We start from the raw sequence: 57671 nt of genomic DNA, 5'->3' as shown, positions 1-57671 counted from the left end.
CTTAAAGTTGCCCCACAACGTACTTATGCGGTACCCGGGTGTATGTTTCATCACCTTAAGCTGTCTGAGTACCTGGTTTGGGTACTGATCGCTGCAGGGTTCTCCCTGCTGATCAAACAGCCGGTGGTTCAACAACTCGCCCTGAATTGTTTGACGGTGATATTACCCCTGTATTTCCTGCAGGGCATCGCCATTATCACTTTTTTCTTCAGGAAAAAAGCGTTTTCGACCTTGTCACGAGTTTTCGGCTATCTGCTGATTCTTGTGGTGAATCCTTTGCCTCTTTTGGTGACAGCCATAGGGGTGTTTGATATGTGGTTCGACTTTCGAAAGCCACGCGTAAAGACAACGTAGATCCTTTGTGGAGGAGAACGATGGAAATCATTTTGACTGAAAGTATCGATGGGCTGGGTGAAATCGGCGAAATCGTAAATGTAAAGCCGGGCTATGCCCGTAATTATCTGTTGCCTAAAGGTTTCGCTGTTGTTGCGGATCAGGGCAATGTTAAGGAAGTTGAGCATCAGAAGCGTCAGCTCGAGCGTAAGGCTCTGAAAATTGCTAAGACATCTGAAGCGCTCAAGGCTAAAATTGAGGCAGCTGCCTGCGAATTTGAACTGCGTGCCAGTGAAGAGGGTAAGCTGTTCGGTTCAGTGACCAGCGCCGATATCGCTGCGAAGCTGGCTGAAGCCGATGTTGAAATTGATCGTAAAAAAATCCAACTGGATGAAGCGATTAAAGCACTGGGTGAGCAGACGGTTAATGTCAAGCTGCCCGGCAATGTCGTTGCAGAAATTAAAGTTACTGTTGTTGCTGCGGCTGAGTAATTTTCACGTGTCGGCAGCAGTCATTTATGGCTGCTGCCGACGGTGATGCCTTTTATGACTGAGATACCAGCTCACCGCTTACCGCCGCAGAATCTCGAAGCTGAGATGTCTGTGCTCGGCGGAATCCTACTTGAGAACGATGCGCTGAATAAGGCGCTGGAGTTGCTCATCCCTGATGATTTTTATCGCGAAAGTCATCGCCAGATTTTTCTTGCCCTGATTGCTCTTTCCGAACGCAACGAGCCCGCCGACTTGGTTACTTTGACGGCTGAACTCAAACAAAACGATCAATTGAATGCTGTTGGTGGCAGCAGTTATCTGGCATCGTTGGTCGATTATGTGCCGACAGCTGCCAATATCACCTATTACGCCAAGTTGATGAAGGAAAAGGCGGTTGCGCGCCACATGATCAATGTCGCGACTGAAATTGCATCGCGTGGTTACGAGGGGCAGGAGATGGATAAAACCCTCGACTGGGCTGAAAAGTCGATTTTTGAAATCTCCAGTATGAAAACACGTCCTTCCTATTTCTCGACCAAAGAGATTATGAAGGATACGTTCAAAGCGATCGAAAAGCTCTATGAGCGTAAAGAGCTAGTGACCGGGGTGCCGACGGGCTACACTGATTTGGATACCATGACGGCTGGTTTGCAGCCGGGTGACCTGGTGATTGTAGCGGGTCGTCCCTCCATGGGTAAAACCGCTTTTTGTCTCAACGTTGTCGAATATGCCGCCATGCATTCGAATAATCCGAGTGCTGCCCTGGTTTTTTCGCTGGAGATGGGCAAGGAGCAGTTGGTGCAACGGATGTTGTGCTCGGTGGCCCGTGTCGATGCCAGTCGTCTGCGTACCGGCCATCTTGGTGAGACGGATTGGCCCAAGTTGACCAATGGTGCCGGGCTGCTTTCCGAAGCGAAAATCTTCATTGACGATACCCCGGCAATTTCGGTTCTTGAGTTACGTTCCAAGGCGCGGCGACTTAAGGCGGAACATGATCTGGGAATCATTGTGATTGACTACCTGCAGTTGATGCAGGGGAGTAATCCGGAGAGCCGTCAGCAGGAGATTTCAGAGATCTCCCGCTCCCTTAAAGCGCTGGCCAAAGAACTCAATGTGCCGGTGATTGCGTTGTCTCAGCTGAATCGATCTCTGGAAAATCGTACGGACAAACGGCCGATCATGGCTGACCTGCGGGAATCCGGAGCGATTGAGCAGGATGCCGACGTTATTATGTTTGTCTATCGTGAATCGGTGTATTGCGAAGCGTGCCGACGACGCGATGGCAGTTGCGATAAGGGGCATGAACAGGATGCCGAAATTATTATTGGTAAGCAGCGTAATGGTCCGATCGGTACCGTCCATCTGACGTTCCGAGGTCAGTTTACCCGGTTTGAAAACCAAGCTAAGCGCGAAGAATTTTAACGCCCTGTCCTGAGGACAGGGCGTTTTTGTTTTTGGGTGGTATCGTGTTGATGGTTTGGGCGTGAGAGCGTTTGCTGTCTTCCCTTTTCGCTCTTCGTGCCCTGATCGGATAGCTTATTCGCCGCCTTTTTCCGGAATAATCCCCAATGTTTGGATTTTCTTACGCAGCGTGTTGCGATTGATACCGAGGATCTCGGCAGCGCGGACTTGATTTCCGCGTGTTTTGTCGAGAATAATGCGGATCAGAGGGCGCTCCATCTGGTGGAGAACCATCTCATACAGGTCGTTGATTTCGACGATGTCTTTCTTGGCCAGCGAGGTGCGCAGCTTGGTCTCAATTAATGACTCAAGGGAGTCGTTCTCTTCCTGGGCCGGAATATCTGTAGATTGTTGAGGAAAATCGCTGGCACGCAAAACCTGACCTTGGCTCAGCAGGCAGGCGCGTTGGATGGTGTTTTCCAGTTCGCGAATGTTGCCCGGCCACGGGTAACGAACCAGTTGTTCCATAGCTTTTTCGCTGCAGCTGCTGACCACAGAACCAAATTCATCGTTGGATTTGCGGATGAAGAAATCGACCAGTAGCGGGATGTCTTCCGCACGTTCGCGCAGAGGCGGCAGGCTGATCGGCAGAACATTGAGACGGTAGTAGAGATCTTCACGGAAGATTTTTTTCTCAACGCACTTTTCCAGATCTTGATTAGTTGCGGCAACGATCCGCACATCAATGTCAATAGCCTGATTGCCGCCGGTTCGGGTGATCTCTTTTTCCTGAATCACTCGCAACAGCTTGGCTTGAAGCTCCAGAGGCATGTCGCCGATTTCATCAAGGAAGATTGTGCCGCCGTTCGCCTGTTCAAACTTGCCGATTTTGCGTTCCGTTGCTCCGGTGAAGGCGCCTTTTTCAAAGCCGAATAATTCACTTTCGAGCAGTTCGTGAGGGATTGCGGCGCAGTTCAGGGCGACAAAGGGTTGGCCAACCCGTTTGCTGTTAAAGTGAACAGCCCGGGCAATGAGTTCCTTTCCGGTTCCGGACTCACCGGTGATCAAAACGGTGATGTCGGATGCGGATACTTTGCCGAGAAGCTTGTAGACCTCCTGCATCGGCTTACTGTTGCCTATAATGCTGCGTTCGGACTGATTCTGGTTTTTGATGGCGCTTTTCAGGCGCAGAACTTCAGCCTGGGTATTGGCGATCTTTTGTGCCTTGAGAATGATGCCGTCCAGTGCATCAAGGTCAAACGGCTTGGTGATGTAGTCGTAAGCGCCGCGCTTCATGGCTTCTACGGCATTTTTCATCGACGATTCAGCCGTCATCATAATCACGGAGAGACGCGGGAAGTTTTCATGCAGTTCGTCCAGCAGGTCCAGGCCCGAGACATCCGGCATTTTAATGTCGATAAGGGCCAGGTCGTAGTCATTTTCCTCCAGCAGTTTGCGGGCATTGGCTCCGCAATCGGCCAGGTCAACTTTGAGCCCCTGGCGGGTAAGAGCTTTGGAAAGGACCCAGCGGATGCTTTCTTCGTCGTCGACGACAAGAACACGTTCTAGTGCCATGGTTTTACTCCGTAAAGATCAACTCAATGAGGTGTTGTAGTCTCGTTTGAAGGGGAGGTAGATCCTGCAGCAGGTTCCTTCTCCCTCAATGCTGTCAAAATGAAGCAAGCCGTCATGGTCTGAGACGATCTTCTGGCTGATTGCCAGGCCGAGGCCGCTTCCGGTACTTTTTGTGGTGTAAAATGGGGTAAAGATCTTTTTCAGTAGCTCTTTACTGATGCCGCACCCGTTATCCGTCACTTTGACCACCACAAACGGCACCGGCGGTTGGCCTGGCCTAGTCAGGTGGTGTTGAGTATCGATGCGGGTGGAAATGGTAATGGTACCGCCGGGAACCGTTGCTTCAACAGCGTTTTTAATGATGTTTAGAAGCAAGCGCGTCAGCAGGGTCTGATCACCGGTAATTGGCGGAATCGTCGGATCGAGTTGCAAGTCAAACGTTTTGTCTTCCGCAGCTTCTGATTGCTGTTGTAAAAGAACGATCTCGCGGATGATCTTGGCCAGATTGACTTCACTGAGCACCTGAGAGCGCGGGGTGGTCAGATTCATCAGCTCTTCAATGATCTCGTTGATCCGGTCGGTTTCCTTGATCATCACCTGCATGTATTCGAGCAAATCGTCGCGCTTCGCCAGTTCCATCGTTAATAATTGCGCAGCGCCTTTGATGCCGCCCAGCGGATTTTTGATTTCATGGGCCAGGCCCGCTGCCAGTGTGCCGAGCATCACCAGGCGATCGGCACGTTGAACGTCTTGTTCCAGTTGGCGGACGTGGGATGCATCATGAAGTGACAGGATAACGCCTTCCTGCTTTCCGCTCTCGGTGAACAGAGGGCAAACCGTGGCACTGACCGGCAAGTCGGGTGCTGTCGGTCGACTGAGTTGAATGGTTTCCCGGTCGGAAATTGAGCGGCCTTCCTGCATGGAGGTGTTGACCAGATAGAGCAAACCCTCCTGGTCCTTGAACAGCGCTTCAATGTGTTGCCCTGTGGCTTGTCGGGCGGACATGCCGGTGAGGTTTTGAGCCGCCGGGTTGAGCAGGACGATCTTGTAATCAATGTCGATGACAATGATCGCTTCGGTCGTGCTGGCCAGAACGTTTTGCGCCAGTTGGTCTGGTGATGTGGTTAATGACACGCTCAGTTACTTTCTTGGTTGAAAAAAGAGATGCTTTGTTCTTTAACCTCGGTCAGTGTGGTACAGCGGTTGATTGCGGCCCTGAATTCTGAGGCCCCGTTAAGTCCGCGTGAGTACCAGCATAGATGTTTGCGCATATCAAGCAGGGTTTTTCTCTCGCCGTAGTAGCCCGCATACAAATTGAGATGACGCAGGGCTGTTTCAAGGCGTTGTTGCCGACTGGGTGGCGTAACCTCTTCGCCTGCCGCCCGTTGTACGATCGCGTTGAACAGCCAGGGGTTACCATAGCTGCCGCGACCGATCATGATCCCATCACAACCGGTTTGCTCCAGCATGGCAAAAGCGTCGTCGGCTGTTATGATATCGCCACTGCCGATAACCGGGATGGTCAGATGCTGTTTCAGTTGCCGAATGTGCTGCCAGTTCGAGTGGCCACCGAACCCCTGACAGCGGGTACGCGGATGGAGGATCACCGCATCGGCACCTTCGTCTTGGCAGATCTGACCGATGAGTTGAAAGTTGATGTCAGCAACAGTCCAGCCGGAGCGGATTTTAACCGTCAGCGGCAAGCTCGTGGCCTGACGCATGGCACATATGATTTTAGCCACTTTCTGCGGCTCTTGCATCAGGGCGCTGCCCGCCCCGGAACGGACCACTTTTTTAACCGGGCACCCCATATTAAGATCAATAAGTTCCCCATAACGGCTGGCAATGTGAGCTGCTTCAGCCAGTACCTCAGGATCGTCGCCGAATAATTGTACGGCAAAAGGGGTTTCAACCAGAGTCCGTTTCAGCAGTTCGAGGGTTCGCAAGCCGTCGCGGATCAGTCCATTGCCGCTGATCATTTCTGAATAGGTTAACGCAGCTCCTGATTCCATGACGATTTGGCGGTAAGGGGAGTTAGTGATCCCTGCCATCGGGGCAAGAATCAAATTGTTTTTCAGGGTTACCGCGCCGATTTTAAGTGTCGTAATGCTCATTATTTAGGCATTGTATCATGTGCTAAAATCGGAAGGGAACAAAAATGTCACCGCTCTCAGTAGAATACTGTATACAAAAACTCCTTGACGCTATATATTGAGTTTGCTAAAACTTCTAGACGAAATTGACGCAGATCAAGCTGTGCCTTTTTCATTGAGTTTTACTCCTCAAGCGGGTTGTCGGGGGACTCCTTCTTGAGGTTATGTAGTCGGTTGGTGGTAGAAATATCACCCTGTTTTCTATTCATTTTATAAGGAGAGAAACATGTCAACACTGAAGGAAGTATTGAAGCAAAAGATCGATGCTCACCGTCCTCGTACCACCCGTCTGGTCAAAGAGTGTGGTGATACGACTCTGGGCGAAGTAACTATCGCTCAAGCTATTGGCGGTGCCCGTGGCATTAAGTGCCTGGTTACCGATATCTCTTACCTCGACCCGATGGAAGGTATCCGCTTCCGTGGTATGACAATTCCTGAGACTTTCGCGGCTCTGCCCAAAGTTCCGGGTAGTGACTATCCTTATGTTGAGGGTTTCTGGTACCTGCTGCTGACCGGCGATGTTCCGACCATGGAGCAAACTCTGGAAGTTGTAGAAGACTGGAAGCAACGTTCCCAAGTTCCCGAATACGTCATCGACGTTCTGCGCGCTATGCCTCGCGATTCTCACCCGATGGCTATGTTCTCCGCAGCGATCGTTGCTATGCAACGTGATTCCGTATTCGCATCTAACTATGCTGCCGGTAAGTTCAACAAAATGACTTGCTGGGAAGATATGCTGGAAGACTCCAACGACCTGATGGCTAAACTGGGTCCCATCGCAGCATACATCTACCGCATGAAGTACAAAGGCGACACTCATATCGCTCCTGATCCTGAGCTGGATATGGGCGGTCAGTTCGCTCACCTGATCGGTCAGTGCGACGAGTACAAAGACGTTGCTCGTATGTACTTCATCCTGCACTCTGACCATGAGTCTGGTAACGTTTCCGCTCATACCACTCACTTGGTTGCTTCGGCTCTGTCTGACGCTTACTACTCCTATGCTGCTGGTATCAACGGTCTGGCTGGTCCTCTGCATGGTCTGGCTAACCAGGAAGTTCTCGCATGGACTCAAAACTTCATGGAGAAACTGGGCGGCAAGGTTCCGACCAAAGACGAGCTCAAAGCTGCTCTGTGGGATACGCTCAACAGCGGTCAAGTTATCCCGGGTTACGGTCACGCTGTTCTGCGTAAGACTGACCCCCGTTACACTTCTCAGCGCGAGTTCTGCTTGAACACTCCGGGTCTGAAGGAAGATCCTCTGTTCCAGCTGGTTGCTATGATCTACGAAGTAGCTCCGGACGTACTGCTCGAGCATGGTAAAGCGAAGAACCCCTGGCCTAACGTTGACGCTCAGTCTGGTGTTATCCAGTGGTACTACGGCCTTACTGAGTACGACTTCTACACTGTTCTGTTCGGTGTGGGTCGTGCACTGGGCTGCTTGGCCAACATCACTTGGGACCGTGCTCTGGGTTACGCTATCGAGCGTCCCAAGTCCGTTACCACTGCAATGCTCGAAGATGCCGCTGGCATCAAGTAATTGCGCTAAAAAAATTAATCCATTTATTGATTATGATTATGGGGTGCCCAACTGGGCACCCCTTTTTTATGCGTTGATTTTGTCCGCTCCACTAGGCTATGTTGTTACCAAATGGGAACATTGCAGGAGGGCGTATGGCTAAAGAAGTGACGTCGATCTATCAATCGATTGTTGAAGAGATGACAGAGGGTGTTGTTTTCCTCGATGCAGACGATGTCATCTGTATTTGCAATCCCGCAGCCGAAAGGATACGGCGGGTTAAGGCGGAGCGGATTATCGGACGTAGCATTTATTCACTGCATCCTGGACGGATGCACGACCGTATCCGCCAGTTGATCGAAAGCCTTAAGTCAGGCCGTATCTCCTCTGGTAGCCGCATTATTCACGCACAAAAGCGCTTTTTCTCCAATTCTTATACCGCGATCAAAGCCCCGGACGGCACTTATCTTGGGACGCTGTTGATTAGCCGTGATGTTACCGAAGAGAAACGTTTGCGTGAAGAAAACGAATCTCTCAGATCCCGCCAGTCTGATGAAAAAATGAAATGCCTGGTGGTTCACAGCGATGCTGCTCTGCGCGTCATGGATATGGCGGTTTCCCTTGGGCAAATCGATTCTACGGTTCTTGTGACCGGCGAGAACGGCACCGGCAAAGAATGCGTGGTGGAATTGCTCCATCAGAACAGTCCGCGACGCAACGGTCCACTGGTGAAAGTGAACTGTGCCGCTTTGCCTGACAACCTGATTGAGTCAGAACTGTTCGGTTTTGTTAAAGGAGCGTTCACTGGCGCGACGGAAAACCGTAAAGGGAAGTTTGAGCTGGCCAATGGCGGTACGTTGTTCCTTGATGAGGTCGGAGATCTTCCGCTGGCATCTCAAGCGAAGTTGTTACGGGTGTTGCAAGAGCGCAAGGTGCAACCCCTTGGTGGAAAATCAGAAGTTCTGATTGATGTGCGTATTGTCGCCGCAACCAATCATATTCTCAGTGACGATGTTGCCGGTGGCAAGTTTCGCGAAGACCTGTTTTATCGTCTCAACGTGATCCATATTGACGTACCACCGTTACGTGAGCGCCGCGAAGACATTGAGCCTCTGGCTGAAATGTTTCTCGACAAGTTTTCCACGCAGATGAATAAACCGGTCCGCCATCTGTCTACAGAGGCGTTGAATATTCTGCTTCATCATCACTTCCCAGGGAATATCCGTCAACTGGAACATGCCATGGAACGTGCTGTGGCCCTGAGTAGTGGTGAACTGATTCTTCCCGATGATCTGCCGCAGGACCTGCTGAGCGCTTCGGTGGTGACCACTGCGCAGCACACTATTCAAGGGGGATTGGCGCTTAAAGAGGCCGTTGATTTTTTTGAACGGGACTATATCGCAGCCGCCTTGAAACAATGTGACTATAAGAAATCGAAAACCGCAGAGCATTTAGGCATCTCCCGTAAAAGTTTATGGGAAAAGATTCAGCGCTACAATTTGACGGATGCCAGCGTTACTTAACGGTAACGCTGGCATCGCTATATCGTTACTTGCGGGTAACGCTTCCTCACTGAACCCCTTCGTTTGTCCCCCCTTCTATAAGACCGTGCATTGAAAACTCCTTTGTAAACAGATAGATACGCCCTTTTTCGTGCCTTGGCATAGTCGTTGTACTACACCAACACGAGGCCAGCGTCATGTGCGTTACGCGACGCTGATAACAAGAGCAACATGTTTGTGTGAAAAGGAGAAACTATGAAGAGGATGTTGATTCAAGGCGTTGTCGGCGCGATGCTGCTGTGTTTCATGACAGCAGGCTGGTCTGCCGCCGCCGTGCTCGACGATTTAACGGCTGCACTGAAAGCGGGCAAAGCCGATGTCGGTGTACTGACCAGCTTCGAGTACAAAAATCGCGATGATGCCACCAGCCCTGCCAAACAACTCAGTATTCGCACGCGGATCGGTTATCAGACCGGAGAGTTTCATCACGTCAGACTTTATGCACAATTTCATAACCTGACCAATGCCTGGGAAGAATTTCGCCATGCGGATGGGGGTGACTCTGACCGCGATTTGATTGCCGATCCCGATGGCAACCGTCTTTATAAAGCCTACTTTGATTATAGCGCACTGCCACAGACGACTGTCCGCCTGGGCCGTCAGGAGATCATCCTTGATGATGCCCGGTTACTGGGGAATATCGGCTGGCGTCTCAACGGTCAGTCGTTTGATGCCGTGACTGTAACCAATAAAAGTATCACTGATCTGACCTTGTTTGCCGGTTATGTCAATCAGGTCAATACCATTGCATTGACGCATGTCGATCTGGATCATTTCTATCTGATCAATGCCAACTATGCCGGTATCAAGAACCATCACGTTTCTGTGTATGGCTATCTGCTGGATACGGAAAGCAAGGCTGATTCCGCGCGGGACAGTGCCACCTATGGTGTACGCATTGTCGGGAAACCGTGCATTGTGAACTATGCGGTCGATTATACGCTGCAGACAGACTTTGCCGATGGTGAGGATCACGATGCCGACATGCTGAATCTGTATGTCGGTGCCACTGTCGCACCCGTCGATTTCGGCGTTGGTTACTCCTACATCTCCGGGCAGGATGGCGATGACCGTCCTTTCGATACCCTCTATAGCACCGCCCATAAATTCAACGGTTTTGCCGATCTGTTTCTGTCCACCAACGGTGGCGGTTTGACGCCAGGTCTGCAGGATTACTACGCCAGAATTGGCACATCATTTTTCGGCGTAAAGCTTAGTGTTATCTATCATTACTTCGATAGCTATGAAGACGATCACTTTGACGGCACCTACGGCGATGAAGTAGATGTCGTCGTAGTCAAGTCGATCAGCGACAACCTGAAATTACTGGTGAAATACGCTAACTTCATGCAGGACGAAGACGAAGGTAACGGCTTTGCCAATCCGGCCGTGGATACGGAAATCTTGACTGCTCGCCTGGAATATTCTTTCTAGCTGATCTGGCCACTGCGCCACTTCAGTGACGTAGTGGTCCTGCTCGGATAGGAGCCGATGGCGTAATGATCGATTCGGGAACTGTGGATAACGCTGCCGCCACAGCAGAAAGGATGAGACGGATGAAGCATTGGCCACCTGTTGAACCGAATCACGATTTTAAGCTTGGGAAACAGAAACGTCCCACGACCAAAAAGGCTGCTTATGAAAAATAGTAACGTTATGAGATATGTAGCAACCTGTTGTGTTGTGGCAGTGATCGGACTGTTTTTGTATATCGTCTTTGAATCCAAGATGCTGTCCTACCTTTCGGGAGATCCAAAGGTCTGCATCAACTGCCACACTATGAACACCCATTATGCGACTTGGCAGCACAGCTCTCATCGTGAGCAGGCCAGTTGCATCGACTGCCACCTGCCGCGTGATTCCTTTGCCAACAAGATGCTGGCAAAAGCTAAAGATGGTTTCAATCATTCTATGGCGATGACTTTGCGCACTTATGGCTACAACTTGCGGATCACGGATGATGCCGCCGAGAGGATACAGAACAACTGTATATCGTGCCACAGTGAAGCTGTATCACAGATGATGGAAAACAGTCAGTTGTACAGTCAGTTTGAAGAAGGTGTCCCCATGGGCCGGCGCTGTTGGGACTGCCATCGTATGGTCCCCCATGGACGTACTCGAAACCTGACAACAACCCAGCACAATTTAGGTGTGAAAGAACTTTAGAAAACTCAACTAGGAGATGAACTTATGAAGAGATCAACATTCGTGACAATTGCTTCTGTGGTGATCATGGTCCCGATGCTGTTGCTTGTGATCTCCATCAAGGAGAATAAAGCTGAGCAGCAAGCGATCAATGCTGTGCCTGAAATCAAGAAATTGGAACCAAAAAGTGCCGAGTGGGGCAAGTATTACCCACGCCAGTATGACTCCTATCTGGAGACGCGCAAGAGCGATGAAATCAAGGATGTGTTGAAGCAGGACCCCAATCTGGTCGTGCTGTGGGCCGGTTACGGCTTTTCGAAGGACTATAATGCGCCGCGTGGTCATTACTACATTTTGGAAGACAATATCAACACCTTGCGTACGGGTGCCCCCATCGATCAAAAGAGTGGGCCAATGCCAACAGCCTGTTGGACCTGTAAGTCACCGGATGTTCCGCGTCTGATCGAAGAGAAGGGTGAGCTTGACTTCTTTACGGGCAAGTGGGCTCGTTGGGGTAGTGAGATCGTAAACCCGATTGGCTGCGCAGACTGCCATGACAATGAAACTATGAAACTCACCGTGACGCGTGACTTTCTCAAGCGTGCGCTTGATGCTGAAGGGAGTGAGCCGTTTGCTGAGGCTAAGCATCAGGATATGCGTACCCTGGTGTGTGTGCAGTGCCATTCCGAGTATTACTTCAAGAAGACTCCGTGGACAGACCCGGCAGGTGAAGAACATACTGCTGGTGTTGTCACCTTCCCGTGGGATAACGGTCTTTCCGCCGAGGACATTGAGCAGTATTACGATGAGCGTGAGTTCGTCGACTGGACCCATAAACTGAGTAAGACGCCGATGCTCAAAGCACAGCACCCTGGATACGAAACCTTTAAAACCGGGATTCATGGCAAGAACAATCTGGCCTGTGCGGATTGCCATATGCCGTATGTTCGTGAGGGTGGCGTGAAGTACTCCAGTCATAAGATTGGTAGTCCCCTGGATGATATGCAGAACACCTGCCTCAATTGTCATGGTGAAAGTGAGCAGGAACTCAAGGACATTATTGCTCGTAAGCTGGAGCGCAAAAACGAGTTGGCCCATACCGCGACGGATATTTTGGCCAAGGCCCATCTTGAGGCAGCCAAGGCATGGGAGCTGGGTGCTACTGAAGCTGAGATGAAACCAGCTTTGACCGATATTCGTCATGGTCAATGGCGGTGGGATTTTGCAGTCGCTGCTCATGGTGGCTTCTTCCACGCACCGGAGGAAACTCTGCGTATTCTTGGTAGTGCCATCAATAAAGCACATGATGCACGTTTGAAGCTGCGGATCATTTTGGCGAAATATAGTGCTGCAGATTATCAGGCACCCGCCATTACCAGCAAGGAACAGGCCCAGGAGTTGATCGGCCTGCCAATGGAAAAACTGGTAAGTGATAAGAAGAAGTTCCTTGGCACTCTGCGTGAAGAGTGGAACAAGGAGGCGGCGACTAAGGGGATTTTTGACCCGAAAACTCGCGATATGGAATTCAAAACATCCTACAGTAAGTAAAGAACGCCGGAAGAACAGCGCCGCCCTGTTTGCCTCGTGCAGGCAGGGCGGTTGTCTCTGCCTGATCTGTTTATTCAGCCCTCGTTTTCCTGTTGTAATGCTGGATTACCTCCCTTTTTGACGCCGCAATAAAAAACCGTTAAAGTCATCTATAATTGATTTCTATCAATTCCCACTGCAGCAAGTTAAGGCATTATTGCTGAAACAACAGGAGGGAACAATGTTGATTCAACCACAGATGACCATCAAACAGATTATTGACACTTGGCCGCAGACACTGGATGTGTTTACCGCCAACGGCTTTGAGCAATTTGCTCAACCAGAGATGATCGATCGTGTCGGTCGCTTTCTCAAGCTGGAGTCGGCCCTGAGCCAAAAAGGCTACGATTGTGCGGCGTTTATCGCACTGTTGCAGGAACGTATTGACGCAGCCGACCAGCAGGCGGATATCACCCTGGTGGAGCGCCAACGCGACCACTACGATATTGATCTGGCCGGTCTGTTGCCGTGCCCGGTCCGTATGCCGTTACTCGAACTGGTGACCCGCGAGGTCGAGGCCTTTGAAGCGCAAACCGGCCTGCGGGTGCGCAGCCGCCTTGAGGCGGCGTCCGTTGGCGCCGACTGGATGGAAGAGCATATCCTTCAGGCTAAAAGCGTTGCCGAATTGCCTGACCTGTTTGTTTCCGCCGGTTTTGATGTGTTCTTCGACCCGCAGGGAATTGGCGGCTATTGCCGTGATGGGCTGTTCACCGCGCTGGAGTATCCAGCGGTCAATGCGGACTTTGACGGCTTGACCCTGGCCGATCCTCGGCACGCCTATTCAATGATTTCGGTGGTTCCGGCCGTCTTCATGGTCGATAAACAACAGTTGGGCGATCTGCCGGTGCCACGCACCTGGGCGGATATTCTTGACCCGATCTATGCCGGGAAGATCTCTTTGCCGGTGGGTGATTTTGATCTGTTCAATGCCATCCTGCTGACCCTTCACAAGGAGTTTGGCGACGAAGGTATTGAGCGGCTGGGTCGTTCCATGCTCAGCTCCCTGCATCCGGCGCAGATGGTCAAAACGGCATCGCGCCAGCAGGACGACAAGCCGCTGGTGACGATTTTGCCCTACTTCTTTACCCGCATGGCCACGCACGTGCCATCGGTCGAGATTGTTTGGCCCGAGGATGGTGCGATTATCAGCCCGATCTTCATGCTGGCTAAAAGTGAGCGCCTTGATGAACTTCGCCCCTTGGCTGATCTGCTCGCTGGCGAAGAAGTGGGGACGATTCTTGCGCAGAAAGGATTGTTCCCATCGCTGCACCCGCACGTCAAAAACAGCCTGCCCGAGGTTGTGCCATGGAAATGGCTGGGCTGGGATTATATCTATGAACAGGATATCGCCGGGCTGATCCGCCATGCTGAGGCGGTATTCAATCGGGCGGTGGGCGGAGGTGACGCATGAAATTTCTCACGGTTTCCGGACCGCCCTCATCGGGCAAAACAGCGGTGATCCTCCAGGCCATCGATGCGTTGAAACAGCGCGGTCACACCATCGGTGTGGTCAAGTTCGATTGCCTGGTCACCGAGGATGATCAGCTCTATGCGCGACGCGGTATTGCCGTGCGCAAAGGGATTTCCGGCGCGTTATGCCCGGATCATTATTTTGTCAGTAATGTCGAAGCCTGCATGAGCTGGGGCCAGGAGCAGGGGCTCGATCTGCTGATCAGTGAAAGCGCTGGTTTGTGCAACCGCTGCGCCCCGCATATTCAGGGGGTGACGGCCGTGTGTGTCATTGACAATCTCAGTGGTATCGGCACGCCGAAAAAAATCGGCCCCATGCTCAAAGCCGCGGATATCGTGGTGATCACCAAGGGCGATATTGTTTCTCAGGCCGAACGCGAAGTGTTTGCCTCGCGGGTGCGTCAGGTGAACCCCAAGGCGACCATCCTGCATGTCAATGGCATCACCGGCCAGGGCGCATTTGAGCTGTCGACTCTGCTGGTCAATGGCGAAGACCATGCCACGTTGACCGGTAAGAAGCTGCGCTTTTCCATGCCGTCGGCCCTGTGCTCCTATTGTCTGGGCGAGACACGCATCGGTGAACAACACCAGATGGGCAATGTGCGCAAAATGGATCTGGGAGGTGACGCATGACCCGCGATCAACTGCTTCATCGCCCCTTTGCCGAAGTGCTGGCACAGGCCGCGTACCTCCGTGACTTTTTTGATTCTTTTGCCCTGACTCTGCCCGCAACGGAGCAGAGCCTTGCCGACTATATTGCGGCATTGGCCAGCGAACAGCTCGAAGATCTCGGCCTGGATCGCGAGGCTTTTTGCCAGGCGCTGGTCAGCTACGTTGAAGGGATGGAAGGTTTGTCCTCGACTCAGGAGCAGGTGCAGTCGCTGACCATCAAAGGGGGCTTCAACAAACAGGGTGACGCGGAAAACTTTGAACTGGAGTTGAAACCCGGCCAAGTGGTGTGCATTGTCGGTCCGACCGGTTCTGGTAAAAGTCGTCTGCTGGCTGATATTGAATGGGTGGCGCAGGGCGACACACCGACCGGGCGCCAGATCTTGATCAATGGAGCCGTTCCTGATCCCACGTGGCGCTTTTCCACCGAGCATAAACTGGTTGCCCAGTTGTCGCAGAACATGAACTTTGTCATGGACCTGAGCGTTGAAGAGTTTATCCGCATCCATGCTGAGAGCCGCTTTGTTCCGGACAGCGCGACCAAGGTGAAGAAGATTATTGCCCAGGCCAATGAACTGGCCGGGGAACCTTTTGACGGCGACACGCCGATCACCTCGCTCAGCGGCGGACAGTCGCGGGCACTGATGATCGCCGACACGGCGATTCTCAGCCAGTCTCCCATTGTGCTGATCGACGAGATCGAAAATGCCGGGATTGATCGTAAAAAAGCCCTGGCGTTGCTGGTGCGTGAGGAGAAGATTGTCCTGATGGCAACCCATGACCCGATCCTGGCCCTGATGGGGCAGCGGCGGCTGGTGATCCGTCATGGCGGCGTGGCGCGGATCATTGACACCAGCGATGCCGAACGGGCCAATCTCAAGCAACTCGAACAACTGGATCAACAACTGATGGCGTTACGTCATCGGATTCGCCAGGGGGATACCCTGGACGTTCTTTAAAAAATTAACCAAGGAGATAACATCATGCATGATGGATGTAGTGCACATTTTAACAGCGGAATGGATGTCTTGAACAAAGTGCGCGCCATGGGCTTCAGCCCTCAGGCCATGCCCACAGCCGTGACGCTGACCTGTCAGGAGTGTCAGACGCCTTTTGAGATGACCACCTTTGAAGGCAAGTGCTCGCAGTGCGGGATGGTTTATGCGGTCACTCCCTGTCATGCCCATGATCCCAGCGCTATTCAGGCGGCGGGAATCGAGGTGTAATGCGGAGATGACTTCTGCGAAGCGGCTTGCCAAAGATGAAAAAGTGCTGCGTGTCTTCATTGCCACGTTTTGCCGACAGAATCATCTCAACGCAGGTGTCTCTGTTGCACGCGAAGATCAGGGCCGGCACTATTGCACTGAATGTGCTGAGTTGCTGGATTATGCGTTGCAACGCTTGCAGCGGTGTCCGCTCAATCCGAAACCGGCCTGCAAGGACTGCCCGGTCCATTGCTATCGTCCGCAAATGCGAGAGCGCATCCGCCAGGTGATGAAATTCAGTGGCATCCACTTTGTCAAACGGGGACGGCTGGATTGGTTGTGGCACGACTTCTTCTGATCAATGAAAAAGGGAAAACCGTGGCGGTTTTCCCTTTTTTGTTTTGAATCCGGTCAGCAGTCCCTGGCGATTAGTGCTCTTCGCCAAAAATCTGGGCGCTGAAGATGTAGATGTCGGTATCGCCATCCTGCCAGGCCTCCGGCGGCAGACCGGCTTTGAGGCAGGTCTGGCTGAGAAAGGTGGTGCGATCCCAGCGGTTTTCCGTCGCCACCTGTGGCAACAGGACTCCGCGGTAATGACTTTTTTCCATGTAAATGCCGTGCTTACCCACCTCAATGTCGTCCGGGGTGGCGATTTTTACCAGTGGAGACAGGACTGAAATCTGCAGTGAGAAATTGTCCAGATCCTCCTCTTTCATGGGGTAAAAACGCGGGTCGTTACTCGATGAGGCAACGGCCATTTGTGAAACTTCTTTGAAGAGCGGAATTTCCGATTGGAAATTGCCGATGCAACCGCGTAGGTTGCCGTCCTGTTTGATGGTGACAAAGCAGCCGCGCTTGATGTTCAGGCGTCGTTCTTCCCGTGGCACGACACAGACCTCCGAATGGCGCACATGGCTGACGATGGCTGTTCGAGCGATATCAAGAAGAATCGCCTGCTCCTTGGTGCTGAGTAACTCTTCCACGCCTCCCCCTGTGTCTGACCAGCGTCGACCGATTGCTTGATCGGCGAGTCAAAGAATATGTTGACTGCATGCCCCTTGGTTTTACCGATAACTTGCCGGGATAGTATCAAAAATGCTACTTGGCGTCCAGTATCGTATCGCCCCATTTTGCGAGGACTGTTTTGTGGTTCGAGTGTTTGCTGCAGGGATGGTTGTGAAAGTGTCTAAAGCTGTTAATGTGAAATGAAAGTTATTGTTTCCAAACCAGAAAGGAGAATTTGATGCGCCTAGGGATAGCTCTGATTCTGGCGGCGATGTTCGGGCCTCTCGTCGTGGCTCCGGCTCGTGGTGCTACGGTAGAATATTCCTTGACGATTTCACGCCAAGCCGTGACTCTCGATGGCGTGACTGCTGATGCGATGACCGTCAATGGGGGGATTCCCGGACCGGTTCTGACCTTTAACGAAGGCGATCATGCTCGCATTCATGTCCGTAATGAGATGTCTGTGCCGACCTCAATCCATTGGCATGGGATCTTATTGCCGCCGGGAATGGATGGGGTTCCCAACATCAGTTTTCCGGCCATTGCTCCGGGAACGACATTTACCTATGAGTTTGATATCCGTCAAAAGGGTACCTACTGGTATCACTCACACAGTGCATTGCAGGAGCAGCGGGGCGTCTATGGTGCGATTGTGATCCATCCACGCCAACAGCAGCACCGGTATGAATCCGTGGTGCTGTTCTCCGACTGGACTCATGAAGACCCACATGCCGTTCTACGAACCCTGAAGCGTGGCAGTGAATGGTATGCCGTTGCCAAGGGCAAGGGACAGAGCTTATTTGGTGCCGCTCGCGTTGGTCGCCTGGGCGATTTTTTCACGCGCGAACTGCAGCGCATGCCGCCGATGGATATTGCCGATGTCGCCTATGATCGCTTTTTGGCCAATGGTCAACCGGCGACTCTGATTCCTGAAGCGGCAGGGCATCGGTATCGTTTGCGGTTGGTGAACGGTTCGGCGACATCGTTTTTTTATGTGGAATCCGCAACCGGAACCATGACGATTGTTGCTGCGGATGGCCAGGATGTCCAGCCGGTTTCCGTGGCCCGTCTGTTGATCGGTGTGGCTGAGACATACGATGTGCTGGTCGATGTGCCGCAGTTGGGGGCTTATGAGTTGCGGGCGACGGCACATGACGGCTCAGCCTATGCCTCAGTTTGGCTTGGGCGAGGTGAACATCATGCGGCTGCCGCGGTGGCTGACCCGGATGTCTACCGTGCCATGGGCGGGTTGTCTTTTGCCAAGATTTTTGCCTGGACCCCATCCGGAAGCATGGGCATGCCGGACCGTGCTGTTTTGCGTGGTGCGTTTGATGCGCCCGGGATGGCCGGAATGGCCGGGATGGGCGAAATGGACACTATGCCGGCTATGGGGATGTCACAGAATAGGACTGGCATGGACGCAGACGCCACGATGTCAGCGAACGAAATGAAAAAAGGTCCTATGGAGATGCCGGCCATGGCCATGCTGTCAGCCACGAAGGACCATGCTCAACCCGCATCGGCAGCAGGGCGGATTGGCAACCGTTTTGCTGGCAATTATTACCCCATGGCAGCTGATGTTTCATCGGCTGCGACTCTGGCTGTGGACGGCATATCGGCGCAACGCCCGGCGCCGCCCTATAAAAAACTTCAGGCCCCGCAATCGACCGCGTTTGCCATCGATCGTCCTCATCGCGATATTCGCCTGACTCTGGATGGTGATATGCAACGCTACGTGTGGTTGCTCAATAACCGGCCGTTGTCCGCCGGTGATGATATCCGTATCCGTCAGGGTGAAGTGGTGCGTTTCATGATGGTCAATCGCACCATGATGTACCATCCCATGCACCTGCACGGCCATTTTTTTCGCGTCATCAATGGCCAAGGGGACCGCTCACCGCTCAAGCATACGGTGATTGTCGAACCGATGAGTACGACGGTGATCGAATTTGATGCCAATGAGGTTGGCGACTGGTTTTTCCATTGTCACCTGCTCTACCACATGGAGAGCGGCATGGCGCGCATGGTCCATTATGAAAACTTTGCGTTGCCGGAAAACCTTCAGGGGCTGCGACAACGTCTTTATCATGACCCATGGTATGCTTGGGCCGATGTCGATGTTCTCAGCCAGATGACTGAAGGGAACCTGACGCTGACCAATACCTTCAATACCCTGACGGCAGATTGGGAAGTGGGTTGGGGCAAGGTGGGAGAGACGGAATGGGAGGGGGAGGTGCTTTATCGGCGTTACATCAATCGCTTCTTGTCGCTACTGGCTGGAGCCAATCTTTCCGGCTATAATGATACTCTGGATAAGACGCGCGGTGTTGCCGGAGCCGAATATCTGCTGCCGATGAATTTGACAACCCGGCTGTGGCTGGACAGTGATGGTGGTGGCCGGGTGCTGTTCGACAAAGAGCTGGAATTAACGCCACGCCTTTCGGCGTTCGGTGAAGCGGAATATGACAGCCGCGAGAAATGGAGCGGTCAAACAGGATTGAGCTATCTTGTGACCAAAGCACTGTCCGCGAAGGTGCAATGGCATTCGGACCACGGTTGGGGCGGTGGTGTGCAGATGCGGTTTTAACGGGGGCCTCTTCGTCGGGTTGGAGAATTCATGAAACGATGGTTGGTGTGGATCATTGCAGGATGGTGTGTTCTGGTTGTGTCCGTTGCTACGTCTACCGCAGCCGCGGCAACGGCGGTGGACTCCTTAATGACACCTTTGACCGATGAGGAAAAAGCCTGGCTGGCCGAACATCCGACAATCCTTCTCGCACCGGATCCCGATTTTGCTCCGGTGGAATTTTTTGACCGTCAGGGTGTTTATCGTGGTATCGCAGCTGATTTTATAGCGGTGCTTGAGCGGCGATTGGGGATTCATTTCCAGCGGGTGCAGAAGGACAACTGGCCGCAGATTCTTGACGGTATTCGCAACCAGCAATTGGATATGCTCGGTGCTGTGGTACAGACGCCGCAGCGCAACGAATATCTGCACTTTACCGAGCCCTTTCTGCAGTTTCCTGGGGTCATTGTCGCCCATAAATCCGTGACACAAACCTATACTCTGGCTGATCTGCGCGGCAAAACCGTTGCACTGGTCGAGGGCTATACTGGACATGAACTGCTGTCGCGCGATTATCCCGAGATTATGCTTGATGTGGTGCCGGATACGGCCACCGGCTTGCGAAAAGTCGCTTTTGGGCGAGTTGATGTGTTTGTCGGCAATCTCGGAACGGCAGCCTATGCCTTGGAGAGAGAGGGCATTACCAACCTGCATGTGGTCGGCGAAACCGGAGAAATTTACCGGTGGGCTTTTGCTGTGCGTAAAGACTGGCCGCAATTGCGCTCCATCCTGCAAAAAGCTCTTGATACGATTGATGCGCAGCAGCGCCAGTCCTTGATCCGCTCCTGGGTTCAGCCACTGCCCCAGCAGCACCCGATCAGCCGCCGGATGTGGTTGATTCTGGCCGCTCTGGTGATCGGCGCACTGGTTGTTATGGTCTGGGTGTTTGCCTGGAACCGCCTGCTCAAACGCCAGGTCCAGCAGCGCACCGCCCAATTGCAACGTGCTCTGTTTGAAGCCGAGATCAGCCGCGACAATGTGGATGCCATTCTCAAGTCCGTGGCTGACGGCCTGATCGTCGCCAATCGGGATAATCGGGTCATTTTGATGAATCGCGCCGCGGAACAGTTATTGGGAACCAGCCTTGATCAATCCTATCTGCAGGCCATCGATACGGTGCTGGCGTCTCCGGAATCGAGTCGCTATCTGTCGCGGGTTTTTGAGCAGGGGGATGATTGCGGCGCTGTGGAATGGGTGGTGGAAGGGGTTGGCGAACAACAGGGGCGTACCATTCAGGCGCGGACTGCTGTGGTGCAAGCTCAGCACGGCAACCGCAGCCGTACCATCACCATTGTTCGCGATGTCACCCGCGAGCGAGAGCTTGACCGGATGAAAAATGAATTTATCAGCACTGCAGCCCATGAGTTGCGTACACCGTTGACCGCAGTGATGGGCTACACCGAGTTGTTGCTCCATCCGGAAGAATTCAATGTGATTGAACCCAAAGAACAGAATCGGGTGTTGACAACCATTTATGAAAAAGCCTGTCGCCTCGAAGGGATTGTTGCTGATCTGCTTGATTTAAGCCGTGTTCACTCCGGGTGTTTAATTGCGTTGTCACGGGCCTCGTGTGATATTAACAGCCTGTTGTGCCGTGCCGTGGGGGGCTATCAATACCGTCAGGATTTTACCGTGGCCCTCGAACTCGACAGCGAGGAGGTTGTGCTGTGGGCGGATGAAAAAAAACTTGAGCAGGTGATGGATAATCTGCTCAGCAATGCCGTGAAGTTTTCATCGGAGTCGTGCCAGGTTTTTGTTCGTGGTCACCGTGACGATGATGTCTATGTCATCGAGGTTGAGGACCATGGCATCGGCATGACGCCGAAGCAGGTGGAACGGGTTTTTGATAAATTTTATCGGGTGGATTCCTCAGATACCGCGCCTGGTGGCTTGGGGCTGGGGATGTCGATCGTCAAGAATATTGTCGAGGCCCACAGCGGGACGATTGAGGTTCAGAGTGTGCCGGGGCAGGGAACGTGTATCACGGTGCGTCTGCCTATTGAGCCAATTGGCGCGATAGGGTGTTCGTAGAGTGTGACGAAATAAAGGCCGCATAAAACAACGGGCAGCTTCGTGAAAAGCTGCCCGTTGTTGTGTTTATTTCTTTTTTTCGGACTTTTTCCGCTCGTTAGCGTCGAGGATTTTCTTTCTCAGTCGGATCGATTCCGGCGTGACTTCCACCAACTCATCGTCGGCAATGTATTCCAGTGCCTGCTCCAGACTGAGAATATTCGGCGGTGTCAGACGAATGGCGTCGTCACTGCCTGATGCCCGGACATTGGTGAGCTTCTTACCTTTATTGGCATTGACCACCAGGTCGTTTTCCTTGGCGTGTTGGCCGATGATCATGCCCTCATACACCTTGGTTCCCGGGGCAACAAACAAAATACCGCGATCCTGCAGATTGAACAGAGAGTAGGCGACTGTTTCACCTGCATCCATGGCAATCAGGACACCGTTTTTGCGGCTGTCGATCTCCCCTTTGTAGGGAGCGTATTCGACAAAGCTGTGAGACATGGTGCCAGTGCCGCGGGTATCGGTCATAAATTCAGTACGGAAACCGATCAGACCGCGAGCCGGGATGTTGAATTCGAGGCGGTTGGTGCCGTCCATCTGCTTCATAGAGGCCAACTCAGCCTTGCGGCGACCGAGTTTTTCAATGACCGTTCCCTGAAATTCCTCGGGGACGTCAATGCACAGGTACTCGATAGGTTCGAGACGTTGGCCGTTCTCCTCTTTGAAGATAACTTCAGGTTTGGACACGGCCAGTTCAAAGCCTTCACGACGCATGTTTTCAATCAGAATTGACAGGTGCAGTTCACCACGACCGGAAACCTTGAAGGTATCGGTATTGTCGGTTTCTTCGACGCGCAGAGAGACGTTAGTGCGCAGCTCTTTCTGCAAACGCTCGAAGATATTGCGCGAGGTCACGTACTTGCCCTCGTTGCCGGCAAAGGGGGAGCTGTTGACGATAAAGTTCATCGACAGAGTCGGCTCATCGATGTTGACGTAAGGCAGGGGCTGCGGATCGTCGACACAGGCCAGAGATTCGCTGATGCTGATCTCTTCAAACCCGGCGATGGTGACAATGTCACCGGCGCTGGCTTGCTCGATGCTGACCTGTTGCAGACCCTGGTAGCCGATCAGCTTCGAAATTCGGCCCCGCTTGATGTTGCCGTCTTTGTCAATGCGAGCGACCGTATCGCCCTCCTTGATGCTGCCGTTGAAAATTTTACCGGTGGCAATGCGGCCGATATAATCATTGTAGTCGATGCTGGTGACCAGAAACTGGAACGGCGCATCCGGGTTGCCTTCCGGGGCGGGAACGTTTTGCTTGATGGTGTCAAACAACGGCTCCAGATCCATATTGTCATCACCCGGCTCAAAACGGGCATAACCGCTTTTGGCGCTGGCATAAACAATGGGGAACTCCAGTTGTTCTTCATTGGCGTCGAGTTCGCAGAACAGATCGAATACCATATCCACCACCTCTTCCGGGCGGGCACCAGGACGGTCGATCTTGTTGATAACGACGATCGGCTTGAGGCCGAGGTCGAGTGATTTTTTCAGAACAAAACGGGTTTGCGGCATGGGGCCGTCAAACGCATCGACCAGTAGCAGAACCGAGTCGACCATCTTTAACACCCGCTCTACTTCGCCGCCGAAGTCGGCGTGGCCCGGGGTGTCGACGACATTGATTTTGACGCCGTTATGTTCAATACACAGGTTTTTTGAAAGAATGGTGATGCCACGCTCTTTTTCAAGATCGTTGCTGTCCATGATCCTTTCGGTAATGACCTGATTGGAGCGAAAGACTCCCGATTGATGAAGCATGGCATCGACCAGGGTTGTTTTTCCGTGGTCGACGTGGGCAATAATAGCGATGTTTCTGATCTCGGCGCTCATGCGGTGTATCTCCTTAAACGGCGTAAATAGGCAAAACCGCGCCACAATACACCAAGCATAGCTGCAATACCATTAAAAAATGGTTTCAACCGTGTAAGATTGGCGGTTGCAGGGGCCCGATCAGCACATTAAACTACCCGTTCACCGATAAAACTCAATACCTTGTGAGGACCCTATGGTTAAACGTTTCGTTGTGTGGATGTTCGTCATGTTTACTGTAACAGCGTGTCTTCCCCAAACCCTGCCACATCCCTGGCAGAAAAAAAACGTCACAACAGTGGTGCAGGTCAAACGTGCCGGGGCGGATGCGGCACGCTATCTGGTTCAGAAGCATGGTGGCCGGTTAAACGATGAAACGATTCAAAATTATCTCGACAGTTTGGTTCGTCGTCTGGCGACCTATGAGGGCTACCGGAACCAGGACTGGCAGGTGCTGGTGGTCAATGATCCAGCCTGTGACCTGCTGGCGGTTCCGGGGCAGACCGTGTTGGTCTACCGTGGTTTTCTTGCTGCGGTAGACTCAGAGCAAGAACTGGCCGCTGCGCTGGGGCATGCAATGGCACATCTTGCTCTCGACCATCTGGCGCGTAGCGCCACTGAAGAGGCTTTTGAGCAGCCGATCACAACCACGGCTGGTAACGACAGCACGGTGATTCGTGGTCAGCAACTGGCGGATTATATGTTACAGCACCATTATTCATTCGAAGAGGAGACACAGGCGCAGGCTCTCTGGCAGCAGCAGGTTGGCCCAATGGGACAGGCTGCTGTTTTAAGTGCCGCACTTTGCCGTGACGGCTGGATAGAGCGCCACCCCAATGGCAGTGCTACCGTGTTGCCGGTTTTGCCTCCCCCGCCAGAGCCATTGTCTGCTGTTTCCTTTGATGACATGCACAATGTGCTCATGGCGCTGGTGCCGGGTTATGTCGTCTTTGAGCAGGGGGTGGAACAGGAACGTCTGGATCATTTTCCCCAGGCCATAGGCCTGTATCTGCAGGCAGCGACCCAGTCTCCGGATCAGAGTCAGATTCTCACTGGATTGGGGTTGGCCTATCTTAAAGTTGGTGAGCTGAACAGCGCCAAACATCATTTGCAGCGCGCTGTGCGCCTGGATGGGGGCTATTACCGCAGTCGTCTGGGGTTGGGGTATGTTGCACTGCAACTTGAGCAGTTTGGGCTGGCTGAAAAAGAGTTGCGTGCAAGCCAGGCGCTTTTGCCGACCGTGCAGGGCAGTTATCTGTTGGCGGAACTGTATCAACGCCAGGGCGATTGGCAACAAGCTGAACCGCTGTTTCAACAAGTTGTCGATGGCGATCCCCATGGCCGATTGGGCAAGGCCGCACGTCGGGCCTTGCAGCAGCGTCAATAAGGCGATTAGCGCATCGCTAATATGGAGAGAACATGAATTGGGATATCTGGTTAAACGAGCATGAAACCGTGCAATGGCAGGGCCGTCCGGCACCGCGTTGCTTTACTTTTCGCCATTGGCAAAAATCCCTGTTTGGCTTTGTCGTTCTTATTGTGGCGCTGTGGTGGCAATGGGCCGGTGTCGGCTTGATGGAGGAACAGCAGCAGTGGGCCTGGTCTGTGGTTCCGTTACCGTTTGTCCTGATTGGGCTGTGGTTGTCCTTTGGCCGCCTGGTGGCGGCCCGACGTGAATGGGAACAGGTGTTTTATGCTCTTACGGACCAACGGTTGCTGGTGCAATGTGGCGTGGGGCGTGCCCGACTGATTGCCCTGCCCAGCGAACAGTTGAGCTATGCACGGCTGACGATGCTGGGGGCTCAACTTGGTCACCTCTATGTTGAAGCGGCAGAGCGATGTTTGACCCTGTCCTGTCTTGAACATCCCGACACGCTGTACCGTCTGGTTGAAACTCAGATTGCTGCCAATCAGCAGGCGAGCGAACAAACCAGTGCGCTGGCAGACGAAAAATAGACAGGGTGGCCCTTTTAGTGTTGACTTTTATTGGCGCATCTGGTTGTATCGGACAATTTTTCGTACCACCACCCCTCATTGCAGGTTCAAACGCTAAACGATGTCAAAATCATTCTACTTAGAAACCTTTGGCTGTCAGATGAACGTTGTCGATTCCGAGTGGATTGTCAACCTGCTTGGTCAGATCGATTACCACCCGGTGGAAACCCCACAACAAGCGGATCTGATCCTCCTCAACACCTGCTCAGTTCGTGACAAGGCGGAGCGCAAGGTGTATGGCCATCTGAGCCATTTCAAGCCGCTTAAAGATCAACGTCCTGATCTGATTCTTGCTGTGGGAGGGTGTGTCGCCCAGCAGGAGGGGCAGCAGCTTCTTAAAAAAGTTCCTTACCTCGATATTGTGTTCGGAACGCATAATGTACATAAGCTTCCGGAACTGATTTTTGCAGTGGAACAGGGACGGGGGCGCCAATGTGAAACGACGCACTATGAAGGAGCGAAGCGCCTCGATCAATTTCCCCAACGCGCAGATGAAAACGCGATCTGCCGGTTTGTGACGGTCATGCAGGGCTGTGATAACTTCTGCTCCTACTGTGTCGTGCCCTATGTGCGCGGTCGTGAGGTAAGTCGGGCCAGTGGTGACATCCTTGACGAAGTTCGCAGTCTGGTCGATCAGGGGGTGCGTGAGGTGACTCTGCTGGGTCAGAATGTCAACTCCTACGGTCAGAAGGGCAGCGGAGACATGAGTTTTCCGGAGCTGCTCCAGCGGGTGCATGATATTGATGGCCTGCAGCGACTCCGTTTTACCTCGTCTCATCCCAAAGATCTCAGTGATGACCTCATCGCCTGTTTTACGTCGTTGGATAAGTTGTGCAAACACATGCATCTGGCGCTGCAGAGTGGCTCCAACCGTGTTCTTGAGTTGATGAATCGCGGCTACAGTCGTGAACAGTACCTGGAGCGGGTGACACGTCTCAAGCAGGCATGTCCCGAAATCCGTATGACCACGGATCTGATTGTCGGTTTTCCCGGTGAGCAGCAAGCGGATTTTGAACAGACCCTCGATATGCTTGAGCAGGTACGCTTCGCCGATGCTTTCTCGTTTCTCTATTCACGTCGTCCTCAAACCAAAGCGCTGGAGATGGAGGACCCGGTTCCAGCCGATGAGAAACAGCGCTGGTTTGAGCGGATGCTCAAGCTCCAGGAGACGATCAGCGCAGAGATCTGGCAGCAGGATTGCGGGACGGTTCAACCGGTCCTGGTCGAAGGTGTCAGTCGCCATGGACAGGGCCAAGTGTTCGGTCGCAACCAGTGGAACCGTATCGTCAATTTTGACGGGCCGGAATCCCTGATCGGTCAGCAGGTGGCCGTACGCATTGAAGATAGTTTGCGTAATTCACATCGTGGAGTTTTGGCAGAGTCTCTATCATTTTAAAACAGGGGATCACAATATGGAACAGCACCATTACGATTTACTCAAGGAAATGTCGCAAACTCCAAGTCCTTCGGGGTTTGAGCAACCGATCCAGAGAGTTGTACGGCGCGTGCAGACCGGTTTGGCCGATGAGGTGCGCACCGATGTGATGGGCAACGTGATCTCCCGCCTCGATGGTCAAGGCAACAGCCGTCCCAAAGTGATGCTGGCCGGTCATTGTGACGAGATCGGTTTCATGATCAAGTACATTGACGAGGAAGGTTTCATCTATTTTGCCCCCATTGGTGGCGTGGATGCCCATCTGGTGCCGGGGCAGCGGGTGCATGTCCATAGCGCCAATGGCCCGATTCTCGGTGTGGTTGGGAAAAAACCGATCCACCTCATGGAACCAAAAGACCGCGAGACCGTGGTTAAATTTAAAGATCAATTTATCGATATCGGTTGCGCTAGCCGCGACGAGGCTCTGGAGCTGGTCGCCATGGGTGACCCGATGACCTTTGTTCCCAGCATGGAACGGCTGCAGGGGGAACTGGTCACGTCGCGAGCCTTTGATGATAAGATGGGCGCCTTTATCGTCACCCGGGTGTTACAGGAAGTGAAACAGCGCGGTCCGGCGCCGGCAGATCTTTACAGTGTGACGACGGTTCAGGAGGAGATCGGCCTACGTGGAGCTTCCGCCAGTGTCTACGGAGTCAATCCTGATGTTGGGATTGCCGTAGATGTCGGTTTTTCCAGTGACTTTCCTGGGCTCAATAAAACCGAGCTCGGTGATCTACGTGTTGGCCAGGGCCCAATCATCGCCCGTGGTGCCAATATCAACCCGGTGTTGTTTGATTTGCTAGTTGCCACGGCTCAAGAGGAGAGTATCCCTTATCAGGTGGTGGGTATGCCGCGTGCCACGGGTACTGACGCGAATGTAATGCAACTGAGTCGTGGTGGTGTTGCCGCCGCCCTGGTCAGTGTGCCGCTACGCTATATGCACTCTCCGGTGGAGGTGCTGTCTCTGGCTGATCTGGAAGCCACCATCGCCTTGCTTGCCGCTGTGATCTACAAAATTGATAACGCCGGCATGTTTATTCCGCAATAAAAAGTGTTACAGCGGCTGTTTTCAGCCGCGTTAAATTTATATAAACACGGGCTGGCAGCGCTTGACGCTGACCCGGAACAGCTATAAAATTTCGTCTTTAAACCGACCCTCTTTACGCTAAAAAGGAGACCGCGATGCTCGACCCTGAATTACGGGAAGGACTCACCTTTGATGATGTTCTTCTGGTCCCTGCTCATTCCCAGGTATTGCCGAAAGAAGTGGATCTGTCCACTCAGTTGACCGCGTCCATTTCGTTGAACATTCCGCTGATGTCCGCGGCGATGGATACTGTCACGGAAGCGCGTTCCGCCATCTGCATGGCGCGCGAAGGGGGGATCGGCGTTATCCACAAGAATATGTCGCCCCAGGAGCAAGCTCTTGAGGTCGATCAGGTTAAAAAATCGGAAAGCGGCATGATCGTCGACCCGATTACCATGGAGCCGAAGCAGAAGATCTATGAAGCGCTGCAACTGATGGAGCAATATCGTATCTCCGGGGTGCCGATTACGGAAAACGGTCGTTTGGTCGGTATTCTCACCAATCGCGATCTGCGCTTTGAAACCCAGCTTGATCAGCCGATCGAAAATGTCATGACCAAGGACAAGCTGGTCACTGTCCCGCCGGGTACCACTCTCGAAGAGGCCAAATTTCATCTCCACAAGCATCGCATTGAAAAACTGCTGGTGGTTGATGACGATTACGCCCTCAAAGGGTTGATCACCATTAAGGATATCGAAAAAGTCCGCAAGTATCCGATGGCGTGTAAAGACGAATTCGGTCGCCTGCGGGCCGCAGCCGCTGTCGGCGTTGGTGGTGACTGCTACGAGCGTTTGGAACAGCTGGTGCGCGCCGGGGTCGACGCCGTAGTTGTTGATACCGCTCACGGCCATTCGCAGGGTGTTATCGAGTCGGTGGTCGAGATCAAGCGCACCTATCCTGATCTGCAGATGATTGCCGGTAACATTGCCACCGCCGAAGCGGCCGAAGCCCTGATCAAGGCCGGTGTCGATGCGGTCAAGGTTGGTATCGGTCCCGGTTCTATCTGCACCACCCGTGTTGTCGCCGGGGTGGGTGTGCCTCAGATTACGGCCATTGCCGATGTTTCCCGTATCACCCAAAAGGCCGGAATTCCACTGATTGCCGATGGCGGCATTAAGTATTCCGGTGAATTGCCCAAGGCGATTACCGCCGGTGCCGATGTGATCATGATCGGTTCCCTGTTTGCCGGAACCGAGGAATCCCCTGGTGAAACCATCCTCTATCAGGGGCGTACTTACAAGTCCTATCGTGGTATGGGCAGTCTTGGAGCGATGAAAAAAGGCAGTAAGGACCGCTACTTCCAGGGCGATGTCGAAAGTGACGTCAAGCTGGTTCCCGAGGGTATCGAAGGCCGCGTTCCGTTCCGTGGCACCCTGTCTGCCAATGTCCATCAATTGCTTGGTGGTCTGCGTGCCGGCATGGGTTATACCGGCTGCCGCAACTTGAAAGAGTTGCAGCAGAATGCTCACTTTATTCGCATTACCAATGCCGGACTGCGCGAATCCCATGTTCATGATGTCAATATCACCCACGAAGCCCCTAACTATCGGATTGAACGCCCCAGCTAACGGCGGCATCCATACGATATGCCGGAAGCCCGTAGCTCTTACGGGCTTCCGTGTTTTTACGATCTGATCGACCGGCACCTCCGGTCGTTGCACGCGATTTACTCTCGCTGGAGAACTCACTGATGGCCGACCTGCATAGCGAAAAAATTCTTATTCTCGATTTTGGTTCCCAATACACTCAACTCATCGCTCGCCGTGTGCGCGAAGCTCATGTCTATTGTGAACTCCATCCCTATGATATGGATCTCGAAGCGATACGTGCTTTTCAACCCAACGGCATCATTCTGTCCGGTGGGCCGAAATCCGTGTACGACGAAGGTGCACCGGCTGTGGAAGAGGCGCTGTTTGAACTCGGGGTTCCGGTGTTGGGCATCTGCTACGGCATGCAATTGCTTAACCGTCACTTTGGTGGTCATGTCGTGCCAGCCGGTAAACGTGAATACGGCCATGCCGATCTGCTCAGTCAGGGGCAGCCCGGCCCGTTGTTTGACGGTTTTTTTGTTGACGGCAAAAGTCCGGTATGGATGAGTCATGGTGACCATGTTGAGCAGGTCGCTGACGGTTTTGATATTATTGCGGCGACGGATAACGCGCCGGTGTGTGGTATCCAGAATGTTGAGCGCAACCTCTATGGGGTGCAGTTTCACCCTGAAGTCAATCATACGCCGCGTGGCGAGGTGCTGATCGACACCTTTGTTCGTAAAATCTGCGGTTGCAGTGGTCAATGGACGCCGGGGCAGATTATTGAAGATGCCGTGGCCCGCATTCGTGAACAGGTGGGCACCGACAAGGTGATTCTTGGTCTGTCCGGTGGTGTCGACTCCTCGGTGGCGGCAGCCCTGATTCATCGCGCCATTGGCGATCAGCTCACCTGCGTGTTTGTCGATAACGGCCTGCTGCGCCTCAATGAGGGCGATCAGGTGATGAGTACCTTTGCTCAAAATCTCGGCGTCAAAGTGATCCGCGTTGATGCTGAGGATCGTTTTCTTACCGCCCTGGCCGGTGAGACCGACCCGGAGAAAAAGCGCAAGATTATCGGTGGTCTGTTTGTCGATATTTTCGAAGAGGAATCCAACAAGCTCACCGATGCCAAGTGGCTGGCGCAGGGGACGATCTATCCCGACGTCATCGAATCCGCCGGTGCTAAGACCGGCAAGGCCCACAATATCAAGAGCCATCACAATGTTGGCGGTCTGCCCGATTACATGAAGCTGCAACTGCTTGAGCCATTGCGTGAGCTGTTTAAGGACGAAGTGCGTACCGTTGGCGAAGAACTGGGTCTGCCGCATCAGATGGTGTGGCGCCATCCGTTCCCCGGTCCCGGCCTTGGTGTGCGGATTCTCGGTGAAATCAAAAAGGAGTATGCCGATATCCTGCGCCAGGCGGATGCCATCTATATTGAAGAGCTGTACCGCAGCGGCCATTACGAAAAGATCAGCCAGGCCTTTGCTGTGTTCCTGCCGGTCAAAAGTGTTGGCGTCATGGGCGATGGCCGCACTTACGAATATGTCGTCGCGTTGCGGGCCGTTGAAACCAAGGACTTTATGACGGCCGGTTGGTATCCGATGCCCTATGCCGATCTGGCGCGCATCAGCAGCCGGATCATCAATGAGGTCAAGGGGATCAATCGGGTAACTTACGATATCTCCAGCAAGCCGCCGGCAACGATTGAGTGGGAATAGGCAGACCTGTCATGTGATATTAAAAAAGGGAGGCCGTACGGCTTCCCTTTTTTTGTTTGCTTGAGGATGGTGGCACCGCTTATTGTACGCAAAGCTGATCGCCCATTTTAGACAGGGAGGCTTTGCCGATCCCTTTAATATTACAGAGCTGGTCTACCGAGGAATAGGTGCCGTGGCTGGTGCGGTAGGCGACAATCTTCTCGGCTGTTTTCTGGCCAATGCCGTTGACGCTTTGTAACTGTTCAACCGTGGCTGTGTTAATGTTGACGGCGGTGCCGGCCAGGGCTGGAGCGACCAACATCAGACACAGGGCGATGGCCAACAAGGTGGTTTTGAACGTGTGAAGCATAAAGACTCTCCTTTTCTTTCAGTAGATTAGAGGAATATTAGACAGTGGCAATATAGCAGGCCACAAAAGATAAGTGAATTTTTTTATTATTTTTTTTAAATTTTAGGATTTAAATGTTGCAGAAAAAATATCCCGCTGTGTTTCTGGACCGTGACGGCACGATCAATGTTGAACGGGACTACTTGTACCGGACTGAAGACTTTTGTTTTATTGACGGGGCCGATAAGGCGATTCGTCAACTGAATGATGCCGGCTTTGTGGTTGTTGTTGTGACCAACCAGTCCGGAGTTGCCCGCGGTTATTACGGCGAAAAAGACGTTGAGAGGCTCCATGAGTACCTTTCGCAGCAATTGGCTGAGATTGGTGCTCATGTCGATGGTTATTACTATTGTCCCCACCATCCGCAGTCAGGCCAGTCCCCCTATGTTCAGGAGTGCGATTGTCGTAAAGGAAAGCCGGGTATGTTGTTGCAGGCTGCTCGTGAGCTTGATATTGATCTGTCGCGGTCGTGGATGGTGGGGGATAAAAAGGCCGATGTTGATGCTGGCCTGGCTGCCGGGTGTCGACCGGTTCTGGTGCGTACCGGTCATGGTGAAAGCGAGTGTCATAAGATTGAGGCCGATCAGGTGCCGGTGTGTGATGATTTGAGCGCCGCCGTGGCGTTGATCTTGTCTAACCTTTTGAATAAGTGATGTTTTTATTGATACACTGCCCCGTCTGAGCCGGGATGGAAACTCAATTTTAATCGAAAATTCTGATCGGTTTTGTCGATGTGCGTGGTATGATCAGAACACAATTTTTTTGCGGGCACCAAATGCTCTGTTGGTGCCGTTGACTCGTCTTGTTCGCCCTTTTAGCTCTAAAGGTTTTTCTGTGTCTCGCACTCTTGTTCTTGCTTCCACCAGTCCCTACCGTCAGCAACTGCTGCGTCAGTTGAACCTTTCCTTTACTGCTGTTGCCCCGCAGGGAGAAGAGGTGATTGATCAACAGGTGGCTCCCGAGCTGCTGGTCAAACATCTGGCCCTGCAAAAAGCCAACAGCATCCGAGAGCGCTTTGATGATGCATTGATTATCGGCTCCGATCAGGTGTTTGTTGATCCGCGAGGGCGGATTCTCGGAAAGCCCGGTGATGCTGCGGGTGCCTGTCGCCAACTGAAAATGATGGCCGGGCAGACCCATGCGTTTTACACCGGGCTGGCGCTGGTTGATTGCCGTACCTCTCAGACGCTGGTCGATTATGTCACCTTTTCCGTAACCCTGCGCCCGCTGACAACCGAACAGATCGCCTACTATGTTGAGCAGGAGAAACCGTGGGATTGTGCCGGTTCGTTCAAGGTTGAAGGGCTCGGGATCGCACTGATGGAGCGGATGGCCGGCGATGACTACTCGAGCCTGATTGGTTTGCCGCTGATCCGTTTGACCACCATGCTGGCTGAGTGTGGTGTCGATGTGCTGGCGCCGCAGCCCAACGTGTGTCGTTGACAAATTTTCACGCTGTCTTTAGCCGGACAACGATTTTCTCAATTCGGATGATTAGCTTATGGAACACGCCAATTTCGTTCATCTCCACCTGCACAGCCAATACAGCCTGCTCGATGGTGCGATTAAAATTCCCAACCTGATTGAGCGGGTCAAAGAATACAAGATGCCGGCCGTGGCGATCACTGACCACGGCAATATGTTCGGAGCCATGGAGTTTTACACCAAAGCCACGGCTGCGGGTGTCAAGCCAATCATCGGTTGTGAGGTGTATGTTGCTCCAGGGCGTCGCACGGAAAAGAGCAATGCCCGCGGTTCATCGGAGGCGTCCTACCACCTGGTGTTGTTGTGCCAGAACAAGATCGGCTACCGCAATCTGTGCTATCTGGTTTCCACCGCTTATCGTGAGGGCTTTTACTATAAGCCGCGTATCGACTGGGACCTGCTTACCGAGTACAACGAGGGGCTGATCGCCATGAGCGCCTGCTTGGGTGGCGAGATCCCCACGTTGATCAACCTCGGGCGACCCGACGATGCCCTGGCTCGTGCCGAACAGATGGCTCAGGTGTTTGATGATGACCGTTTTTATCTGGAACTGCAGGAAAACGGTATTCCTGAGCAGGCGACGGCCAATACCGGTCTGATCGATATCAGCGGCAAGCTGGGACTGCCGTTGGTGGCCACCAATGATTGCCATTACCTGAGGCGTGAAGATGCTTATGCCCATGAGGTGTTGCTGTGCATTCAGACCGGCAAGACCATGGATGATGAGAAGCGCATGCGTTTCGCCAACGATGGCTTTTATGTGCGCACGCCGGACGAAATGCGCGAGCTGTTCAGCCATGTTCCGCAAGCCCTTGACAACACGGTGGAGATTGCTCAGCGCTGTAACCTCGACTTTGATTTCGATACCTATCATTTTCCCCAGTACGAAAAACCGGCAGACAAGACCCTTGATGAGGTGTTGGAGGAGATGGCCCGTGACGGTCTTGAAGATCGTCTGAAAATGATCCGCTCATTGAATCCCGATTTGAGTGCTGAAGAGGAGCAGGTGTATCAGGATCGTCTCGAGCGGGAGCTGAAGACCATCCGCGATATGGGGTTTCCCGGCTATTTTATTATCGTTGCCGATTTTATCAACTGGGCCAAGGACCACGATATCCCGGTGGGGCCGGGCCGTGGTAGTGCGGCAGGCAGCCTGGTGGCCTTTGCCATCCGTATCACCGACATTGATCCGATCCCCTACGATCTGCTGTTTGAACGTTTCCTCAACCCGGAGCGGATCTCCATGCCGGATATCGACGTCGACTTCTGCATCTATGGCCGTGAAAAAGTCATCCAGTACGTGCAGGAGGAGTACGGCGCGCCGAATGTCGCCCAGATCATCACCTTCGGTACCCTGGGGGCCAAAGGAGTGATCAAGGATGTCGGCCGAGCGCTCAATATGCCGTATGGCGAGGTGGATAAATTATCCAAGCTGGTGCCGGCAGTGCTGAATATCACCCTCAAGGATGCCCTGCAGCAGGAACCGCGTATTCAGGAAATGGCCAAATCCGATGTGCGTGTTAAAGAGCTGCTCAATGTCGCTTTGTCGCTGGAAGGCTTGACCCGCCATGCCTCGACCCATGCCGCCGGTGTGGTGGTCACCCCCAATCCGTTGACCGATTACCTGCCACTGTACACCGATCAGAAATCGGGCGGTCAGGTGACCCAGTTCCCCATGAGCTATGTCGAAAAGATCGGTCTGGTTAAGTTCGACTTCCTCGGTCTGAAAACGTTGACCGTCATCGACAATGCCTTGCGCCTGATCCATTCGGCAAAAAATCCCGACTTTGATCTCAACGTGATTGGCGATGATGATGAAGCCACCTATGAACTGCTCAGTCATGGTGATACCACCGGCGTGTTCCAGCTCGAATCCTCGGGTATGAAAGAGCTACTGGTCAAACTCAAGCCCAACTGCTTTGAAGATATTATCGCCGCCTGTGCTCTGTATCGTCCCGGTCCGCTTGGTTCGGGCATGGTCGATGACTTTATTCTGCGTAAGCATGGGCAGAAGGATATTGTTTACGACTTTCCGCAACTGGAGCCGATCCTCAAGGATACCTATGGGGTTATCGTCTATCAGGAGCAGGTTATGCTCATCGCCCAAACCCTGGCCAACTACTCTCTCGGTGGTGCGGACCTGTTGCGCCGCGCCATGGGTAAGAAGAAACCCGAGGAGATGGAAAAGCAAAAAGTGCTGTTCCTTAAAGGCGCCAAGGAGAACAATCTAGATCCCAAAAAAGCGGAGGCGGTTTTCGATCTGATGGCCATGTTTGCCGCCTATGGTTTCAATAAATCTCACTCGGCGGCTTACGCTCTGGTGGCCTACCATACCGCCTACCTCAAGGCCCATTATCCCGTCGAGTTTATGGCCGCATTGCTTACCGAGGATATGGAGAACACCGACAAGGTGATCAAAAACATTGCCGAGGTGCGTTCCATGGGCATCGAGGTCTTGCCTCCCGATATCAATGCCTCAATCCGCTCGTTTACCGTTCACGAAAACGCCATGCGTTTCGGTTTGGGGGCGGTCAAGGGGGTTGGTACCGCCGCGCTGGATTCCATTATCCATGTCCGCGAAGTCGATGGCCCCTATGATTCTCTCAATGATTTTTGTGAGCGGGTCGATCTGGGCAAGGTCAACAAAAAGGTGGTTGAATCGCTGATCAAGTGCGGCGCGTTCGATTCGCTGGGCGGCAAACGTGCGCAATATATGGACGCTCTGGAAAGTGCTATGGAGATTGGCCAACAGGTGCAGCGTGAAAAGCAACAAGGTCAAGAGTCTCTGTTCGGCATGGAGGAGATGGTGACCCGTAGTGGCAGCAGCTATGGTGAATTGCCCGATGTTGCCGAGTGGGATGACAAGCTGCGCCTCAACAATGAGAAAGAAGCCCTGGGGTTTTATATTACCGGCCATCCGCTATCGCGCTACGCCGAAGATATCAAACGCTTTGCCACCTGCGATCTTTCCGGGCTGGTCGAACGTAACGACAAGGAAGAGGTGCGGGTGTGCGGCATTGTCAGTGGCAAAAAGGAACTGGTGACCAAAAAAGGCGATCGCATGGCGTTTATCACCCTGGAGGATCTGACCGGTTCTCTGGAGGTGGTGGTGTTTCCGGAAGCCTTTCAGGCCGCAGCTGATTATTTGGGCGGTGATGATCCGTTGATGGTGTACGGCACGCTTGATGCTGGAGAGGACAGTTGTAAGGTCTTGGCCAACGAAATCCTGTTGCTCCACGATGTCAAAGAGAAGCAGACGTCAAAGATTCACCTACGCCTGACTACACCGGGATTGACCGACGATATGATGCAGACTCTTAAGCACACCATGATGCGCTATTCGGGCTCCTGCGCGGTGATTTTGCACATGGTGGTACCGAATCGCAGTGAAACACAAATTCGTGTGGCCAAAGAACTCAGTGTTGCCGCCAGCGATGACTTTGTCAGTGCTGTGGAAAAATTGTTCGGATACAATGTTGTCACCTTCGAATGATTAGGCTACCATGTACCGATTAAGCTGAATCGATTGGAGGAGGCCGGTTGCCGCCACGGAGGCACACACCGGTATCGATCATTTTTTGTTTTTGAGCATGCAGGACAGCGCGACAAGGGGGCTGTCATTTGCGAATAAACACGCCTGACGCGACAGCGTGGTTGGTTGGGCGGAGTATGGAGAGAGCCTCATGCAAGCATATCTGGATTTTGAGAAACCTTTGGTTGATCTCGAACAAAAAATCCTCGAACTTCGTGAATATTCGACGGAAAGTGTTGATTTTAGCAGTGAGTTGCAGAAGCTGGAGAAGAAAGCTGAAAAGCTTCGTGAAGATATCTTCTCTAAACTGACTCGCTGGCAGCGTACCCAGCTGGCCCGTCATCCGGGACGGCCCTTTACCCTCGATTTTATTCAAAACATTTTTACCGACTGGTTTGAATTGCACGGTGATCGCAATTTTGCCGATGACCCGGCACTGGTGTGCGGCTTTGCCCGTTTTGACGGCCAACCGTGCGCGGTGATTGGCCATCAGAAGGGGCGCGACACCAAAGAAAAGGTGATCCGCAACTTCGGCATGCCTAACCCCGAAGGTTATCGCAAGGCTCTGCGCATCATGCAAATGGCTGAGCAGTTCGGTCTTCCGATTTTTACCTTTGTCGATACTCCGGGTGCTTACCCCGGCATTGGTGCTGAAGAACGTGGTCAGGCCGAGGCCATTGCCCGCAATCTGCGCGAGATGGCGGCGCTGAAAGTTCCCGTTATTGTCACTGTGACCGGTGAAGGGGGCTCCGGTGGTGCGCTGGCCGTTGCCGTTGGTAACCGTGTACTGATGATGGAATACTCTGTGTATTCGGTTATCTCTCCAGAGGGCTGTGCTGCCATCCTGTGGAGTGACGGTACTAAGGGTCCTCAGGCTTCCGAAGCGCTCAAATTGACCGCCGCCGACATCAATGAGCTGGGCTGTATTATCGATGATGTGATCGAAGAGCCTCTGGGGGGCGCGCATACCAACACGACCCAGGCGACCGAAAACGTCAAACAATGCTTGAAGAAGCATCTTGATGAACTGCAGCAGCTTTCGCCGGAAGAACTGGTTGAGCAGCGTTACGAAAAATTCCGCGCCATGACCGTCATGCAGGAAGTGGCGGTGGAGGAATAATTCGTGGTGCGGCGCTGGTGTTTCCTTCCCTTTATCGCGTTTCTTATCGCGTTGGCAGGGTGTTCTTCGTCAACTCCGCAATCACCGGCGGTCTCTCCGACGACAGGCAAGCCATTGAGAGGCTGGCAGAAACCCTATGAGGTCTACGGGGTGTCCTATACCCCTCTGCTTGATCATCAAGGGTTCAGTGAAGAGGGGATTGCCAGCTGGTACGGCAAGAAATTCCACGGACGCAAAACCAGTAACGGCGAGATTTACGACATGTACGCCATGACGGCGGCTCATAAAACCTTGCCGTTGGGTGTGTTTGTTCAGGTGGATAATCTGAATAACGGCAAAACTGTCGTGGTGCGTGTCAATGATCGCGGCCCGTTTGTCGCCGGCCGGATTATCGATCTGTCCTACACCGCCGCCAGTCGCCTTGGCGTGGTTGGACCGGGCACCGCTCCGGTACGCATTACCGCGCTGGGCTATCAGCAGTGGGATAACAGCGGACAACCGCATTACACTTTACCGCAATCGGTACAAACCGGGCCGTTCACTGTTCAGGTCGGGGCGTTTACTCAGCAGCCGAATGCGACTCGGTTGGCGGAAAAACTCAAACGTCAATACGGTCATGCCGATGTGCAGCAGGCTTGGGTGGACGGACGGCTGTTTTATCGGGTGCGGGCTGGCAAGTACGATTCGCTGGAGGCCGCGCAGCAGGGGCGTGAGGAGCTGGCCAGGCAGGGAGTGGGCCGTGGTTTTGTTGTCGCGATCGACTGATTGTCGCAACATCTTGAGTTATAAAAAACAGCGCGTTTCGTGATGACGAAGCGCGCTGTTTTTTATTCGATGACGTCACGAATCCACTGTTTCTGGCGAGCGCTGAGCGTTTGACTGTGCAACAGGTTGCGCGCTTCAGTACGTGGCAGACGGGGGAGAAACTGAATAAACCACACGCGCGGTGTCTGACGGTTTTTGAGAATGGCGCGGCGTAAATTGGGTCGTTGGCTCCAGCGGGGATGACGCGCAATCTGCGAGATGGTTTCCGCCGTGGCGTTGGAACCGTTAAGGTGTTGATACAGCGCGACTTCTTGAAGTTTTGGGTTGTTGAGTCCGGCCTCGATCACTTGTGGATGGCCCTCTTTGAACAGGGCTTGCAAAACCGTTGCCGTGGCCCGACGCGCCAGACTGATTCGATTGCCGAGCGGGGCCATGGGCAAGCGCTGGATGATGGCCAGTTCGGCGGCCATGCGCAGATCCGCCGATTGCCCGGGCAGATAACACAGATTGAGTACTTCAAACAGATGGAGTCGCGACAGCAGTTTTTTGACCAGGGCGGGGGAGACGGCCGGATGAGCGAGGGTGGCCATGCATATCCGTGATTTTTCGGACAGCTTGTGACGGCCAACGGCATTGAGAAATGTGCTGGTCAGATCGTGACGCTTGAGCACCTGCAACAGATGCTCTTCGCTCAGGGCAACATTTTTCAGGGCTGCGTGCAGGACCTCGCTGGATGGGTCCTGGAGAATCTCTTTTAAACCATCGCTATCCGTGGTCAACGCCCGTTTAAGGCGGTGAACCATGTCGGCGTCTAAAGAAGTTGATTGCGTTGAGGGTGTGCTCATTCGTGGACTCCTTAGCAGGAGAGCGAAAAAAAACCGCTCCGGGTGTATTCACTCCCCTGCCAGGTTGGTCTTTATTTTTTTTCGAAAAAGCCGTACTCGCCAAGAAAATCGTTTTTAAAATCGATGTAACAGTTCTGTTCAATGGCTTCACGGGCCTGTTTCACCATGTTGAGGTAGAAATGGACGTTGTGAATAGCCATCAGGGTTGCCGAGAGAATTTCGTTGGCATTGAACAGGTGATGCAGATAAGCCCGGGTAAAGTTGCGACAGCAGTAGCAATCACAGGCCGGGTCCACCGGAAAAAAGTCACGCCGGTAGTTGCGGTTGGTCAAACGCAGTTTGCCACGTGAGGTGAAAGCCGTGGCACTTCGCGCATAGCGGGTCGGGATAACACAGTCAAACATATCCATGCCCCGCTCAATGCTTTCGAGGATATCTTCCGGCAGACCAACACCCATCAGGTAGCGCGGTTTGTTCGACGGCAGAAACGGTTCCGTGTAATCCACCACCTGTTTCAGCAGTTCAAGGCCTTCGCCGACGCTGACGCCACCAATGGCGTAGCCAGGGAAATCCATGGCCGTCAGTTGCTCCGCACATTCGCGACGCAGATCTTCATAGACGCTGCCCTGAACGATGCCGAACAATGCCTGGTCGCTGCGTCCGTGGGCTTCCAGGCAGCTATTGGCCCAGCGCAATGTCTTATGGATCGATTTTTTAGCGTAATCGTGGCTGGATGGATAAGGGATGCATTCGTCAAACGCCATGATGATGTCGGCACCGAGATCGTTTTCAATCTGCATCGCTTCTTTTGGTCCGAGGAAAATTTCTTCGCCGGTATGCTCATGACGAAAGAACACACCGCTTTCGGTGATTTTTTTCTTCGGCAACGAGAACACCTGGAAACCGCCGCTGTCAGTAAGAATTGGCTTGTCCCAGTTCATGAAACGGTGCAGTCCACCGGCTTTCTTGACCAGGCTTTCACCCGGTTTGAGATGCAGGTGGTAGGTGTTAGACAGGATGATTTGCGCGCCGGTCTCCTCGACTTGAGCCGGGGTCATGGCTTTGAGAGCACCATGTGTGCCGACGGGCATGAAAATCGGTGTTTCAATGGCTCCATGAGGGGTGTGCAAACGGCCACGACGTGCGCGACAGGAACGGTCATTATGGAGCAATTCAAAAGAGAACATACGGTGTTGAATCTTTCTTGATCAAAAGGGAATGGGCGTGTCCCGACAACCAGAGGTTGCCAAGTGGACTGTTTTTCAGCACAGTATCAAAAGCCATGCAATAAAGCAATTCAACGGGGCCAGGAGTCTATTGTACTCGCTGGTTCGGGGAGGGCATTATGATTCTGACGGGAACGTTGGAACGTGCTGAATTCGTCAAATTACGCTACCGGGTACGTCTGTTGGAACCCCTGGATGTGGACCTGGCCACACTGCTGCGTCTGCGGCGTAACCTTCGTGCTGCCGGAAGTTATGTCTTTTATCATGCTGATGGTCGCACCAACGCCGGTGTGCATCCGTTCAGTCAGCTGTTTTCTCCGCCGATTGCCGATGACCCCGTGGCCCGACAGCGCTACCAGCAAAGCGCTGCTGCATTTGTACTGCAACCGGACCCGGCCTGTTGCCGTCACTATCAACGGGATGAGCTGTTGACTTTTCCGGTGGTGTTGTGGGGTGGACGCCAGGAGCAGATTGTCCAGCTGGCCCAAGTGTTTCAGGCGTTGGGCAAAAATGGATTGCGTCATGATGCCGGTCGCTTTGAATTGCTGGAGATTGCCGGTCAGGACTCTTCGGGACGTTATGCCAATCTGTGGCGTGCTGGGGAGGATCTGGCTCAGGTACAAAGCCCGCTACGCGATGCTGACTGGTGGTTGTCGACCCTGCCGGTTGCGGTGAATGAGCTGACGTTGAAGTTTATTACGCCGGCGCGTTTGATGCAGCGCAATCGACCGCTGTTTCGAGCCGATTTTTCCGATCTGTTTCCATTTATTCTGCGTCGGGTGAGCTCCATGCTTTATGCCCATTGCCATTTGGAATTGGTGGATGACCCGGCTCGCATGATTGAACTTGCTCAGCAGGTTGTTGTGCTGGAAAATCACCTCGAATGGCAAGATTGGCGACAGCTGGGACCCGACCCGCAGATGCAGCAGCCTTTAGGCGGACTGATGGGCACGTTGCGGTTGCAGGGAACGACTCTGGTTGACCTGTTGCCGGTTCTGGAATTGGGCACCTTGATGAATCTAGGCAAGAATGCTGCATATGGGGCTGGCTGCTATCAATTGCAGATGTGCGGGGGGGGGGCGTTTGAAAAATCCCATTAATTTTGTATACTTCATATACCGGTTATCACTCTCGACTGAGGATTGCGGAGGTGGTTATGAAAGATGTGTGGGATGAGCGAGAAAAAGCTTTTGAAAATCAATATTTTCGTGATGTAGAGCGCAAGCAGATCGAAGCGATGAAAGAAAAAATGCACGAAGGGCAGATACGTGAATTGTGTAAAAATCGATGCCCCAAATGTGGTGAAGAGATTCAGGCTAGCACCTTTCGCGGTGTGCCTCTGGATCAGTGCCCCTCTTGCGGCGGTATTTGGCTGGGCCCCAACGATTTGAAAATATTGGCTGAAAAGGATCATCGTACCTGGTTTGACAACTGGTTCCACGCTGGAGAAAACCAGGGTTGATTTTATGATAAAAAAGGCGACTTACATCCTTGGGGACCTCTTTTTCCCCTGTTGTATCGCGGTGTTTCAAGCGGCGGGTCAGGGCTTTTCCTTGACCCGCTCGCTGTATTCACGTACATATGTAAGGATATTCCCTTATTAATGATGGTATTGTTTTTTGTTGATTGTGATTAAAGCGAAGAGGAGGAAGGATGGGTGACTTTGTCTTTGTAGTATTGGTTCTTGGCGGACTTGGCGTGTTCTTTTATCGGCAAAGTCAGGAAAAACAAGCACAGAGAGCGGCTGAAAAATCTGATGTAGCGCCTTGTACTTCAGGGGAGACCACTTCTCAGCCTGTTGAAGAGGTTGACGAATCGCAGACGCTAAAAGTTGAGAGTGCAGACGTCGTGTCTGAGCCGAAGCCTGAAGAGTCTGTCGTTGAGGAAGCAGCCCCAGAGAAAGAATCTGTGGATGTTCAGGATGAGTCAAAGGTTCCATCGGAAGAAACGTACGACGCTTTGACGTGGCGGGTGTTGCAGCGGGTGATGGAACAGCCGGGGATTATGCAAACGGAGATTTACGGTCTGTTTCCCAAGGAAAACCGCAAACATCTGCAGGCGACACTGTTGCAGTTGGATAAAGAGAATGTGCTGCGTCGGGAAAAAGAGGGGAATACCTACCGTCTGTTTCCCGTTTAAAAGCTTGTTGGGAAAACAACCTGCAAAAATTATAAACGCGCCCGTCGGGACATCCCCGGCGGGCGCGTTGTTATTCTCAGTTGTGTTGTCGCAACCTATTGCCAGATCAAGCGTTTGTTGTGGTAGTCGATGTGGTAAGCGCGGTGTTTTAAAACATCCATACCCAACAGGCCATCAGCAAAGCGGTTTCTTTTTTCCCGTTCAATCAACGCAACTTTCAGTTTTTCGATCTGCAGCGGTCCGATGTTGAGTTGGTCGAGTCGGGCCAATTCAATCTCCACCTTTGCGCCATTTGCCAGATGGCCGGTGCTGGAACGCCATTTTGTTAGTCGCAGTTTATCCACGGCATCGCGGTCGAGCAGGGTGATGGTTGCGCCAGTGTCAAGAACCAGATGGATGGTGATGTCTTTGTTGCGATGATGTAACGTCACCGGAACCACTACCTGGTTACCGTAGATTTTTACCGGAGTTTCCTGGATGGTGGTGTTCTGCTTCTGATCCGGCTCAGCAATGTCAAAGGATGGAGACTTGGACCACTGTGGACTGGTGATGCCCTGGCTGGTTGGGGCGCCAACTTTTTGTCCTGTGTATTGAGGTGGAATGAGTTCTGGGTCGTCGACCACGATCAGTTTGCCCTCGGCATTGCGATAATGGTAAATCTCTGCTGCGGACAGAGGTAGAGCGCTCAGACCGATGATCAGTAGTGTCACAAATAATTTCACGGCGCGACCTCGTCAAGGGCTGTTGGGTCAAGTACGGTGATGGAGCGTCCGCTGACACGGATGATCTTTTCTGTGGAGAGTTTTTTCAGTAACCGCGAGAAGGTTTCCGGTGTGGTACCTAGCAGTAAGGCAATTTCACCTTTTGCAGCCGGCAACTCAATGCTGCCCGCGGGCGATTTGTCCTGTAATACGCCAAGATAATTGAGAAACCGCTGCCGGATATCGGCCAGGGTCAGTTGTTCGATCATCCCCAACAGGTATTTGATGCGTTGAGAAAGTGCTCCGATGAAGACCATGGCGATGTCGGGGTGTTGCTCCAGATGCGACAAAATCTTCTGCGCATCCAAGGCCAACAGTTCACAGGGCTCAATGGCGATGGCACTGACCGGATAACGTCCTTTAAGCTGCAGGAGGATCTCGGCAAAATATTCACTCGGCTCAATGAAGCGGATCACGGCTTCTTTGCCGTCGGCCGTGGAGCGAAATAGTTTCACCCGCCCGGAAGCGAGAAAATAAAACTCGCTGCCGGCATCACCTTCATGGAACAGAATCTCCTTGCGTTGCAGGGTGGTGAAACGACTGATCTGCTCAATGAAGGTAAAGCGGGGGTCGTCGCTATTGCCAAAAAATGTCTGTAGAAACAGTTTTACCGCGCTGTTTTTTTCCATGACGGTCCTTTTAGGGGCAATGGACGTGCTATTCGACAATCAGCTCTTGTTCGGTGTCCAACAATTCAACGGCTTGTTCAAGGCTGCTGATCAATGGAGCCAGGTCGAGTTGCCGTCCTTCAAATTCATCGGGAAGAAATCCCAGTGCACTTTGCAGACGTCGTGCTGCGCTCAGGGCGCTTTTGTATTCTGAGAGTTGACGTTGTTCCATGGTGGCATGATCCATGGCCATCTCCCGAAAACGTTTGGCGATGGTCGGATGACTGATCTTGCCTTCAAATACAGCTTGTTCCAACTCCTGTTGTTGTTCGCTGGTAAAGTTGGTGTCGGCTTCAGCCTGTTGCAGCAGGTCAATGGAACGGTAGTCCGGCAGGGGGCGCAGCTTGTCCTCCATCAGAGTCGGCTGTTTCTTCTCCAGATAGTGAAACGCCATGGTCAGTTTGTCCGCCGTCTGACGACGGATGCGGATCTCACGGCTACAGTAATCCTCAAAGCTGTCGTAGCCCCAGTCGCTGTAGAGACGACTACCGCGAACCTGCTTGAGCAGGCGTCCCAGATCCACCCAGGACGACTTGAAATTTTTCGCCGAACTGAGCACCGTATAGCGGTCACTGCCGGGCTCCAGTTGTTCCAGTAATTGCTCTATCTGTTGTTCCGCGCGGGTTGGTGCGGCTGTGTCCATAATGGTTCATGCTCCTGAAATTTTTTTCTGACTCTAACACAGCCCTGTGTTTGATGGTAGCCATGATGCTTAGGGGAAGTGGCGGATCATTTTGTGCTGGCTTCGACATTGAGGATACCGTAAAACAGGGACAGCCTTTTTTCCGAAATTGCTGTTGTGGAAGATTCTGACAGCACAGCCTAAATGGAAAGACAATGAAACGCCAACAACGAAAATCATGTGTTATCGGCCCGCAGACAGAACAGATGCTCAAGCTGGGGCATCCCTGGGTGATCGAAGATCGCTTTACCCGGAAATGGCCCACTTTGAAGTGTGGTGAACTGGTGACCTTGACCTCGGAGCAGGGCAAGGCGCTGGCGATAGCACTGGTTGATCCCGGACAGCGGATTGTTGCCCGCGTTCTTGGCGACGCCGGGATGATGTTGAACGGCGAGTGGTTCCGCCAGAAAATTCACCGGGCCGAACAGCGCCGTCGCGATCATGCCGGACTTGACGGCACCAACGCTTACCGCGTGATCAATGGTGAAGGCGATGGCTTGCCGGGCCTCACCGTCGAGCGATATGACGGGTATCTGATGATCCAGTTGTACTCGCGCAGCTGGGAGCCGCATCTCAACATGTTGGTGCAAGCTTTACAGCAGGAGTTTCAGCCGGACGGTATTTACGAAAAATTCCGCCCGCAGAAAACCCGTGAGCTGGAGAAAAAAGGCTCGAAACGGTTCAGTCGTCTGTTGGCTGGTAGCGCTGTCCCTGATCGCTACACGGTCGAGGAGAATCATCTTACCTATCGCGTCAGTCTCGAAGAGGGTTTGAATACCGGACTGTTTATGGATCAACGTGCCAACCGCCGTGATCTCGCCGAGCGCTGCCAGGGCAAGCGGGTGTTGAACCTGTTCTGCTATACCGGAGCTTTTTCCGTAGCGGCTGCTGCTTCTGGCGCGACACGGGTGACCAGTGTCGATGCTTCGCCCCATTACCTCGACCAGGCACGGGAGAATTTCGGCCTCAATCGCATCAACGCCAAGCGCCATGCTTTTATCTGCGGAGACTGTTTTGATGTCTTGCCTGATCTGTTGGCGCAGGGCGAGCGTTTTGACATTGTGATCATGGATCCGCCGAGCTTTTCCACCACCACTAAAAATCGCTTCACCACCCAGGGCGGTACCGCCAAGCTGGTGGCCCAGGCCATGGCACTGCTGGAAGATGGCGGATTACTGATTACGTCTTCCAATCATCAGAAAGTTGATCTGGCCGATTACCTTAAAGAATTGCGCCGAGGAGCTCTGGAGGCGGGCAGCGACTTGACGGTGCTTAAAACCGCTGGTCAGGCCGAAGATTTCCCCTATCCGGTAACTTTTCCCGAAGGACGCTATCTGAAGTATGTCATGGCGGTGAAAGGCTGATGCATTCCAGGTGTTCTTGGCGGCGAAAATTGTACAAGAGGACATTGGCTGCACAATTGGTCAAGTGAAATGACCCAGCTAATCACCTTCAGACGGTCCAGGGGTAACCCTGTCGGTTTGAATCGCTTACCGATAAAGCCCTGGCTTGGTTGTGGATACTCTCGTTTTCAACATCCTGTTAAAAGTTTTGCTTTGCTCTATTTGCACTGAAAATAGATTGGGAAATGGATGCAATTAATTGATTTTGTAGGGGGATTTGGCGTTGTTGTTACGCTGACTGGTGTCGTGTTTGTCGGTAGACAAACCTATGCACATTTTATTCGCTCTAAAGCATTTTCTTATATCGAAAGATTTAACTCTCAAGAGTTTATGGAGCTTCGAATTGCAATCGATCAATGGCTTGTTTTGCATAAAGACCCACAAACAATGATAGATGTTTTAAGCTCCGAACGTGCAGATGATATTGAAGTTTCTATCAAAATAAGAACATTTCTTAATATTTTTCAGGAACTTGCCGTAGCCTACGAAAAAGGGATGATCGATAAACATATTTTTTTCAGGAACTTTGATTATTTAATTCTTTCAAACTGGGATAAATTTGCAAATTTTATTTATTCAGTAAGAGCTGCTAACAACGATTTTAGCATTTATAAGCGTTTTGAATTGATGGTCAATGATGTGAGAAAGTTTAAAAGAAGAGATCGTGGGAAAAATAAAACTTACGTTTTTGGTTACGGATCATTGATGCTTCCAGAGAGTATTCACAATACATTACAAAGACAGAGTAATAAATATTCTTTGTATGATGTAACTTTGCATGGCTATGAACGGTCATGGGATATCATGATACCTGTTTTTTCGGATAGGCTACAAAAAAAGATAGATGTTTTATTCTTGAATATCACAAAAAACGAGAATTCTACAATTGATGGTAAGATACTGGAAGTGGATGATGATGAGTTAGAAAAGCTTTCAGCAAGAGAGATAAACTATAACTGCATTGAAATAACAAAAGATGTTGAAAAGAGTCATCCTATCCAAAGGGGAGATACCGTTTTAACTTTTATCGGGGAAGAGAAATATCTTTTAAAAGAGAGTGCAGAAAAAGTGTATGTCATGCAAAACTATCTTGGAATTATAGATAGGGTTAAGACTGAATTCCCCAAGTATGAGAGAGCTTTTGACGCAACATTTGAGGCTGAAGTTTTGGAAGGCAAATATTCTTTTAAAGTTTGAAAAAACTCTCAACTCTTATCACTTGGGAAGAAAAAGTTCTTTTTAGAAACTTAAACAACGAGTTCAGGGGGCAGTTAGATCATGTCTGATACTGAGCTGTTTTCATGTTAAGACCATTATCCATGGATATGTCCGGGGCTTTGTCCCCCCCCCCTCCCTGCTTACTCCCTGCTATCTCCTTTGATGATTCTGGCCGGGGAAAAAACATCTTTGCCGTTAAGCCAGGCCTCTGTCAGTGTTGGCTCTTCCAACAGCATAGCCAGCCCCTTGATGAACCCCACCGGAAATGACGCAAACCCTCTCACTGCCATCACTTTGATAAAGATCGTGGAATAGATATCGGTGCTTGCTCTGTAGAGGGGGAGAGACGGAATCATCAGGCGCCGTCCTTCCTCATAGCCTTTTTGGCAGAGCGCTGCGTCCATGGAATGGTGGGCTCTGCAGGCAAATGGCCGCACCGGATAAATCAGACAAACTTTGTTATTATCAAGAAAAGGGCAGGGGAGCTTATGCTGATACCAGAGATCTTCATCCCGAAGATCGCCAAGGCTGGCTGCCTCTCTGGTCCACTTTTTCAAGGAGGCGATGCCCTCTGGTGTGCTCCCCGTCAGGAGTTCCCGGTAAATCACCAGAAGCTCGGGAATCGATGTCTCTACCCGCAGGTGGCAGCACCAGGCACATCCCGAAGCGCAGGCCGCTGACTCGGGAAGATCGTAGACAGCCTTGGTGAAGGCACCCATGGCCTTTCCCAGTACGTCCAGCCCGGTGCCGTATTGATCGAGAAAATCGGACAGTCTTGTGTGGGCATTTTTGACGTGGATGGCGAGGAGCTCCTGTCCCCGGTCTGCTGCCCCGTTTATCTCCTTCGACTTGTCCATACTTGATACCTCCTGACGCGGTCTTGTGTAGTCTCAGGCGTCTATTCTATTCCACTCTGGGCGTTTTTGCGACTAGCTTACCTGACAGGCTGTTGAACCGATGTGTTAATCTCCCGATTGACTGGTTTTACCGCCTGTTTTTTAGTAACCTTCAAATCTTTGATTCGATCCACGTTTTTTTCTTTGTTCGATTTTGCACAGGTTTATATGAAAACAAACAACTCCGCTATTCGTCAGCTACGCATCTATCTCTTTCTTGTTATTGCTGTGATTTGCCTGAGCACCGGCTGCTTTATGCTCACAGAGCATCTGAGCTTTAGTGAGGCGCTTTATTTCAGTATTGTCACTATGTCCAGCGTTGGATATGGTGACATCCTGCCGCAAACGACGCTGGGTCGCCTGTTCGCTATGGTGTTTATTGTTCTTGGTGCTGTCACTTTTTTGAGTTTTGTCGGCCGGGCGACGGAGCTGATGCTGAATCGGCGGGAAGAGGAAAGTAAGCGCAGAAAGCTTCATATGTTGGTAGGGGTGTTTTTTGACGAAATCGGTCATACCCTGTTGACGCAACTGGTAGAACATTTGCCCTTGGCAAAGGATGATCGGTGTCGCTTTGAGTTTACTGCGCAGTGGAACCGGCGTGATTTTCGCGCTTTGGACAAGTTCTCCACTGCCTTGCCATTGGAGTTCGAACGGCCGGAGCAGTTGGTGGCGTCCAGCTGGGAGGTGCTCCCTGCTGTCAAGCCGTTGTTGATCCGCTTGCTTGAGAATCCGGCGGTGTTGGAGCATAGTGCTTTTTCGGAATTGCTGCTGGCGTTGTTTCACTTTGAACAGGAACTGGGCTTTCGCGAAAACCATACAGAGCTACCTGAAAGTGATCTGAACCATTTAAGCAATGATGCTGTGAGGGTTTATCGGCTGTTGCTGCCACAGTGGTTTGATTATTTGGAACATTTGCAACAGGATTATCCCTACCTTTATTCGCTACAGGTGCGGGTCAACCCGTTTCGTCGCACGACGTCGGTTATGGTGACATCCTGAAAACAGGGTGTTGTTTAAGCTCTTATGTAGGGCGCGACTCTGCAGGTGTAGGGGGGCTGAGCCTTTGCCGGGACAGGGAGGTAACGGTGGGGAGAAATTGAAAGGGAGCTGCGTGGCGCAGCTCCCTTTGTCTGTTAGTCTTCGATGACACTGGCTTTGACGATGGTGATCGGTTCCAAAGGCACATCCTGATGGTGGCCTTTGTTGCCGGTGGGCACCTTTTCAATAGTGCGAACCACGTCCATGCCTTCGACAACCTTACCGAACACCGCATAGCCGAACGCTTCAGGGCGTGGATCGCGATGGTTGAGGAAGTCGTTGTCGTTGACGTTGATGAAGAACTGGGAGGTGGCACTGTCCACCACTTGGGTACGTGCCATGGCAATGGTGCCGCAGAGATTTTTTAACCCATTGTCCGCTTCGTTCTTGATCGGTGTTTTTCCATGCTCTTCCTCCATGGCGGCGTTCATTCCGCCACCCTGGATCATGAAGCCGGGAATCACCCGATGAAAAATCGTGTCTTGGTAGAAATTATTTCTCACATAGTTCAGAAAGTTTTCGACCGTGATAGGGGCCTTTTCGGCATCGAGTTCCAGAACAATGGTGCCTTGAGTCGTCTCCAGAGAGACTTTGGGGCTGGTTTCCATAGAGATTCTCCTTGATGTGTTTCAATTCAGGGCTTTTCGCTTTGATTCTTCGTTTTGAATGGCTTGCGCTATATTGGGGCGGACTCTATCACAGAGCGTGAACGGGTTCAATTTTTCTGCATTGCGGCAGCGCTTTCGCCATTAATGGTTTGCCCCCCTGATGTTTCCTGTTATAGTGGGCGCCGCAGTTTGAGGGGCTCTCGTCGTGGTGGAGAGGGTTCAACTGTTCAATGTGCGTCATTGTGGAATGTTGTTGTTATGGCACAAGACTCCGGTGATACCGGTATCGCTAAAAATATTTTTGTCGGCTATTTTGTCCTGATTCTCCATGTGGTTCTGCTGGTTCTGCTGGGCCTGTTTGTAGTGTTCTTTCGGGGCCTGGTCGAATATATGCCGTGGATTCTCGGTGGTGGACTAGCGCTGTTGGCGCTGTCCGGCTATCTGTTTTACCGGCATCTCAAACGCAGCAAGAAAACACTCAAGGAGACGTTTGATGGCCATGTGCCGAATGATCGGCCTATGGAGATCAGTCTTCTGGGTGGGTTGGCATCGGTGCGGGTTGGCGTTTCTTCTGGTGTGCGGCAGGTTGATGGCGCCCCATTGCAACTGGAAGATCCTGACACGTCGCGATTGCGTAGTCTTGACCGTCTGGCGAATATGTATGATAAGGGCTTGATCAGCAAAGAAGAGTTTGAGCTGCTCAAGAAAGATGTGCTGACGGGGATTCCGGCGCGTTCTGAATCGCCCTCTTCTGATGATATTATAGACGTTGATTATACCAGCAGGTAGCTGTCTGTGTGATGAGTTTGACCGTCGGACAAAAAAAAGTTGCATTTTTAAATTCAGAATGATAAACAACAGCGTCTTGTATGTCGGGGTGTAGCGCAGCCTGGTAGCGCACCTGCCTTGGGAGCAGGGGGTCGGAGGTTCGAATCCTCTCGCCCCGACCACTAATACAAGCGCCAGTAGCTCAGCTGGATAGAGCATGTGACTTCTAATCACAGGGTCGAGGGTTCGAGTCCTTCCTGGCGCGCCACTCAACAACCCTGTTTTTTGTTGACAATAGATAGGCCGATAAGTAGTATTGGCCACCTTGTTTGTGGTGGGTGTAGCTCAGTTGGTAGAGCGCTGGATTGTGACTCCAGTTGTCGAGGGTTCAAATCCCTTCACTCACCCCATTTAACCATGATAGACTCGATCGTCGATGTTCTTGTCGGACTCCCGGCGAGAGTAGCGATAGTCGAGTCTTTTTTGATTTTTGGCTTCCAACAACGAGATGATAATCTATCACTCTTAACCGATGAAGCCTTCAACCCGCGAATTATCGTGGGATACAGCTGTTGCGCGAGAGTGGCGGAATTGGCAGACGCACTGGATTTAGGATCCAGCGGGCAACCGTGGGAGTTCGAGTCTCCCCTCTCGCACCAAAAAAAATCAGGGGCCATAGTGCCCCTGTTTTGTCTGAGATTTTCCGGTTTGTCAGGTTATCGATATTTTAATCAAGTGAGGTTATCCGCATGAATGTTCAGGTCGAAAATGTAAGCTCCGTAAAAAAGAAAATTTCTGTTGAAATCAGCGCTGACCGCGTCAGTGAAGAGATCGCTAAAACGTATAAGAAAATTGCCAAGTCGGCCAAGGTTAAGGGGTTTCGTGACGGCAAGGTTCCCATGTCGGTGGTTGAGAGCTATTATGTTGATCAGATGAAACAGGATGTTGTTGGTCGACTGATCAACGAAACCTACTATCAGGCTCTGGTTGATAATGAAGTTGCCGCAATCTCTGAACCTTCTATTGAAGAGAGCAGTGATCTGGAGAAGGATAAGCCGTTTACCTATGAAGCACATGTTGAAGTGAAGCCGGAAGTTTCGGCGAAGGACTATACTGACATTGAGCTGAAAAAAGAGATCTTTGATTTTGATGAGAAGATCGTCGATGAGCGCCTTAATGAAATGCTCAGCTCCCGTTCCACCATGGAAGTGGCCGAGCGTGATGAGGCTCAAAATGGTGATTTCGTGACCATCGATTTTGAAGGCTTTGTCGATGGCGAAGCGTTTGAAGGTGGTGCCGCCCAGGATCATGAGCTGGAGCTTGGTTCCGGCAGCTTTATCCCCGGGTTTGAAGAGCAGTTGGTTGGGTTGAAGCGGGGAGAAGAGAAAGAAATTTCCGTGACATTCCCCGAAGAGTATGGAAATAAAGACCTAGCCGGTAAAGAATCTACTTTCAAGATTGCCCTGAAAGAGATTAAAGTAAAACAGATGCCTGAGCTTGATGATGAGTTTGCAAAAGGTTATGGTGCTGAAAGTGCCGATGATCTGCGCGAAAAGATCCGTGATGGCTATAAAAAACAGGAAACCTCCCGCATTGATGATGACCTTAAGGAACGCCTCATCACAGTTCTGGTTGAGCGCAATGAGGTGGAAGTCCCTGAAGCTATGATTGAACGTCAGCTTGACTTCATGCATAAAAATATCTCCAACCGTTTGCAGTCTCAAGGCATGACCATGGAGATGATGGGGATGAACGAAGAAGCGTTCCGCGTCATGTATCGTGAAACTGCCGTCAAGCAAGTGCAGGGTAGCTTGTTGCTTGAGGCGATTGGTCGTCAGGAGAATATCTCTGTAGATGACGATGAAGTTGACAGCCGTCTTGAAGAGATCGCAGAGATGGCCAATGCTCCTCTCGACGAAGTGAAGAAATATTACTCTTCTGACGAGGCGCGCAAAGGTCTGCTGGCTCAGATTGAAGAGGAAAAAGTGATTACCTATTTGCTGGGTCAATCAAAAATCGAGGAAGTGACCAAAGAAGCGTTGGCAGAGAAGCCTGCTGACGAAGAACAGGAGTAATTCTATGAGTCTTGTCCCGATCGTTGTCGAGCAAACCGGACGTGGAGAACGTTCTTACGACATCTATTCGCGTCTGCTTAAGGATCGGATCATTTTTCTCGGTGGTGGGATTGATGACCAGATTTCCAATCTGGTTATCGCTCAATTGTTGTTTTTAGAGTCGGAAGATCCCGAGAAGGATATCCACCTGTATATCAACTCCCCTGGCGGTGTCGTTACCGCTGGCATGGCCATTTATGATACCATGCAGTATATCAAAGCGCCGGTATCGACGATTTGTGTCGGGCAGGCGGCAAGTATGGGAGCTGTGTTGCTGGCGGCGGGTGCGGAAGGAAAGCGGTTTACCCTGCCGAATTCACGCATTATGATTCATCAGCCGTTGGGTGGCTTTCAGGGACAGGCGAGTGATATTAGTATTCACGCTCAGGAAATACTTCGTCTGCGAGAAGATCTGAATCGCATTCTGGCTCACCACTGCAGCCAGGATATTGAGACTATTGCCCGTGACACGGAACGTGATTTTTTCATGGGGGCCGAAGATGCACAAAAATACGGCCTCATCGACAAGATTGTCATGCGGGCTGAGGTCGGATAAGAACGGAGGGACGTTATGGAGCACAATGATGATCACACCGGAGATTTGACCTGTTCGTTCTGCGGCAAATCGCAGGATGATGTCAAAAAGCTCATTGCCGGACCGTCAGTTTATATCTGTGATGAGTGTATCGATCTGTGCCAAGAGATTATTACCGAAGAACTCGGCGCCCAAGAGGTGACGGAAGCGGAAAAGCTGCCGGCACCAGCCGAGATACGGGCAACCCTCGATGATTATGTTGTTGGTCAGAACTGGGCAAAGAAAGTGCTGTCCGTAGCTGTCTATAATCATTACAAGCGGATTCGGTACGCGGCTAAAAATGATGATGTCGAGATCCAGAAGAGTAATATTCTGCTTCTCGGCCCCACCGGCAGTGGTAAAACGTTGTTGGCACAAACCCTTGCACGGGTCCTCAATGTTCCTTTTGCTATGGCTGACGCGACTAATTTGACTGAGGCTGGTTATGTTGGTGAGGACGTCGAGAACATTGTTCTGAGCCTGGTTCAGGCTGCTGATTACGATATTGAAAAAGCTCAGCGTGGTATCATCTATATTGATGAGATCGACAAGATTGCTCGCAAGAGTGAATCCCCCTCAATTACCCGCGATGTTTCCGGTGAAGGGGTGCAGCAAGCTTTGTTGAAAATTATCGAAGGAACGACGGCGAGTATTCCACCCAAAGGGGGGCGCAAGCACCCACAGCAGGAATTTATCAAAGTCGATACGGCCAACATTTTGTTTATTTGTGGCGGTGCTTTTTCCGGGTTGGAAGATGTTATCTCTCAACGTATCGGCAAGAAGAGTATTGGTTTTGGTGCCAATGTGCGCATGCCCAGCGAAACCACTTTAGGAAAGCTGCTTAAGGATATCGAGCCGGGTGACTTACTTAAATATGGTTTGATCCCTGAATTTATCGGCCGCCTTCCTGTTATTGCCACGCTTGAAGAGTTGGATGAAGAGGCTCTGGTGTTAATTCTCAAGGAGCCGAAAAACGCTCTGGTTCGCCAGTATCAGAAGCTGCTTGATCTCGAAGATGTGGCGCTTAAATTTACTGACGGTGCCTTGGTGGCCGTTGCCAAGGAAGCGGCACGACGCAAAACCGGAGCACGTGGTTTGCGCTCCATCCTTGAAGAGGTCATGCTGGATATCATGTATGACATCCCATCGCAGGATCACGTCAAGGAAGTTGTTATCAGCGAGGATGTTGTCGTAAAAAAATCGGCACCGCTGATTGTCTATGACTGCGCCGAATCTGCCTGATTTCATAACTTTTTGGATAATTGATGACAGAAATTTCTGACACTCCTGAACGTTTTGAGGGAGCAGGGGCTATCCCCCTGCTCCCTTTGCGCGATATTGTAATTTTTCCTGAAATGGTTACTCCACTTTTCGTCGGTCGCCCGCGTTCCATCGCGGCTCTCGAAAAAGCCATGGACGGTCAACGCCTGATTTTTTTGGTCGCTCAGAACGATGCCGAAATCGATGAACCGGGTCGTGACGACCTGTTCTCCATCGGTACCGTGGCCAAAATCTCCCAATTGCTCAAATTGCCTGATGGTACCATGAAGCTTCTTGTTGAAGGTATGGTACGGGCGGAGCTGCTGGAACTGATTGATGAGGAAGCCTGCACCCTGGCTTGCTGTGAAGAGATCCAGGAGGGCAGTTGCGGTTCTTTGGAAACTCAGGCCTTGGTGCGCAGCGCCAAGGAGCTGTTTGATGCCTATGTGTCTTTCAGCAGTAAAGTTCCGGCTGAAGTGGTGACTGCGGTTGAGAATGTCACGAGTGCCGGCAACCTGGCCGACATTATCACGGCTCATCTGAACTTGCGCGTGGACGAGAAGCAGGAAGTTCTCGAGCAGATTGATGTCTGTGACCGCCTTGAACTGTTGCTTGAGTTGATGGAGCGCGAGGTCGAGATTCTCAAGATAGAGAAGAAGATCCGCAAGCGTGTCAAAAACCAGATGGAGCGCACGCAAAAAGAGTATTACCTCAATGAACAGATGCGGGCCATTCAGAAAGAGCTTGGCGATAAAGATGAGTTTAAGCAGGAGCTGATCGAGCTGGAAGAGCAGATCGAAAAGCGTAAAATGTCGCGAGAAGCGACAGAAAAAGCCACGGCTGAACTGCGAAAACTCAAAATGATGTCGCCCATGTCTGCTGAGGCAACCGTGGTGCGCAATTACATTGACTGGCTGCTGTCCATGCCGTGGCAGAAAAGCACGCGCGACAGTACTGATCTCGAGCGCGCCAAGGCCATTCTTGATGAGGACCATTATGGCCTCGACAAGGTTAAAGAAAGAATCCTTGAGCATCTGGCCGTACAGACACTGGTCAAAAAAATCAAAGGTCCAATTCTGTGCCTGGTTGGCCCACCGGGAGTGGGTAAAACATCACTGGGGCGGTCTATTGCCCGTGCCATCAATCGCAAGTTTATCCGCATCTCGCTTGGTGGAGTGCGTGATGAAGCAGAGATTCGTGGCCATCGCCGCACCTACATTGGTGCCATGCCCGGTAAGGTGATTCAGAGCATGAAAAAGGCCGGCGTCCGTAATCCGGTGTTTCTGCTTGATGAGATCGATAAGATGTCCATGGATTTTCGTGGAGATCCGTCATCGGCGCTGCTCGAAGTGCTAGATCCGGAACAGAACAAAACCTTTGGCGATCATTTTCTTGACATGGATTACGATCTGTCCCATGTCATGTTTATTACCACGGCAAATTCTCTGCAGGGTATTCCTGCGCCGTTGCTGGACCGTATGGAGATTGTTCAGCTTGATGGCTATACAGAAGAGGAAAAACTGCAGATTGCCTGCGAACACCTGATCAACAAACAGGTGAAGGAGCATGGTCTTGATGGTCGCGGTGTCCGCTTTAGTGCTGCAGCACTCCGGGAGATCGTTCGCCGTTATACTCGAGAGTCTGGAGTCCGTGATTTGGAGCGCCGTATTGCCGCCATTTGCCGTAAAATTGCTCGACAAATGGTTGATGATAGCGCTGGAAAAGAAAAAATTTCCATTGGTGTGCCACAGGTCAATAAATTTTTAGGTGTGCCATCGTATCGCTTTGGCCGTAAAGATCAGTCGTCGCAATCTGGTGTTGCAACCGGTCTGGCATGGACTCAATCCGGGGGAGAGATTCTCATGATTGAAGTCCTGGAATTGCCCGGTCAGGGTAAGCTGACCATCACCGGAAAGCTCGGTGATGTGATGCAGGAATCGGCTCAGGCGGCCATGGCCTATGTCCGTTCCCGCTGGCAGGAATTGGGTCTTGAAAAAGACTTCTATCGCCAAATAGACGTGCATATTCACGTACCTGAGGGTGCTATCCCTAAAGATGGACCCTCGGCTGGCATCACCATGGCCACTGCAATTTCTTCAGCATTGACTCGCCGTCCGGTGGACTGCAACCTGGGCATGACCGGAGAAATTAACCTGCGTGGAGAGGTCCTTGCCATTGGCGGGTTGAAAGAGAAACTTCTGGCTGCAAAACGAGCTGGATTGGAAATGGTATTGGTACCACAAGAGAATGAAAAGGATCTCAAAGAGATTCCGGAGAGTCTGAAGAAGGGGTTGGATATCTGCTGCGTCGGCCATATGGATCAAGTTTTGGCACGTGCGTTGCTAGAACAACCCTGCGATGGCCATGGGGAGAAAGCAGATAAATAATTATTCATTTTGCTGGCGAGAGGGCCTTTTTAGGCCTTGTGCTCTCTACCATTCTCTGTTATAACTGGCGCGTTTCAGCAACGCAAAACTCATTGAAAACTAGGAGGTTAGCCGTGACAAAAACTGAGCTCGTAACTGCAATTGCCGAAAAAGCTGAACTGAGTAAGTCTGATTCTGAAAAAGCCCTGAAAGCTTTTGTTGACACCGTAACCGAGGCACTCAAGGGTGGTGATAAAATCGCTCTGGTTGGCTTTGGCACATTTAGCGTAGGTGACCGTGCTGCCCGTGTTGGCAAAAATCCTCAAACCGGTGCTGAGATCAAAATTCCTGCCGCAAAAGTACCCAAATTCAAAGCTGGAAAAGCCCTGAAAGACGCTGTAAATTAAGTCAAAAAAAAAGCG

At 52.0% G+C, this 57671-nt stretch carries 52 protein-coding genes and 4 tRNA genes (1 of these 56 running past the window's edge); 42 read left to right on the top strand and 14 right to left on the bottom strand.

The genetic code is table 11. The annotated features are described in order from the left end of the window. The 3 genes in view from DACE_RS11510 to dnaB are tightly spaced (at most 54 nt apart) and all read left to right on the top strand, a layout consistent with a single transcriptional unit that may run on beyond the window. On the top strand, window positions 1–354 hold the 3' end of the coding sequence (locus DACE_RS11510; RefSeq protein WP_006001402.1) for a DUF2232 domain-containing protein. Its footprint begins 570 nt before the window's first position; the window shows 354 of its 924 coding nt (coding positions 571–924); its start codon lies beyond the left edge, outside the window; the stop codon is at window positions 352–354. Window positions 355–374: 20 nt separating this feature from the next. After that, window positions 375–824, top strand: a complete 450-nt coding sequence (gene rplI / locus DACE_RS11505; RefSeq protein ID WP_006001400.1) for a 50S ribosomal protein L9 — start codon at window positions 375–377, stop codon at window positions 822–824. Between the two features lie 54 nt (window positions 825–878). Continuing rightward, a complete protein-coding gene (gene dnaB, locus DACE_RS11500; protein WP_006001398.1) occupies window positions 879–2246 on the top strand; it encodes a replicative DNA helicase in 1368 nt (455 codons plus the stop codon). Between the two features lie 114 nt (window positions 2247–2360). Here dnaB and DACE_RS11495 read toward each other — a convergent pair whose 3' ends face one another. The 3 genes from DACE_RS11495 to dusB are packed head-to-tail and all read right to left on the bottom strand — an operon-like array spanning window position 2361 to window position 5914. Then, on the bottom strand, window positions 2361–3800 hold the full coding sequence (locus DACE_RS11495; protein WP_006001396.1) for a sigma-54-dependent transcriptional regulator: 1440 nt from the start codon (window positions 3798–3800) through the stop codon (window positions 2361–2363). An 18-nt stretch (window positions 3801–3818) separates the two neighbouring features. Further along, entirely contained in the window at window positions 3819–4934 is a 1116-nt protein-coding gene (locus DACE_RS11490) for a two-component system sensor histidine kinase NtrB (protein WP_006001394.1), read from the bottom strand. Between the two features lie 2 nt (window positions 4935–4936). Then, the gene (dusB, locus tag DACE_RS11485) at window positions 4937–5914 is read right to left on the bottom strand and encodes a tRNA dihydrouridine synthase DusB (protein ID WP_006001392.1); all 978 of its coding nucleotides are present in this window, start codon (window positions 5912–5914) and stop codon (window positions 4937–4939) included. A gap of 265 nt (window positions 5915–6179) precedes the next feature. On the opposite strand from dusB, the gene DACE_RS11480 reads away from it, so the two are divergent. From DACE_RS11480 to DACE_RS11470, 3 genes are all read left to right on the top strand, one after another. Beyond that, window positions 6180–7493: a citrate (Si)-synthase gene (locus tag DACE_RS11480; protein ID WP_006001391.1), complete on the top strand. Its 1314-nt coding sequence runs from the start codon at window positions 6180–6182 to the stop codon at window positions 7491–7493. A gap of 134 nt (window positions 7494–7627) precedes the next feature. Next, window positions 7628–8995: a sigma-54 interaction domain-containing protein gene (locus DACE_RS11475; protein ID WP_006001387.1), complete on the top strand. Its 1368-nt coding sequence runs from the start codon at window positions 7628–7630 to the stop codon at window positions 8993–8995. A 234-nt stretch (window positions 8996–9229) separates the two neighbouring features. Continuing rightward, window positions 9230–10468: an alginate export family protein gene (locus tag DACE_RS11470; protein ID WP_006001385.1), complete on the top strand. Its 1239-nt coding sequence runs from the start codon at window positions 9230–9232 to the stop codon at window positions 10466–10468. Here DACE_RS11470 and DACE_RS18850 read toward each other — a convergent pair. Continuing rightward, window positions 10465–10599, bottom strand: coding sequence for a hypothetical protein (locus DACE_RS18850; RefSeq protein WP_272940874.1), 135 nt, complete (start codon window positions 10597–10599; stop codon window positions 10465–10467). The two genes, DACE_RS11470 and DACE_RS18850, sit on opposite strands and share 4 nt — an antisense overlap. A gap of 91 nt (window positions 10600–10690) precedes the next feature. Between DACE_RS18850 and nrfH the strand changes: the two genes are divergently transcribed. The 7 genes from nrfH (at window position 10691) to DACE_RS11435 (ending at window position 16468) form a co-directional block, all read left to right on the top strand. Next, window positions 10691–11200 (top strand): cytochrome c nitrite reductase small subunit, encoded by a 510-nt coding sequence (gene nrfH / locus DACE_RS11465; RefSeq protein ID WP_155809109.1) that lies wholly within the window; start codon window positions 10691–10693, stop codon window positions 11198–11200. A gap of 24 nt (window positions 11201–11224) precedes the next feature. Further along, window positions 11225–12727, top strand: a complete 1503-nt coding sequence (nrfA, locus tag DACE_RS11460) for an ammonia-forming cytochrome c nitrite reductase (RefSeq protein ID WP_006001382.1) — start codon at window positions 11225–11227, stop codon at window positions 12725–12727. Window positions 12728–12947: 220 nt separating this feature from the next. Beyond that, window positions 12948–14177 (top strand): ABC transporter substrate-binding protein, encoded by a 1230-nt coding sequence (locus DACE_RS11455; RefSeq protein WP_006001380.1) that lies wholly within the window; start codon window positions 12948–12950, stop codon window positions 14175–14177. Further along, window positions 14174–14869, top strand: a complete 696-nt coding sequence (locus tag DACE_RS11450; RefSeq protein WP_006001379.1) for a GTP-binding protein — start codon at window positions 14174–14176, stop codon at window positions 14867–14869. Before DACE_RS11455 ends, DACE_RS11450 begins: the two co-directional genes overlap by 4 nt. Next, window positions 14866–15864, top strand: coding sequence for an ATP-binding cassette domain-containing protein (locus DACE_RS11445; protein ID WP_006001376.1), 999 nt, complete (start codon window positions 14866–14868; stop codon window positions 15862–15864). The genes DACE_RS11450 and DACE_RS11445 overlap by 4 nt, the downstream gene beginning before the upstream one ends. Window positions 15865–15888: 24 nt before the next feature. Further along, on the top strand, window positions 15889–16131 hold the full coding sequence (locus tag DACE_RS11440) for a hypothetical protein (RefSeq protein WP_006001374.1): 243 nt from the start codon (window positions 15889–15891) through the stop codon (window positions 16129–16131). Between the two features lie 7 nt (window positions 16132–16138). After that, entirely contained in the window at window positions 16139–16468 is a 330-nt protein-coding gene (locus DACE_RS11435; protein ID WP_006001372.1) for a nitrous oxide-stimulated promoter family protein, read from the top strand. 70 nt (window positions 16469–16538) lie between these two features. Here DACE_RS11435 and amrA read toward each other — a convergent pair whose 3' ends face one another. Further along, window positions 16539–17093 carry an AmmeMemoRadiSam system protein A gene (amrA, locus tag DACE_RS11430; protein ID WP_006001370.1) on the bottom strand — a complete coding sequence of 185 codons (555 nt, stop codon included), beginning with the start codon at window positions 17091–17093 and terminating at the stop codon, window positions 16539–16541. A gap of 260 nt (window positions 17094–17353) precedes the next feature. On the opposite strand from amrA, the gene DACE_RS11425 reads away from it, so the two are divergent. Further along, window positions 17354–19702 (top strand): multicopper oxidase domain-containing protein, encoded by a 2349-nt coding sequence (locus DACE_RS11425; RefSeq protein WP_006001368.1) that lies wholly within the window; start codon window positions 17354–17356, stop codon window positions 19700–19702. A gap of 30 nt (window positions 19703–19732) precedes the next feature. After that, window positions 19733–21772, top strand: a complete 2040-nt coding sequence (locus DACE_RS11420) for an ATP-binding protein (RefSeq protein ID WP_006001366.1) — start codon at window positions 19733–19735, stop codon at window positions 21770–21772. A gap of 66 nt (window positions 21773–21838) precedes the next feature. On the opposite strand, the gene typA is transcribed toward DACE_RS11420, so the two are convergent. Next, window positions 21839–23647 carry a translational GTPase TypA gene (typA, locus tag DACE_RS11415; protein ID WP_006001364.1) on the bottom strand — a complete coding sequence of 603 codons (1809 nt, stop codon included), beginning with the start codon at window positions 23645–23647 and terminating at the stop codon, window positions 21839–21841. Between the two features lie 208 nt (window positions 23648–23855). On the opposite strand from typA, the gene DACE_RS11410 reads away from it, so the two are divergent. From DACE_RS11410 to guaA, 6 genes are all read left to right on the top strand, one after another. Continuing rightward, complete coding sequence (locus tag DACE_RS11410) at window positions 23856–25013, top strand: M48 family metalloprotease (RefSeq protein WP_162013605.1); 1158 nt, start codon at window positions 23856–23858, stop codon at window positions 25011–25013. A gap of 32 nt (window positions 25014–25045) precedes the next feature. Further along, entirely contained in the window at window positions 25046–25582 is a 537-nt protein-coding gene (locus tag DACE_RS11405) for a hypothetical protein (RefSeq protein WP_006001359.1), read from the top strand. Between the two features lie 100 nt (window positions 25583–25682). Next, entirely contained in the window at window positions 25683–27017 is a 1335-nt protein-coding gene (gene miaB / locus DACE_RS11400) for a tRNA (N6-isopentenyl adenosine(37)-C2)-methylthiotransferase MiaB (protein WP_006001358.1), read from the top strand. 16 nt (window positions 27018–27033) lie between these two features. Further along, entirely contained in the window at window positions 27034–28104 is a 1071-nt protein-coding gene (locus tag DACE_RS11395; protein WP_006001356.1) for a M42 family metallopeptidase, read from the top strand. A 134-nt stretch (window positions 28105–28238) separates the two neighbouring features. Continuing rightward, complete coding sequence (guaB, locus tag DACE_RS11390) at window positions 28239–29711, top strand: IMP dehydrogenase (protein ID WP_006001354.1); 1473 nt, start codon at window positions 28239–28241, stop codon at window positions 29709–29711. Between the two features lie 119 nt (window positions 29712–29830). Next, the gene (guaA, locus tag DACE_RS11385; protein ID WP_155809108.1) at window positions 29831–31393 is read left to right on the top strand and encodes a glutamine-hydrolyzing GMP synthase; all 1563 of its coding nucleotides are present in this window, start codon (window positions 29831–29833) and stop codon (window positions 31391–31393) included. A 79-nt stretch (window positions 31394–31472) separates the two neighbouring features. Here guaA and DACE_RS11380 read toward each other — a convergent pair whose 3' ends face one another. Continuing rightward, window positions 31473–31742, bottom strand: coding sequence for a ComEA family DNA-binding protein (locus DACE_RS11380; protein ID WP_006001350.1), 270 nt, complete (start codon window positions 31740–31742; stop codon window positions 31473–31475). Between the two features lie 113 nt (window positions 31743–31855). On the opposite strand from DACE_RS11380, the gene gmhB reads away from it, so the two are divergent. The 5 genes from gmhB (at window position 31856) to DACE_RS11355 (ending at window position 38683) form a co-directional block, all read left to right on the top strand. Continuing rightward, window positions 31856–32434 (top strand): D-glycero-beta-D-manno-heptose 1,7-bisphosphate 7-phosphatase, encoded by a 579-nt coding sequence (gene gmhB, locus DACE_RS11375; protein ID WP_006001348.1) that lies wholly within the window; start codon window positions 31856–31858, stop codon window positions 32432–32434. A gap of 181 nt (window positions 32435–32615) precedes the next feature. Next, window positions 32616–33224 (top strand): Maf family protein, encoded by a 609-nt coding sequence (locus tag DACE_RS11370; RefSeq protein WP_006001346.1) that lies wholly within the window; start codon window positions 32616–32618, stop codon window positions 33222–33224. 58 nt (window positions 33225–33282) lie between these two features. Then, window positions 33283–36759, top strand: coding sequence for a DNA polymerase III subunit alpha (gene dnaE / locus DACE_RS11365; RefSeq protein WP_006001345.1), 3477 nt, complete (start codon window positions 33283–33285; stop codon window positions 36757–36759). Between the two features lie 190 nt (window positions 36760–36949). After that, window positions 36950–37918, top strand: a complete 969-nt coding sequence (locus tag DACE_RS11360) for an acetyl-CoA carboxylase carboxyltransferase subunit alpha (RefSeq protein WP_006001343.1) — start codon at window positions 36950–36952, stop codon at window positions 37916–37918. A 150-nt stretch (window positions 37919–38068) separates the two neighbouring features. Further along, the gene (locus DACE_RS11355) at window positions 38069–38683 is read left to right on the top strand and encodes a septal ring lytic transglycosylase RlpA family protein (protein WP_238326417.1); all 615 of its coding nucleotides are present in this window, start codon (window positions 38069–38071) and stop codon (window positions 38681–38683) included. 62 nt (window positions 38684–38745) lie between these two features. On the opposite strand, the gene DACE_RS11350 is transcribed toward DACE_RS11355, so the two are convergent. After that, window positions 38746–39528 carry a hypothetical protein gene (locus DACE_RS11350; RefSeq protein ID WP_006001340.1) on the bottom strand — a complete coding sequence of 261 codons (783 nt, stop codon included), beginning with the start codon at window positions 39526–39528 and terminating at the stop codon, window positions 38746–38748. A gap of 71 nt (window positions 39529–39599) precedes the next feature. Continuing rightward, the gene (gene tgt / locus DACE_RS11345) at window positions 39600–40715 is read right to left on the bottom strand and encodes a tRNA guanosine(34) transglycosylase Tgt (protein WP_006001339.1); all 1116 of its coding nucleotides are present in this window, start codon (window positions 40713–40715) and stop codon (window positions 39600–39602) included. Between the two features lie 158 nt (window positions 40716–40873). Here tgt and cas6 point away from each other — a divergent pair, with 158 nt between their 5' ends. The 3 genes from cas6 (at window position 40874) to DACE_RS11330 (ending at window position 42893) form a co-directional block, all read left to right on the top strand. After that, window positions 40874–41854 carry a CRISPR system precrRNA processing endoribonuclease RAMP protein Cas6 gene (gene cas6, locus DACE_RS11340; RefSeq protein ID WP_006001338.1) on the top strand — a complete coding sequence of 327 codons (981 nt, stop codon included), beginning with the start codon at window positions 40874–40876 and terminating at the stop codon, window positions 41852–41854. 56 nt (window positions 41855–41910) lie between these two features. After that, complete coding sequence (locus DACE_RS11335; protein WP_040367190.1) at window positions 41911–42216, top strand: zf-TFIIB domain-containing protein; 306 nt, start codon at window positions 41911–41913, stop codon at window positions 42214–42216. Between the two features lie 191 nt (window positions 42217–42407). After that, window positions 42408–42893 (top strand): hypothetical protein, encoded by a 486-nt coding sequence (locus DACE_RS11330; RefSeq protein WP_006001334.1) that lies wholly within the window; start codon window positions 42408–42410, stop codon window positions 42891–42893. Between the two features lie 95 nt (window positions 42894–42988). On the opposite strand, the gene DACE_RS11325 is transcribed toward DACE_RS11330, so the two are convergent. Genes DACE_RS11325 through DACE_RS11315 form a run of 3 tightly spaced genes read right to left on the bottom strand, consistent with a single transcriptional unit; the run spans window position 42989 to window position 44965 of the window. Then, entirely contained in the window at window positions 42989–43615 is a 627-nt protein-coding gene (locus DACE_RS11325; RefSeq protein ID WP_006001333.1) for a retropepsin-like aspartic protease, read from the bottom strand. Further along, window positions 43612–44283, bottom strand: a complete 672-nt coding sequence (locus DACE_RS11320) for a Crp/Fnr family transcriptional regulator (RefSeq protein WP_006001331.1) — start codon at window positions 44281–44283, stop codon at window positions 43612–43614. Before DACE_RS11320 ends, DACE_RS11325 begins: the two co-directional genes overlap by 4 nt. Window positions 44284–44311: 28 nt before the next feature. Continuing rightward, the gene (locus DACE_RS11315; protein ID WP_006001329.1) at window positions 44312–44965 is read right to left on the bottom strand and encodes a hypothetical protein; all 654 of its coding nucleotides are present in this window, start codon (window positions 44963–44965) and stop codon (window positions 44312–44314) included. A gap of 194 nt (window positions 44966–45159) precedes the next feature. Here DACE_RS11315 and DACE_RS11310 point away from each other — a divergent pair, with 194 nt between their 5' ends. Together DACE_RS11310 and DACE_RS11305 are read left to right on the top strand one after the other, a co-directional pair. Further along, window positions 45160–46368 (top strand): class I SAM-dependent rRNA methyltransferase, encoded by a 1209-nt coding sequence (locus tag DACE_RS11310; RefSeq protein ID WP_006001327.1) that lies wholly within the window; start codon window positions 45160–45162, stop codon window positions 46366–46368. 228 nt (window positions 46369–46596) lie between these two features. Next, window positions 46597–47604, top strand: a complete 1008-nt coding sequence (locus DACE_RS11305) for a DUF4760 domain-containing protein (RefSeq protein ID WP_006001326.1) — start codon at window positions 46597–46599, stop codon at window positions 47602–47604. A 161-nt stretch (window positions 47605–47765) separates the two neighbouring features. Here DACE_RS11305 and DACE_RS17410 read toward each other — a convergent pair whose 3' ends face one another. Then, window positions 47766–48482, bottom strand: a complete 717-nt coding sequence (locus DACE_RS17410; protein ID WP_006001324.1) for a YkgJ family cysteine cluster protein — start codon at window positions 48480–48482, stop codon at window positions 47766–47768. A gap of 207 nt (window positions 48483–48689) precedes the next feature. Between DACE_RS17410 and DACE_RS11295 the strand changes: the two genes are divergently transcribed. Continuing rightward, window positions 48690–49520 carry a potassium channel family protein gene (locus tag DACE_RS11295; RefSeq protein ID WP_006001323.1) on the top strand — a complete coding sequence of 277 codons (831 nt, stop codon included), beginning with the start codon at window positions 48690–48692 and terminating at the stop codon, window positions 49518–49520. A gap of 134 nt (window positions 49521–49654) precedes the next feature. Here DACE_RS11295 and DACE_RS11290 read toward each other — a convergent pair whose 3' ends face one another. Further along, the gene (locus DACE_RS11290; protein WP_006001321.1) at window positions 49655–50167 is read right to left on the bottom strand and encodes a peptidylprolyl isomerase; all 513 of its coding nucleotides are present in this window, start codon (window positions 50165–50167) and stop codon (window positions 49655–49657) included. 258 nt (window positions 50168–50425) lie between these two features. On the opposite strand from DACE_RS11290, the gene DACE_RS11285 reads away from it, so the two are divergent. The 10 genes from DACE_RS11285 (at window position 50426) to DACE_RS11240 (ending at window position 57656) form a co-directional block, all read left to right on the top strand. Continuing rightward, window positions 50426–50956, top strand: coding sequence for an SHOCT domain-containing protein (locus tag DACE_RS11285; RefSeq protein ID WP_040367188.1), 531 nt, complete (start codon window positions 50426–50428; stop codon window positions 50954–50956). 84 nt (window positions 50957–51040) lie between these two features. After that, window positions 51041–51117, top strand: a tRNA-Pro gene (locus DACE_RS11280). A gap of 9 nt (window positions 51118–51126) precedes the next feature. Then, a tRNA-Arg gene (locus tag DACE_RS11275) sits at window positions 51127–51203 on the top strand. Between the two features lie 66 nt (window positions 51204–51269). Continuing rightward, window positions 51270–51345 (top strand) — tRNA-His (locus DACE_RS11270). 166 nt (window positions 51346–51511) lie between these two features. Further along, window positions 51512–51594 (top strand) — tRNA-Leu (locus DACE_RS11265). 90 nt (window positions 51595–51684) lie between these two features. Then, window positions 51685–53010 (top strand): trigger factor, encoded by a 1326-nt coding sequence (gene tig / locus DACE_RS11260; RefSeq protein ID WP_006001316.1) that lies wholly within the window; start codon window positions 51685–51687, stop codon window positions 53008–53010. Between the two features lie 4 nt (window positions 53011–53014). Next, complete coding sequence (gene clpP, locus DACE_RS11255) at window positions 53015–53605, top strand: ATP-dependent Clp endopeptidase proteolytic subunit ClpP (RefSeq protein WP_006001315.1); 591 nt, start codon at window positions 53015–53017, stop codon at window positions 53603–53605. Window positions 53606–53620: 15 nt separating this feature from the next. Further along, window positions 53621–54865, top strand: coding sequence for an ATP-dependent Clp protease ATP-binding subunit ClpX (gene clpX / locus DACE_RS11250; RefSeq protein ID WP_006001313.1), 1245 nt, complete (start codon window positions 53621–53623; stop codon window positions 54863–54865). A gap of 23 nt (window positions 54866–54888) precedes the next feature. Then, window positions 54889–57270, top strand: coding sequence for an endopeptidase La (gene lon / locus DACE_RS11245; RefSeq protein ID WP_006001310.1), 2382 nt, complete (start codon window positions 54889–54891; stop codon window positions 57268–57270). Between the two features lie 113 nt (window positions 57271–57383). After that, window positions 57384–57656 carry an HU family DNA-binding protein gene (locus tag DACE_RS11240; protein ID WP_006001308.1) on the top strand — a complete coding sequence of 91 codons (273 nt, stop codon included), beginning with the start codon at window positions 57384–57386 and terminating at the stop codon, window positions 57654–57656. The last annotated feature ends 15 nt before the right edge of the window (window positions 57657–57671 follow it).

Origin of the sequence: Desulfuromonas acetoxidans DSM 684 (genome assembly GCF_000167355.1) — a bacterium.
GTDB lineage: Bacteria > Desulfobacterota > Desulfuromonadia > Desulfuromonadales > Desulfuromonadaceae > Desulfuromonas > Desulfuromonas acetoxidans.
This window is presented reverse-complemented; position numbering and strand designations above follow the sequence as displayed.

What these genes read in the sequence shown, in the direction of transcription:
- DACE_RS11305 (WP_006001326.1), top strand. Translation starts at nt 46,597, where the DNA reads ATGCAATTAATTGATTTTGTAGGGGGATTTGGCGTTGTTGTTACGCTG.
- clpP (WP_006001315.1), top strand. Translation starts at nt 53,015, where the DNA reads ATGAGTCTTGTCCCGATCGTTGTCGAGCAAACCGGACGTGGAGAACGT.
- DACE_RS11360 (WP_006001343.1), top strand. Translation starts at nt 36,950, where the DNA reads ATGCAAGCATATCTGGATTTTGAGAAACCTTTGGTTGATCTCGAACAA.
- typA (WP_006001364.1), bottom strand. Translation starts at nt 23,647, where the DNA reads ATGAGCGCCGAGATCAGAAACATCGCTATTATTGCCCACGTCGACCAC.
- DACE_RS11455 (WP_006001380.1), top strand. Translation starts at nt 12,948, where the DNA reads ATGTTGATTCAACCACAGATGACCATCAAACAGATTATTGACACTTGG.
- tig (WP_006001316.1), top strand. Translation starts at nt 51,685, where the DNA reads ATGAATGTTCAGGTCGAAAATGTAAGCTCCGTAAAAAAGAAAATTTCT.
- DACE_RS11480 (WP_006001391.1), top strand. Translation starts at nt 6,180, where the DNA reads ATGTCAACACTGAAGGAAGTATTGAAGCAAAAGATCGATGCTCACCGT.
- DACE_RS11445 (WP_006001376.1), top strand. Translation starts at nt 14,866, where the DNA reads ATGACCCGCGATCAACTGCTTCATCGCCCCTTTGCCGAAGTGCTGGCA.
- DACE_RS17410 (WP_006001324.1), bottom strand. Translation starts at nt 48,482, where the DNA reads ATGGACAAGTCGAAGGAGATAAACGGGGCAGCAGACCGGGGACAGGAG.
- DACE_RS11335 (WP_040367190.1), top strand. Translation starts at nt 41,911, where the DNA reads ATGAAAGATGTGTGGGATGAGCGAGAAAAAGCTTTTGAAAATCAATAT.
- DACE_RS11410 (WP_162013605.1), top strand. Translation starts at nt 23,856, where the DNA reads ATGTTTACTGTAACAGCGTGTCTTCCCCAAACCCTGCCACATCCCTGG.
- tgt (WP_006001339.1), bottom strand. Translation starts at nt 40,715, where the DNA reads ATGTTCTCTTTTGAATTGCTCCATAATGACCGTTCCTGTCGCGCACGT.
- clpX (WP_006001313.1), top strand. Translation starts at nt 53,621, where the DNA reads ATGGAGCACAATGATGATCACACCGGAGATTTGACCTGTTCGTTCTGC.
- miaB (WP_006001358.1), top strand. Translation starts at nt 25,683, where the DNA reads ATGTCAAAATCATTCTACTTAGAAACCTTTGGCTGTCAGATGAACGTT.
- cas6 (WP_006001338.1), top strand. Translation starts at nt 40,874, where the DNA reads ATGATTCTGACGGGAACGTTGGAACGTGCTGAATTCGTCAAATTACGC.
- DACE_RS11420 (WP_006001366.1), top strand. Translation starts at nt 19,733, where the DNA reads ATGAAACGATGGTTGGTGTGGATCATTGCAGGATGGTGTGTTCTGGTT.
- DACE_RS11395 (WP_006001356.1), top strand. Translation starts at nt 27,034, where the DNA reads ATGGAACAGCACCATTACGATTTACTCAAGGAAATGTCGCAAACTCCA.
- DACE_RS11285 (WP_040367188.1), top strand. Translation starts at nt 50,426, where the DNA reads ATGGCACAAGACTCCGGTGATACCGGTATCGCTAAAAATATTTTTGTC.
- guaB (WP_006001354.1), top strand. Translation starts at nt 28,239, where the DNA reads ATGCTCGACCCTGAATTACGGGAAGGACTCACCTTTGATGATGTTCTT.
- DACE_RS11380 (WP_006001350.1), bottom strand. Translation starts at nt 31,742, where the DNA reads ATGCTTCACACGTTCAAAACCACCTTGTTGGCCATCGCCCTGTGTCTG.
- DACE_RS18850 (WP_272940874.1), bottom strand. Translation starts at nt 10,599, where the DNA reads ATGCTTCATCCGTCTCATCCTTTCTGCTGTGGCGGCAGCGTTATCCAC.
- DACE_RS11405 (WP_006001359.1), top strand. Translation starts at nt 25,046, where the DNA reads ATGAATTGGGATATCTGGTTAAACGAGCATGAAACCGTGCAATGGCAG.
- DACE_RS11330 (WP_006001334.1), top strand. Translation starts at nt 42,408, where the DNA reads ATGGGTGACTTTGTCTTTGTAGTATTGGTTCTTGGCGGACTTGGCGTG.
- DACE_RS11315 (WP_006001329.1), bottom strand. Translation starts at nt 44,965, where the DNA reads ATGGACACAGCCGCACCAACCCGCGCGGAACAACAGATAGAGCAATTA.
- DACE_RS11495 (WP_006001396.1), bottom strand. Translation starts at nt 3,800, where the DNA reads ATGGCACTAGAACGTGTTCTTGTCGTCGACGACGAAGAAAGCATCCGC.
- lon (WP_006001310.1), top strand. Translation starts at nt 54,889, where the DNA reads ATGACAGAAATTTCTGACACTCCTGAACGTTTTGAGGGAGCAGGGGCT.
- dnaE (WP_006001345.1), top strand. Translation starts at nt 33,283, where the DNA reads ATGGAACACGCCAATTTCGTTCATCTCCACCTGCACAGCCAATACAGC.
- DACE_RS11450 (WP_006001379.1), top strand. Translation starts at nt 14,174, where the DNA reads ATGAAATTTCTCACGGTTTCCGGACCGCCCTCATCGGGCAAAACAGCG.
- DACE_RS11350 (WP_006001340.1), bottom strand. Translation starts at nt 39,528, where the DNA reads ATGAGCACACCCTCAACGCAATCAACTTCTTTAGACGCCGACATGGTT.
- DACE_RS11290 (WP_006001321.1), bottom strand. Translation starts at nt 50,167, where the DNA reads ATGGAAACCAGCCCCAAAGTCTCTCTGGAGACGACTCAAGGCACCATT.
- dnaB (WP_006001398.1), top strand. Translation starts at nt 879, where the DNA reads ATGACTGAGATACCAGCTCACCGCTTACCGCCGCAGAATCTCGAAGCT.
- DACE_RS11475 (WP_006001387.1), top strand. Translation starts at nt 7,628, where the DNA reads ATGGCTAAAGAAGTGACGTCGATCTATCAATCGATTGTTGAAGAGATG.
- DACE_RS11470 (WP_006001385.1), top strand. Translation starts at nt 9,230, where the DNA reads ATGAAGAGGATGTTGATTCAAGGCGTTGTCGGCGCGATGCTGCTGTGT.
- DACE_RS11295 (WP_006001323.1), top strand. Translation starts at nt 48,690, where the DNA reads ATGAAAACAAACAACTCCGCTATTCGTCAGCTACGCATCTATCTCTTT.
- DACE_RS11440 (WP_006001374.1), top strand. Translation starts at nt 15,889, where the DNA reads ATGCATGATGGATGTAGTGCACATTTTAACAGCGGAATGGATGTCTTG.
- dusB (WP_006001392.1), bottom strand. Translation starts at nt 5,914, where the DNA reads ATGAGCATTACGACACTTAAAATCGGCGCGGTAACCCTGAAAAACAAT.
- DACE_RS11435 (WP_006001372.1), top strand. Translation starts at nt 16,139, where the DNA reads ATGACTTCTGCGAAGCGGCTTGCCAAAGATGAAAAAGTGCTGCGTGTC.
- DACE_RS11310 (WP_006001327.1), top strand. Translation starts at nt 45,160, where the DNA reads ATGAAACGCCAACAACGAAAATCATGTGTTATCGGCCCGCAGACAGAA.
- nrfA (WP_006001382.1), top strand. Translation starts at nt 11,225, where the DNA reads ATGAAGAGATCAACATTCGTGACAATTGCTTCTGTGGTGATCATGGTC.
- gmhB (WP_006001348.1), top strand. Translation starts at nt 31,856, where the DNA reads ATGTTGCAGAAAAAATATCCCGCTGTGTTTCTGGACCGTGACGGCACG.
- rplI (WP_006001400.1), top strand. Translation starts at nt 375, where the DNA reads ATGGAAATCATTTTGACTGAAAGTATCGATGGGCTGGGTGAAATCGGC.
- DACE_RS11320 (WP_006001331.1), bottom strand. Translation starts at nt 44,283, where the DNA reads ATGGAAAAAAACAGCGCGGTAAAACTGTTTCTACAGACATTTTTTGGC.
- nrfH (WP_155809109.1), top strand. Translation starts at nt 10,691, where the DNA reads ATGAGATATGTAGCAACCTGTTGTGTTGTGGCAGTGATCGGACTGTTT.
- DACE_RS11425 (WP_006001368.1), top strand. Translation starts at nt 17,354, where the DNA reads ATGCGCCTAGGGATAGCTCTGATTCTGGCGGCGATGTTCGGGCCTCTC.